This is a genomic window from Methylomonas sp. MS20 (genome assembly GCF_050275925.1).
Classification (GTDB): Bacteria; Pseudomonadota; Gammaproteobacteria; order Methylococcales; family Methylomonadaceae; genus Methylomonas; species Methylomonas koyamae_A.
Genome location: NZ_CP189962.1, coordinates 1,087,098 through 1,142,881 on the forward strand (window position 1 = coordinate 1,087,098; position 55,784 = coordinate 1,142,881).

At 55.1% G+C, this 55,784-nt stretch carries 55 protein-coding genes (1 of these 55 only partly in view); 39 read left to right on the plus strand and 16 right to left on the minus strand.

From position 1 onward, the window contains the following. From hrcA to dapB, 5 genes are all read left to right on the plus strand, one after another. On the plus strand, positions 1–547 hold the 3' portion of the coding sequence (gene hrcA / locus ACQE3D_RS04800) for a heat-inducible transcriptional repressor HrcA (protein ID WP_313728859.1). 494 nt of this gene lie to the left of the window's left edge; 547 of the gene's 1,041 nt are visible here — the last part of the coding sequence; the start codon falls outside the window, past its left edge; it ends in the stop codon at positions 545–547. Positions 548–598: 51 nt separating this feature from the next. Continuing rightward, positions 599–1,234: a nucleotide exchange factor GrpE gene (gene grpE / locus ACQE3D_RS04805; RefSeq protein ID WP_313728857.1), complete on the plus strand. Its 636-nt coding sequence runs from the start codon at positions 599–601 to the stop codon at positions 1,232–1,234. 71 nt (positions 1,235–1,305) lie between these two features. Beyond that, entirely contained in the window at positions 1,306–3,234 is a 1,929-nt protein-coding gene (gene dnaK / locus ACQE3D_RS04810) for a molecular chaperone DnaK (protein WP_071155154.1), read from the plus strand. Between the two features lie 125 nt (positions 3,235–3,359). After that, positions 3,360–4,499, plus strand: a complete 1,140-nt coding sequence (gene dnaJ, locus ACQE3D_RS04815) for a molecular chaperone DnaJ (protein ID WP_071155152.1) — start codon at positions 3,360–3,362, stop codon at positions 4,497–4,499. Then, entirely contained in the window at positions 4,499–5,308 is an 810-nt protein-coding gene (dapB, locus tag ACQE3D_RS04820; RefSeq protein WP_313729462.1) for a 4-hydroxy-tetrahydrodipicolinate reductase, read from the plus strand. Before dnaJ ends, dapB begins: the two co-directional genes overlap by 1 nt. Positions 5,309–5,356: 48 nt before the next feature. On the opposite strand, the gene ACQE3D_RS04825 is transcribed toward dapB, so the two are convergent. Then, positions 5,357–5,794 carry an NUDIX domain-containing protein gene (locus tag ACQE3D_RS04825; protein WP_064031026.1) on the minus strand — a complete coding sequence of 146 codons (438 nt, stop codon included), beginning with the start codon at positions 5,792–5,794 and terminating at the stop codon, positions 5,357–5,359. A gap of 178 nt (positions 5,795–5,972) precedes the next feature. On the opposite strand from ACQE3D_RS04825, the gene rapA reads away from it, so the two are divergent. Continuing rightward, entirely contained in the window at positions 5,973–8,738 is a 2,766-nt protein-coding gene (rapA, locus tag ACQE3D_RS04830) for an RNA polymerase-associated protein RapA (RefSeq protein ID WP_313728856.1), read from the plus strand. Positions 8,739–8,761: 23 nt separating this feature from the next. On the opposite strand, the gene ACQE3D_RS04835 is transcribed toward rapA, so the two are convergent. Continuing rightward, complete coding sequence (locus tag ACQE3D_RS04835) at positions 8,762–9,124, minus strand: PilZ domain-containing protein (RefSeq protein WP_071155148.1); 363 nt, start codon at positions 9,122–9,124, stop codon at positions 8,762–8,764. Between the two features lie 151 nt (positions 9,125–9,275). Here ACQE3D_RS04835 and ACQE3D_RS04840 point away from each other — a divergent pair, with 151 nt between their 5' ends. Continuing rightward, positions 9,276–10,565, plus strand: coding sequence for a DEAD/DEAH box helicase (locus ACQE3D_RS04840; protein WP_427551415.1), 1,290 nt, complete (start codon positions 9,276–9,278; stop codon positions 10,563–10,565). A gap of 55 nt (positions 10,566–10,620) precedes the next feature. Here the strand turns inward: ACQE3D_RS04840 and ACQE3D_RS04845 are convergent, their stop codons facing one another. Beyond that, the gene (locus ACQE3D_RS04845) at positions 10,621–11,850 is read right to left on the minus strand and encodes a molybdenum ABC transporter ATP-binding protein (protein ID WP_313728853.1); all 1,230 of its coding nucleotides are present in this window, start codon (positions 11,848–11,850) and stop codon (positions 10,621–10,623) included. A 648-nt stretch (positions 11,851–12,498) separates the two neighbouring features. On the opposite strand from ACQE3D_RS04845, the gene ACQE3D_RS04850 reads away from it, so the two are divergent. Genes ACQE3D_RS04850 through ACQE3D_RS04860 form a run of 3 tightly spaced genes read left to right on the plus strand, consistent with a single transcriptional unit; the run spans position 12,499 to position 14,131 of the window. Then, positions 12,499–13,074, plus strand: a complete 576-nt coding sequence (locus ACQE3D_RS04850) for a hypothetical protein (RefSeq protein ID WP_313728852.1) — start codon at positions 12,499–12,501, stop codon at positions 13,072–13,074. Positions 13,075–13,107: 33 nt separating this feature from the next. Next, entirely contained in the window at positions 13,108–13,416 is a 309-nt protein-coding gene (locus ACQE3D_RS04855; protein WP_064031031.1) for a rhodanese-like domain-containing protein, read from the plus strand. A gap of 10 nt (positions 13,417–13,426) precedes the next feature. Then, positions 13,427–14,131 (plus strand): dinitrogenase iron-molybdenum cofactor biosynthesis protein, encoded by a 705-nt coding sequence (locus tag ACQE3D_RS04860; RefSeq protein ID WP_064031032.1) that lies wholly within the window; start codon positions 13,427–13,429, stop codon positions 14,129–14,131. A 69-nt stretch (positions 14,132–14,200) separates the two neighbouring features. On the opposite strand, the gene ACQE3D_RS04865 is transcribed toward ACQE3D_RS04860, so the two are convergent. Further along, on the minus strand, positions 14,201–14,848 hold the full coding sequence (locus ACQE3D_RS04865) for a DUF2959 domain-containing protein (protein WP_313728851.1): 648 nt from the start codon (positions 14,846–14,848) through the stop codon (positions 14,201–14,203). A 280-nt stretch (positions 14,849–15,128) separates the two neighbouring features. Between ACQE3D_RS04865 and ACQE3D_RS04870 the strand changes: the two genes are divergently transcribed. After that, positions 15,129–15,293 carry a hypothetical protein gene (locus tag ACQE3D_RS04870; protein WP_168031883.1) on the plus strand — a complete coding sequence of 55 codons (165 nt, stop codon included), beginning with the start codon at positions 15,129–15,131 and terminating at the stop codon, positions 15,291–15,293. Positions 15,294–15,405: 112 nt separating this feature from the next. Here ACQE3D_RS04870 and ACQE3D_RS04875 read toward each other — a convergent pair whose 3' ends face one another. Beyond that, positions 15,406–16,731, minus strand: coding sequence for a replication-associated recombination protein A (locus ACQE3D_RS04875; protein ID WP_313728849.1), 1,326 nt, complete (start codon positions 16,729–16,731; stop codon positions 15,406–15,408). A gap of 134 nt (positions 16,732–16,865) precedes the next feature. Here ACQE3D_RS04875 and accA point away from each other — a divergent pair, with 134 nt between their 5' ends. The 6 genes from accA to ACQE3D_RS04905 all read left to right on the plus strand — a co-directional run bounded on the left by accA (position 16,866) and on the right by ACQE3D_RS04905 (position 21,916). After that, a complete protein-coding gene (gene accA / locus ACQE3D_RS04880) occupies positions 16,866–17,840 on the plus strand; it encodes an acetyl-CoA carboxylase carboxyl transferase subunit alpha (RefSeq protein ID WP_064031034.1) in 975 nt (324 codons plus the stop codon). 69 nt (positions 17,841–17,909) lie between these two features. Continuing rightward, positions 17,910–19,229, plus strand: coding sequence for a tRNA lysidine(34) synthetase TilS (tilS, locus tag ACQE3D_RS04885; RefSeq protein WP_313728848.1), 1,320 nt, complete (start codon positions 17,910–17,912; stop codon positions 19,227–19,229). A 34-nt stretch (positions 19,230–19,263) separates the two neighbouring features. Then, a complete protein-coding gene (locus ACQE3D_RS04890; RefSeq protein ID WP_064031036.1) occupies positions 19,264–19,452 on the plus strand; it encodes a hypothetical protein in 189 nt (62 codons plus the stop codon). Position 19,453: 1 nt separating this feature from the next. After that, positions 19,454–19,651, plus strand: a complete 198-nt coding sequence (locus ACQE3D_RS04895; RefSeq protein WP_071154794.1) for a hypothetical protein — start codon at positions 19,454–19,456, stop codon at positions 19,649–19,651. Between the two features lie 72 nt (positions 19,652–19,723). Further along, a complete protein-coding gene (locus ACQE3D_RS04900; RefSeq protein ID WP_313728847.1) occupies positions 19,724–20,713 on the plus strand; it encodes a nodulation protein NodZ in 990 nt (329 codons plus the stop codon). A gap of 9 nt (positions 20,714–20,722) precedes the next feature. After that, positions 20,723–21,916: a glycosyltransferase family 92 protein gene (locus tag ACQE3D_RS04905; RefSeq protein ID WP_313728846.1), complete on the plus strand. Its 1,194-nt coding sequence runs from the start codon at positions 20,723–20,725 to the stop codon at positions 21,914–21,916. Positions 21,917–22,042: 126 nt separating this feature from the next. On the opposite strand, the gene ACQE3D_RS04910 is transcribed toward ACQE3D_RS04905, so the two are convergent. Then, positions 22,043–22,261 (minus strand): hypothetical protein, encoded by a 219-nt coding sequence (locus ACQE3D_RS04910; RefSeq protein ID WP_281022433.1) that lies wholly within the window; start codon positions 22,259–22,261, stop codon positions 22,043–22,045. Positions 22,262–22,470: 209 nt separating this feature from the next. On the opposite strand from ACQE3D_RS04910, the gene ACQE3D_RS04915 reads away from it, so the two are divergent. From ACQE3D_RS04915 to truD, 7 genes are all read left to right on the plus strand, one after another. Beyond that, a complete protein-coding gene (locus tag ACQE3D_RS04915) occupies positions 22,471–24,099 on the plus strand; it encodes a CTP synthase (RefSeq protein WP_064031040.1) in 1,629 nt (542 codons plus the stop codon). A gap of 24 nt (positions 24,100–24,123) precedes the next feature. Then, the gene (gene kdsA, locus ACQE3D_RS04920) at positions 24,124–24,972 is read left to right on the plus strand and encodes a 3-deoxy-8-phosphooctulonate synthase (protein WP_168031873.1); all 849 of its coding nucleotides are present in this window, start codon (positions 24,124–24,126) and stop codon (positions 24,970–24,972) included. A gap of 32 nt (positions 24,973–25,004) precedes the next feature. Continuing rightward, a complete protein-coding gene (gene eno, locus ACQE3D_RS04925; protein WP_313729460.1) occupies positions 25,005–26,288 on the plus strand; it encodes a phosphopyruvate hydratase in 1,284 nt (427 codons plus the stop codon). Positions 26,289–26,414: 126 nt separating this feature from the next. Next, positions 26,415–26,684 (plus strand): septum formation initiator family protein, encoded by a 270-nt coding sequence (locus tag ACQE3D_RS04930; protein WP_064031043.1) that lies wholly within the window; start codon positions 26,415–26,417, stop codon positions 26,682–26,684. A gap of 3 nt (positions 26,685–26,687) precedes the next feature. Further along, a complete protein-coding gene (gene ispD, locus ACQE3D_RS04935) occupies positions 26,688–27,383 on the plus strand; it encodes a 2-C-methyl-D-erythritol 4-phosphate cytidylyltransferase (RefSeq protein ID WP_313728845.1) in 696 nt (231 codons plus the stop codon). Next, positions 27,380–27,853, plus strand: a complete 474-nt coding sequence (gene ispF, locus ACQE3D_RS04940; RefSeq protein WP_313728844.1) for a 2-C-methyl-D-erythritol 2,4-cyclodiphosphate synthase — start codon at positions 27,380–27,382, stop codon at positions 27,851–27,853. The genes ispD and ispF overlap by 4 nt, the downstream gene beginning before the upstream one ends. Further along, positions 27,850–28,899 (plus strand): tRNA pseudouridine(13) synthase TruD, encoded by a 1,050-nt coding sequence (gene truD / locus ACQE3D_RS04945; RefSeq protein ID WP_313728843.1) that lies wholly within the window; start codon positions 27,850–27,852, stop codon positions 28,897–28,899. Before ispF ends, truD begins: the two co-directional genes overlap by 4 nt. Here the strand turns inward: truD and ACQE3D_RS04950 are convergent. After that, positions 28,896–29,699 (minus strand): cytochrome C assembly family protein, encoded by an 804-nt coding sequence (locus ACQE3D_RS04950; protein WP_313728842.1) that lies wholly within the window; start codon positions 29,697–29,699, stop codon positions 28,896–28,898. The genes truD and ACQE3D_RS04950 overlap by 4 nt on opposite strands. 118 nt (positions 29,700–29,817) lie before the next feature. Here ACQE3D_RS04950 and ffh point away from each other — a divergent pair, with 118 nt between their 5' ends. From ffh to ACQE3D_RS04995, 9 genes are all read left to right on the plus strand, one after another. Further along, positions 29,818–31,173, plus strand: a complete 1,356-nt coding sequence (gene ffh / locus ACQE3D_RS04955; RefSeq protein WP_064031048.1) for a signal recognition particle protein — start codon at positions 29,818–29,820, stop codon at positions 31,171–31,173. An 86-nt stretch (positions 31,174–31,259) separates the two neighbouring features. After that, the gene (gene rpsP / locus ACQE3D_RS04960; protein WP_064031049.1) at positions 31,260–31,511 is read left to right on the plus strand and encodes a 30S ribosomal protein S16; all 252 of its coding nucleotides are present in this window, start codon (positions 31,260–31,262) and stop codon (positions 31,509–31,511) included. A gap of 6 nt (positions 31,512–31,517) precedes the next feature. Beyond that, positions 31,518–32,027 (plus strand): ribosome maturation factor RimM, encoded by a 510-nt coding sequence (rimM, locus tag ACQE3D_RS04965; RefSeq protein WP_168031867.1) that lies wholly within the window; start codon positions 31,518–31,520, stop codon positions 32,025–32,027. A 13-nt stretch (positions 32,028–32,040) separates the two neighbouring features. Continuing rightward, on the plus strand, positions 32,041–32,784 hold the full coding sequence (trmD, locus tag ACQE3D_RS04970; RefSeq protein ID WP_071154801.1) for a tRNA (guanosine(37)-N1)-methyltransferase TrmD: 744 nt from the start codon (positions 32,041–32,043) through the stop codon (positions 32,782–32,784). 12 nt (positions 32,785–32,796) lie between these two features. After that, entirely contained in the window at positions 32,797–33,144 is a 348-nt protein-coding gene (gene rplS / locus ACQE3D_RS04975; protein ID WP_064031052.1) for a 50S ribosomal protein L19, read from the plus strand. Between the two features lie 90 nt (positions 33,145–33,234). Next, entirely contained in the window at positions 33,235–33,732 is a 498-nt protein-coding gene (locus ACQE3D_RS04980) for a methylated-DNA--[protein]-cysteine S-methyltransferase (RefSeq protein WP_064031053.1), read from the plus strand. 8 nt (positions 33,733–33,740) lie between these two features. Beyond that, positions 33,741–34,625, plus strand: coding sequence for a site-specific tyrosine recombinase XerD (xerD, locus tag ACQE3D_RS04985; RefSeq protein WP_313728841.1), 885 nt, complete (start codon positions 33,741–33,743; stop codon positions 34,623–34,625). A 2-nt stretch (positions 34,626–34,627) separates the two neighbouring features. Continuing rightward, positions 34,628–35,401: an acyl-ACP--UDP-N-acetylglucosamine O-acyltransferase gene (lpxA, locus tag ACQE3D_RS04990; protein ID WP_064031055.1), complete on the plus strand. Its 774-nt coding sequence runs from the start codon at positions 34,628–34,630 to the stop codon at positions 35,399–35,401. Between the two features lie 94 nt (positions 35,402–35,495). Continuing rightward, positions 35,496–35,915, plus strand: a complete 420-nt coding sequence (locus ACQE3D_RS04995) for a response regulator transcription factor (RefSeq protein WP_064031056.1) — start codon at positions 35,496–35,498, stop codon at positions 35,913–35,915. Positions 35,916–35,963: 48 nt separating this feature from the next. On the opposite strand, the gene ACQE3D_RS05000 is transcribed toward ACQE3D_RS04995, so the two are convergent. The 5 genes from ACQE3D_RS05000 to msrB all read right to left on the minus strand — a co-directional run bounded on the left by ACQE3D_RS05000 (position 35,964) and on the right by msrB (position 42,810). Continuing rightward, positions 35,964–38,138: a TonB-dependent receptor plug domain-containing protein gene (locus ACQE3D_RS05000; RefSeq protein ID WP_313728840.1), complete on the minus strand. Its 2,175-nt coding sequence runs from the start codon at positions 38,136–38,138 to the stop codon at positions 35,964–35,966. Beyond that, complete coding sequence (locus ACQE3D_RS05005) at positions 38,135–40,495, minus strand: EAL domain-containing protein (protein ID WP_064031058.1); 2,361 nt, start codon at positions 40,493–40,495, stop codon at positions 38,135–38,137. Before ACQE3D_RS05005 ends, ACQE3D_RS05000 begins: the two co-directional genes overlap by 4 nt. Continuing rightward, complete coding sequence (locus ACQE3D_RS05010) at positions 40,488–40,985, minus strand: YfiR family protein (RefSeq protein ID WP_231883738.1); 498 nt, start codon at positions 40,983–40,985, stop codon at positions 40,488–40,490. The genes ACQE3D_RS05005 and ACQE3D_RS05010 overlap by 8 nt, the downstream gene beginning before the upstream one ends. A gap of 131 nt (positions 40,986–41,116) precedes the next feature. Further along, positions 41,117–42,421 carry a M18 family aminopeptidase gene (locus ACQE3D_RS05015; RefSeq protein WP_313728839.1) on the minus strand — a complete coding sequence of 435 codons (1,305 nt, stop codon included), beginning with the start codon at positions 42,419–42,421 and terminating at the stop codon, positions 41,117–41,119. Then, positions 42,418–42,810 carry a peptide-methionine (R)-S-oxide reductase MsrB gene (msrB, locus tag ACQE3D_RS05020; RefSeq protein ID WP_064031061.1) on the minus strand — a complete coding sequence of 131 codons (393 nt, stop codon included), beginning with the start codon at positions 42,808–42,810 and terminating at the stop codon, positions 42,418–42,420. The genes ACQE3D_RS05015 and msrB overlap by 4 nt, the downstream gene beginning before the upstream one ends. Before the next feature lie 290 nt (positions 42,811–43,100). On the opposite strand from msrB, the gene ACQE3D_RS05025 reads away from it, so the two are divergent. From ACQE3D_RS05025 to ACQE3D_RS05035, 3 genes are all read left to right on the plus strand, one after another. Beyond that, positions 43,101–44,378, plus strand: coding sequence for an NAD(P)/FAD-dependent oxidoreductase (locus ACQE3D_RS05025; protein ID WP_313728838.1), 1,278 nt, complete (start codon positions 43,101–43,103; stop codon positions 44,376–44,378). Between the two features lie 9 nt (positions 44,379–44,387). Further along, complete coding sequence (locus ACQE3D_RS05030; protein ID WP_064031063.1) at positions 44,388–44,588, plus strand: YgaP family membrane protein; 201 nt, start codon at positions 44,388–44,390, stop codon at positions 44,586–44,588. A gap of 172 nt (positions 44,589–44,760) precedes the next feature. Further along, complete coding sequence (locus ACQE3D_RS05035; protein ID WP_071154807.1) at positions 44,761–45,228, plus strand: Hsp20 family protein; 468 nt, start codon at positions 44,761–44,763, stop codon at positions 45,226–45,228. An 89-nt stretch (positions 45,229–45,317) separates the two neighbouring features. On the opposite strand, the gene ACQE3D_RS05040 is transcribed toward ACQE3D_RS05035, so the two are convergent. The 3 genes from ACQE3D_RS05040 to ACQE3D_RS05050 are packed head-to-tail and all read right to left on the minus strand — an operon-like array spanning position 45,318 to position 49,463. Further along, the gene (locus tag ACQE3D_RS05040) at positions 45,318–45,941 is read right to left on the minus strand and encodes an inorganic pyrophosphatase (protein ID WP_313728837.1); all 624 of its coding nucleotides are present in this window, start codon (positions 45,939–45,941) and stop codon (positions 45,318–45,320) included. Next, a complete protein-coding gene (locus tag ACQE3D_RS05045) occupies positions 45,938–46,909 on the minus strand; it encodes a transglutaminase family protein (protein WP_313728836.1) in 972 nt (323 codons plus the stop codon). The genes ACQE3D_RS05040 and ACQE3D_RS05045 overlap by 4 nt, the downstream gene beginning before the upstream one ends. Before the next feature lie 13 nt (positions 46,910–46,922). After that, positions 46,923–49,463: a circularly permuted type 2 ATP-grasp protein gene (locus ACQE3D_RS05050; RefSeq protein ID WP_313728835.1), complete on the minus strand. Its 2,541-nt coding sequence runs from the start codon at positions 49,461–49,463 to the stop codon at positions 46,923–46,925. Positions 49,464–49,904: 441 nt separating this feature from the next. Here ACQE3D_RS05050 and ACQE3D_RS05055 point away from each other — a divergent pair, with 441 nt between their 5' ends. Then, positions 49,905–51,362: a circularly permuted type 2 ATP-grasp protein gene (locus ACQE3D_RS05055; protein ID WP_313728834.1), complete on the plus strand. Its 1,458-nt coding sequence runs from the start codon at positions 49,905–49,907 to the stop codon at positions 51,360–51,362. Between the two features lies 1 nt (position 51,363). Further along, positions 51,364–52,332, plus strand: a complete 969-nt coding sequence (locus tag ACQE3D_RS05060; protein WP_064031068.1) for an alpha-E domain-containing protein — start codon at positions 51,364–51,366, stop codon at positions 52,330–52,332. Positions 52,333–52,503: 171 nt separating this feature from the next. Here ACQE3D_RS05060 and ACQE3D_RS05065 read toward each other — a convergent pair whose 3' ends face one another. Then, positions 52,504–53,256: a peptidase gene (locus ACQE3D_RS05065; RefSeq protein WP_071154809.1), complete on the minus strand. Its 753-nt coding sequence runs from the start codon at positions 53,254–53,256 to the stop codon at positions 52,504–52,506. A gap of 348 nt (positions 53,257–53,604) precedes the next feature. On the opposite strand from ACQE3D_RS05065, the gene ACQE3D_RS05070 reads away from it, so the two are divergent. Then, positions 53,605–55,704 (plus strand): cache domain-containing protein, encoded by a 2,100-nt coding sequence (locus ACQE3D_RS05070; RefSeq protein ID WP_427551417.1) that lies wholly within the window; start codon positions 53,605–53,607, stop codon positions 55,702–55,704. Positions 55,705–55,784: the final 80 nt, after the last annotated feature.

Here is a 55,784-nt window from a genome sequence, read left to right on the forward strand (position 1 = left end):
CAAAATCATCCATACCCAGCGTCAATTTAGCCCGGCCGAACTGCAACAGGCCGCCAATTACATGAATTCGGTTTACGCCGGCCTCAGTCTGGCCAAGATCCGCGAGCAAGTGTTGCGGGAGATGGAGCAAGATCAGCAGCGCGTCAATCAAGGCATGATAGACGCGGTTAGCATGGCGCAACTGACCTTCGCCCAACAACCCAACGACGATTACGTGTTGAGCGGCGAAACCAATCTGATGGGCTTTTCCGAATTATCCGACATGGACCGTCTGAAACAGCTGTTCGAGGCGTTCAGCCAAAAGCGCGGCGTGATCCATTTGCTGGATCAATGCCTGTTGGCCGACGGCGTGCAGATTTTTATCGGCGAAGAGTCAGGCTATAGTGCATTCGACCATTGCAGCTTGGTCACGGCGCCTTATTCGGTCAACGACGAGGTGGTTGGCGTGTTGGGCGTGATCGGCCCAACCCGGATGGCGTATGAAAAAGTGATTCCGTTCGTCGACGTGACGGCAAAAATATTGGGCGCGGCCTTGAATCCCAAATAATCGCCCTTATCGTAAGGCCGACCTAATATTTTAAGAACCACGGAGTCCCAAATGAGCCATCAGCAATCGAGTCACGAACAGCAATCCGACGCCGAATTGATCGCCGAGGTGCTGGAGCAGACCAAAGAAGCCGGCGAAGACGTTGTTGCCGAGGCAACCGAGGCCGGCGAAGTCAGCGTCGAAAGCCTGCGGCAACAACTGGAGCAAGCCCAACAACAAGCCGCCGCGAATCTGGACAAGGCTTTGCGCGTGCAGGCCGACATGGAAAATCTGAAAAAACGCGTACAAAAGGATTTGGACGACGAGCGTAAATACGGCTTGGCCAAGTTCGCCAAGGAATTGCTTAGCGTGTTGGACAGTCTCGAGCTTGGCGTGCAGGCGGCGACCGGCGATAGTCCGGAAGTGGCTAAATTGCGCGAAGGCAGCGTGCTGACCATTAAGCAATTCGAATCGGTGTTCGCCAAATTCAATATCGAAGTCCTCGATCCGACCGGGCAAGCTTTTAATCCCGAGTTGCATCAAGCCATGGCGATGCAGCCCAGCGTCAGCGCCGAACCCAATACGGTTTTGAACGTGTTTCAAAAAGGCTACATCTTAAACGGCCGTTTGCTGCGCCCCGCGATGGTGGTGGTGGCCAAGGCCGAGGACAAACCCGCCGACAGCGCGAAAGTTGACGAACAGGCTTGAAATTTCATCGATCAACCGCATATCGCCAATAACTTTTTAACTAATACCTAATTCAAGTCTGGAGAATCTCAATGGCTAAAATCATCGGAATCGACCTAGGAACCACCAACTCCTGCGTCGCGGTCCTGGAAAACGGCACCGCGCGGGTCATCGAAAACAGTGAAGGCGCGCGTACCACGCCGTCCATCATCGCCTTCACCGGCGACAACGAAGTGCTGGTCGGTCAGTCCGCCAAACGTCAGGCGGTGACCAACCCCGAAAATACCTTGTTCGCGATCAAGCGCTTGATCGGCCGCCGTTTCAAAGAAGACGCGGTACAGAAAGACATCAAAATGGTGCCTTACAAAATCATGGAAGCCAACAACGGCGACGCTTGGGTCGAGTGCCACGGTAAAAAAATGGCGCCGCCGGAAGTGTCTTCCCGCGTGTTGATGAAGTTGAAAAAAGACGCCGAAGCCTTCCTGGGCGAAGAAGTCACCGAAGCGGTCATCACCGTACCGGCTTACTTCAACGATTCGCAACGCCAAGCGACTAAAGATGCGGGCCGGATCGCCGGTCTGGACGTCAAACGCATCATCAACGAGCCAACCGCGGCGGCGTTGGCGTTCGGCATGGACAAACCGAAAGGCGATACCACCATCGCGGTCTACGACTTGGGTGGCGGTACCTTCGATATTTCCATCATCGAAATCGCCGAAATCGAAGGCGAGCACCAGTTCGAAGTATTGGCCACCAACGGCGACACCTTCCTGGGCGGTGAAGACTTCGACTTGCGCATCATCGATTTCCTGGCCGGGGAATTTAAAAAAGACACCGGCATCGATTTGCACAACGATCCATTGGCGCTGCAACGTCTAAAAGAATCTGCGGAGAAAGCGAAAATCGAGTTGTCTTCCGCCGAGCAAACAGACATCAACCTGCCGTATATCACCGCAGATGCGTCCGGTCCGAAGCACTTGAACGTCAAACTGACCCGCGCCAAACTGGAATCGCTGGTTGACGAACTGATCGAGCGCACCAAAGGTCCTTGCTTGCAAGCGATTAAAGATGCCGGCATTTCGACCTCGAAAATCAACGACGTGATTTTGGTGGGTGGTCAAACTCGGATGCCGAAAGTGCAGGCCTTCGTTAAAGAATTGTTCGGCAAAGAGCCGCGCAAAGACGTCAACCCTGACGAAGCGGTAGCGCTGGGTGCGGCGATTCAAGCCGGCGTATTGGGCGGCGACGTCAAGGACGTGTTGCTGCTGGACGTCACGCCATTGTCGTTGGGTATCGAAACCCTGGGCGGGGTGATGACCAAACTGATCGAGAAAAACACCACGATCCCAACCAATGCTTCGCAAGTATTCTCGACCGCCGAAGACAGTCAAACCGCGGTCACCGTGCATGTGTTGCAGGGCGAGCGGGAAATGGCGTCAGGCAACAAATCGCTGGGCCGTTTCGATTTGCAGGACATTCCGCCTGCGCCGCGCGGTATTCCGCAAATCGAAGTGTCGTTCGACATCGACGCCAACGGTATCCTGAACGTGTCGGCCAAGGATAAAGCCACTGGCAAGAAGCAATCCATTGTGATCAAGGCGTCCAGCGGTTTGTCGGATGCCGAAGTCGAGCGCATGATCAAGGACGCCGAAGCGCATGCCGATGAAGACCGCAAACTGAAAGAGCTGGTTTCTGCGCGTAACTCGGCGGAAGGCATGATCCACGCGACCGAAAAGTCGTTGAAGGAATTGGGCGACCAAGTCACCGGCGACGAAAAATCGGCGATCGAAGCGGCCATCAGCGACTTGCAGGGCGTGTTGAAAGGCGACGACAAGGACGCTATCGAAGCCAAAACCGCCGCGCTGACCGAGCTTTCGGGTAAACTGGCCGAACGGGTTTACGCCCAAAAAGGCGGAGCGGACGCCGCTGCCGGCGAAGCCCATGCGGCTAGCGGCCAGCAAGCCGAAGACCACAATGTGGTCGATGCCGAGTTCGAGGAAGTGAAGGACGACAAAAAATAATCCTCACCGGGGAGCCTCTCGCCGTTAACGGAGAGAGTCAGGGTGAAAGGTGTTAATCACCCTCATCGTTCCATTCATTCAACACACTAAATAACCGCTGGTAAACGCCGGCGGTTTTCTACGTTATGGCAAAAGAAGATTTTTACAAACTGTTGGAAGTCGATCGTAACGCCAGCGAAGCCGAGATCAAAAAGAGCTATCGCAAAATGGCGATGAAGTATCATCCCGACCGCAACAAGGACAATCCGGAAGACGCCGAGAAGAAATTCAAGCAAATCAAGGAGGCCTACGAGATATTGTCCGATTCGAAGAAGCGGGCGGCCTACGATCAGTTTGGTCATGCAGGCGTCGATCCGTCGATGGGTGGCGGCCGCGGCGGTTTCAGCGGGGCGGAAAGCTTTAGCGACATTTTCGGCGATGTGTTCGGCGACATTTTCGGCGGCGGTGGCGGACGGCAGCGCAGCAGCGTCCAGCGCGGCGCGGATTTGCGTTATAACCTGGAGTTGACGCTGGAAGAAGCCGTCGGCGGTACCGAAGCGACCGTCAAGGTGCCGGTGCTGGTCGCCTGCGGCGAATGTAACGGCAGCGGCGCCAAGAAGGGCAGCAGCCCGGTCACCTGTTCGACTTGCCACGGTCATGGCCAAGTGCGGATGCAACAAGGCTTTTTCTCGGTGCAGCAAACCTGTCCGACCTGTCACGGTACCGGCAAGCAAATCAAGGACCCTTGTCCGAAATGCTACGGGCAAGGCCGTATTCAGGAAACCAAAACGCTGTCGGTCAAGGTGCCGGCCGGCGTCGATACCGGCGACCGGATTCGCTTGGCCGGCGAGGGCGAGGCCGGTATCAACGGCGGTCCGTCCGGCGATTTGTACGTTCAGGTTCAGGTTAAGGAGCATCCGATCTTTACCCGCGACGGTGCGAATCTCTATTGCGAAGTGCCCATCAGCTTTCCGACCGCCTGCTTGGGCGGCGAGTTGGAAGTGCCGACCCTGGACGGCAAGGTGATGCTGAAAATCCCGCCGGAAACCCAGACCGGCAAAATGTTTCGATTGCGCGGCAAGGGTGTCAAGCCTGTACGTGGCGGAGCCATAGGCGACTTGCTGTGCCGGGTACAGATAGAAACGCCGGTGCGCTTGACCAAGGATCAGCAGGCTCTGATCGAGCAACTGCAAGTCTCCCTCAGCGGTGGCGGTAAACAACATAGTCCCCAGGAACATAGCTGGATGGACGGTGTGAAAAGCTTTTTCGACAAGTTGACGGGATGATGGCGATGCGTATCGGCGTGGTGGGTGCTTCCGGGCGCATGGGATTGTGTTTGTTGAAAGCGGCGTTAGCCGCGCCGCAAGCCGAATTGACGGTCGCGATTTCGCGGCCGGACAGTTTGGCGATAGGCAAGGATGCCGGCGATTTGGCCGGCGTTTCGCCGGCCGGCGTGCCGGTCGGCGACGATTTGGCGGCAGTCGTGGATTGTTTCGACGCGCTGATCGATTTTACCCGGCCGGATGCGACGATGGCCTACCTGGACGTCTGCCGGCAAGCCGGGAAAAAACTTGTCGTCGGTACCACCGGGTTTAGCGAGAGCCAAAAAGCGGCAATCGCAGAGGCCGCGCGGGACATCGCAATCGTGATGGCGCCCAATTTCAGTGTCGGCGTCAATCTGTCGTTGAAGTTGCTGGAAACGACCGCGAAAGTGATGGGCGATTACACCGACATCGAAGTCATCGAAGCCCACCACCGGCACAAGATCGATGCTCCGTCCGGCACCGCATTACGGATGGGCGAAGTCGTCGCGGCGGCGCTGGGCCGGGACTTAAAGGACTGCGCCGTTTACGGACGGGAAGGCGAGACCGGTGCCCGCGATCGTAAAACCATTGGATTTTCGACGATACGGGCCGGCGATATCGTCGGCGAGCACACCGTGATGTTTGCCGACGAAGGTGAACGCGTCGAAATCACCCACAAAGCCAGCAGCCGGATGACCTTCGCCAACGGCGCGGTGCGCGCCGCTATTTGGCTGGCCGACAAATCCAGCGGTCTTTACGATATGCAGGACGTACTGGGTTTGAAAAACTGAGTTTTCTCGAACGCGCCCTGCGGGCCACGCACTCGAATCAGCGTCCACTTATATTCTTAGCGGCGCTATTTCTCCGGTCAGTTTATAATGACGGTAGTCGGCTATGACCAATGCGTGATCGAAGGCCAAAACCGGCGGCAAATTGTCAAAGGTAAACAAACCGCAATTCTTGGCGTCGTCGGCCGCTGTTGGCGAGCCGTGAGCTTCCGCGATGTAAACCGCCGTCGCGGTGTGGTTGCGCGGATCGCGTTGCGGATTGGAATAAATGCCCAGCAATGCAGTCAGACGAACGTCAAGACCGGTTTCCTCCGCTGCTTCCCTAACCGCGGCATGTTCAACCGTTTCACCGACATCGACAAAGCCACCCGGCACAGCCCAGCCGTAAGGCGGGTATTTGCGTTCGATCAACACGAAGGGGCGCTGCGGGTGGTCGATCAGTTCGATCAGAATATCGGCTGCAATCAAAGGCGTAATCGGTTTGGGCATCACAGTGTCCTGTTTTCGAGTGAGGGGGAGCTTGTTGGGCGGATTTAACCATGTTTTCCCCATTTTTCGGAAGCCGACGGAGTCGTTGGATCGATACCGATACCGGACGTAAAGTGGAAAGACCAGAGGCTATCGGCGATGGTCGTACGGTCGGCATAACAGACAGACAACTAAATCAATGAACGAATTTATTCCCGGCCAACGCTGGATTAGCAACACCGAATCTGAGCTCGGCTTAGGCATGGTATTGGAAGCCGAATACAATCGCGTCACGGTGCTTTTCCTGGCGACCGGCGATCGGCGGGTTTACGCGCGCGATAACGCTCCGCTGACGCGGGTCAGGTTCGCGGAAGGCGATACCGTCGAATCGGTGGAATACGTCAAGATCAGCGTACAGCAAGTGGACGAGCACGCCGGGCTGTTGACCTATATCGGTGTCGACGAAGACGGCGGATTGCAGCAAATTGACGAGATGGAACTCAACCACCATATTCAATTCAACAAGCCGCAAGATCGATTGTTCACCGGCCAGTTCGACCCGACCGCCTGGTATTTGCTGCGCTACGAAACCTGGCGGCGCCAGCAACGCCATCAACAGTCGGCGGTCAAGGGGCTGCAAGGCGCGCGCGCCGCGCTGATTCCCCATCAATTGTATATCGCGCATCAGGCCGCTAACCGCGCCGCGCCGCGCATTATGCTGGCGGATGAAGTCGGTTTAGGGAAAACCATAGAAGCCGGCTTGATCATTCAACACCGTCTGATTAACGGCTTGAGCGAACGAGTTTTGATTTTGGTGCCCGAAAGCCTGATGTACCAATGGTTGGTTGAAATGTTGCGGCGCTTCAATCTGCGTTTCAGCCTGTTCGACGAAACCCGTTGCATGTCGTTCAACGACGACGGCAATCCGTTTCAAAACGAGCAATTGATACTGTGCAGCCAACAGTTTTTTGCTGACTTTCCCGTTCGCCAGCCACAAGCGTTGGCGGCCGGCTGGGATATGGTCGTCGTCGACGAGGCCCATCATTTGGAATGGAGCGAGACCGCCCCCAGCGTCGAGTACCGTTTCGTCGAGCAGTTGGCGCAAGCGGTGCCGGGCTTGGTGTTGTTGACCGCCACGCCGGAGCAATTGGGCAAGGAGAGTCATTTCGCCCGCTTGAGATTGCTCGATCCCGATCGCTTCTACAGCTTTGCGCAATATCTGCAAGACGAAAAGCAATTCGAGCCGGTGGCGCAGTTGGCGAATCGGCTGATTTCCGGTGAGCCGTTAAACGAGGCAGAGCAAGTCGAGTTAGGCGAGTTGTTGAAACACGACAATGCCGAAGCATGGCTGAAGCAAGTCAACGACAGTAATGTCGGCGCGCGCGAGGAATTGATCAAGTTGCTGTTGGATCACCACGGCACGGGTCGGATCTTGTTCAGAAACTCCCGACATACGGTCAAAGGTTTTCCGGACCGGGAACGCCATGGTTATCCGATTCTCGGCGAGGACACCGCCGAACTCGCCGACAGTCCCTATCTGTTTTGGCTGATTGACACCTTGAAGACCCTCGGCGACGAGAAGGCGTTGCTGATTTGCCGGCGAGCCGACACCGTGATCCAGCTGGAGCAAATACTGCGACATCACGTGGGACATACCGCGGCGGTATTTCACGAGGGCATGAGTATCGTTGAGCGGGACCGAGCGGCGGCATTCTTTGCCGATGAAGACAGTCGGGCGCAGGTTCTGTTGTGTTCGGAGATCGGCAGCGAGGGGCGCAACTTTCAATTCGTGCGGCATCTGTTTCTGTTCGATTTGCCGGAAAACCCCGATTTGCTGCAACAGCGTATCGGCCGATTGGATAGGATCGGCCAAAAGCATGTGATACAGATCCACATTCCCTACCTGGTCGGCAGTTCGCGCGAGGTGTTGTTTCGCTGGTTCGACGAAGGTTTGGACGCGTTTCGACATAACGTTTCGGCGGCGTCGCAGGTGGCCAAAGCCTTGAGTGGGCCGTTGTCGGCGGCGTTGGCCAGTCGCGAGCGAGCAGCGGTTGAAGTGTTGATAGAAGAAACTCGCCAGCTGAATGCGCGCCTCGAAGCGGAATTGCAGAAGGGCCGCGATTTGTTGCTGGAACTGAACTCCTGCCGTCCGGAGCCTGCTCGGCAATTGGTCGAAGCCATTCACGCCAGCGAATCCGATGGCAGTTTGTGGCCTTATCTGGAGGATATTTTCGATTGCTACGGCGTCGACGTCGAGTACCACTCCAAGGCTTGCCATATCCTGCGGCCCAGCGAAAATCTGCGCATTTCGCATTTTCCGATGTTGCAGGACGACGGCTTGACCGTAACGGTGGCTCGGGATATTGCGTTGGCGCGCGAGGACATGTTGTTTCTGACCGCCGAACATCCGATGGTTTTGGCGGCGATGGATTTGGTGTTGTCTAGCGAGACGGGCAATGCCGCGGTCAGCGTGGTCAGGCATGCACAATTGAAGGCCGGCCAATTTTTGTTGGAATTGCTGTTCGTACTCGAGTGTAGTGCGCCGGCCGAACTGCAAATTGGCCGGTTTTTGCCGCATACGCCGATTCGGGTGTTGATAGACCAAAACAAGATGGATCTAACGGCGTCGGTCAGCCATGACAGTCTGATCGAAACCGGCGATAAGTTCGAGAAGGCCCAAATCAGTCAGTTTTTGAATAGCCAACGCCAGCATATTCAGGAGATGATCAAAGTAGCGGAACAAGCCGCTGGCGGCAAGGCCCAGCAATTGATTGGCGAAGCCACCAATCGAATGGTGGCGGCATTGACCGGTGAAATCAAGCGGATGGTCAGGCTGAAAAAAGTCAATCCGGCGATCAAGGATGCCGAGATCGAACAACTCAAGGAAATGACGATGTTATCGCACGAGAGCATACAGGACGCGCAATTGCGTCTGGATGCGGTTCGTTTCGTGATTACCGCTTGAGCCGGATCGCGCCGGACGGTGTTTTAATTGGTTTTGATCAACACGGTACTTTCGTCAAGTTCGACGCACTCGAACATCAGATCGTCTATCGACCCTTCGACGTGGTCGATGTAATGCAGGCCGCATTCGGATTCGCTGTGCTGATGCTTGATAACGCCGTGCACGCTGAACGGCGTGCCGGATTCCGGCAATATCATCGTGATCTTGATTTTGCCGACTATATCGTCCGCCAGCGGCTTGCGAAGCCGGACGCGAATGCCGCTGTAGCTAATATCGAGGATATCGGCCTCGAACGCCAGCTCCTTGGCTGTCGTGGGGTTGAAAACGATACCTGCCTGCAGGCCTCTAGGTCTTACTCTAAGGTGATTGCGCTTCTCGGGTTTCATCGTTTGGCTCCTGCGGAATGATGAAGGGCGTCCTTCCTCGGGTCATAAAATTTCAGAATAAATATAGCCGTATTTTGGACACGGTTGTCATGTCCCGAATTTTTTCCAAATTTTCCCGAATTATATGACGGAAACAACATAAGGTTAATCCATGCTATTTTCAGAACTCGGTCTTTCCGAGCAAATTCTTAGAGCCGTTGCCGAACAAGGTTACGAAACGCCTACTCCGATTCAGGAGCAAGCGATCCCGGTGATATTGCAGGGGCGGGACGTGCTGGCCGGTGCTCAGACCGGCACCGGCAAAACCGCGGGCTTTACACTGCCTTTGTTGCAATTGCTGCAACAAGCGCCTGTGAGGAAAAAGCCCCGACCTATTCGGGTGTTGATCCTAACGCCGACCCGCGAACTGGCGCTGCAGGTCTACGAGAGCGTTTGCTCTTACGGTAAGCATCTGCCGTTTTTTGCGGAAGCGATTTTCGGGGGCGTCAGCAGCAAGCCGCAAATCCAAAAATTGCAGCGCGGAACCGATATCGTGGTTGCGACTCCCGGCCGCTTGTTGGATTTGATCCAGCAAGGCTATGCGGACCTGTCGCAAATCGAGTATTTCGTGCTCGACGAAGCCGACCGGATGCTGGATATGGGGTTTATCCGCGACATCCGCAAAATTATCCAATTATTGCCGGCACGGCGCCAGAATCTGTTGTTTTCGGCAACGTATTCGCCGGAGATCAGCACGCTGGCTGAACAATTGTTGAGCGACCCGGTCGAGATTGCCGTTGCCAAACGCAATTCGGCGGCGGAAACCGTGTCGCAGTTGGTCTACGGTATCAAGCGCGAGTCCAAGCGCGAATTGCTGGCGCATCTGATCGGCGACGGCCGGTGGCAGCAGGTGCTGGTTTTCGTGCGTACCAAGCACGGCGCGGATCGCTTGTGCAAGCAGCTGATCAAGGATGGCATACGCTGCGCGGCCTTGCACGGCGACAAGAGCCAGGGAGCCAGGACCCGCGCGCTGGACGATTTTAAAAGCGGTGCGATCACGGCACTGGTGGCGACCGACATCGCCGCACGCGGGCTTGATATCGAACAGTTGCCGCATGTTGTCAATTACGATCTACCGCAAGTCGCCGAGGACTATGTGCATCGCATCGGACGCACTGGCCGGGCCGGCGCGGAAGGGCAGGCAATCTCGTTGGTCGATGCTGAAGAAGCGCAATTGTTGGCGGCAATCGAAAAACTCCTGAAAAAGTCGATTCCGCGGGTTGCCGATACAGGCTACGAAAAAGTGTCGCTGGAACCGGTTTCCGCCAAGTCTCAGTCCAAGGCCAAGCCTAAGGCAGCGGCTAAACCTCGGTCGCAAGCTCGGCCCGGCGACCGTCCGGGCGAACGTGCTCGGGGCGGCCGGCCGCCTCGAGCCGCTGCCGGTGGCGCGCGCGGGCGATGAGTGGGCCCGTCGCTTAGTGGATAGGCTACAACAGATGTATAGGATTTAGTTGTGCTTAGGCCTGAATGATTCGCTCGGTTACTTGCTTGATTTCGACGGCGCTATTTGCGATAGCGTGGTGGAAGCCGTGGGCTGTGGGCGCGGTTTCAAGTAAGTGATAGTGATCCGGACCTACGCTAATCACGCGTTGGTATGACTGAGTTTGAAGTTCGCGCAGATAAGCGATCGAATGGGTCTTGATCAAGCAATAAACCGTATCGCCTTCCTGTAGAGCCATATCGCGGGCTGCGCCGTGGGTAATTTCGGCCAGCAACGCGCCGCCGCAATCGATTTGCACAATTAAGCTCTCTCCGCTGGGAATAAGCGCGCAGATGCGGCCCTTGATCTGGTTCTGGATCGAAATGCCGCTTAAGTAGCCGCGCGACAGCGCGATGTCGTTGGCGCGGATCGATACCTGGGTCCCGCTGCCCGGAGCCAATTGCGGCCTCAGCGGCAGCGCCAACGGCAGCCCGAAACTGTCTGCCTGGGTGTGGCCGGCGGAATGGTCGTGATGACGTATGGTGACTGGCAGCAAATTGTCTATCTGACGCATGCCCAGATAGCGAAGCATGCCTTGTCCCTTGGCGATTTCCGGTAATGAGCCGCTACGCGTCACCTTCCCCTGATCCAGCACGATCAATTGGTCGGTCAAGTCGAGGATTTCCCCTAAGGATTGACTGGCGTAGAGTGCGGGCAGGTTGAGTTCGATTTGAGCGCGCTTGAGCAGTGCCAATAGCAGCGGCCGGTAGTCGTGGCCTATCGTCGCAAAGGTGTCGTCCAGCAGGAGCAAGCGCGGCGACTTCACCAGCGACCGGGCCAAGGCCACCCGTTGCCTTTCCCCGGCTGAAAGCAGCGGTAAGGGTTGGTCGAGCAGACTGCCCAATTCGAGTAACTCGATCAAGAACGGTAGCTTGAAGTTTCTCCGATGCCTCAGCGTGCGCTCGCGGGTGGCGTTCAAGTTTTCGCGGACGGTTTCGGACGGATCGGCGCAATCCAGTTGTAGTACGGCGCCTACCGGACGTTGTTCGCGCGGCATGACGATACCCTTGCGACTGTCGAACAAGATCTTGCCGTCGACCAGAATGTAGCCGCTATGCGGCTGAATGGCGCCTGCGATCAAGCCCAGCAAGGTGCTTTTGCCGGCGCCGGATTTCCCGAGCAGGCCCATGCTGTTGTCATTGATCGCCAGCGATGTGGTCAGGTCGAAATGGCCTCTGCGCAATTTGACGTTCATTTCTAACAACATGGTGGCCTCGCTAGTTTGGTGGGTGATCGTTGCTCTCGAAGAGCCAGGGTTAACCGGCGAACGCTATCGTCAACGCCCCGACTTAAAGATCGCGCTTGTCGGCAGGTTTTCTTTGACAGCTTGGCCGGAACAGGTGTTTCAGTAACAAACGAAGCGGATATTCGGTATATCATATTATATATATCGAAAGACGTGATTGTTCGTGAAACGGTTCGGGACTAACGCTGATCGAGTGCGATAGTGGCGATTTGACTGAAAGTTGTCGCACTTTGCTTGATGGGCATAATCCACGTATTTACAAGCAGTTTTTGGGCCATGGCTCTGGCCGTGGACGAGCGCGGTAGGGCATTAGCGAATTGGGGTAGTGTGTTTGGCGAGGTAGTTCGTTAATTATATTTGAGTATATCGATTCGGTAGGGGCGCTGCAAAATAGTGTTAAAGCCTACAACGGCGAACCGAAAAATCGCGTGGAATTTGTAGTGTTTGCGACATTGTTGGCGGTCGCTGTCGGCAAATCGGGGTTTTCCGATAAGCCGGAATGACCCCAATTCGTGAATAGCCCCAGTTGCGATAAGGGTATGCTTGGCTGGCAAGGCTCTTGCTTAATTAAATTGAACCGAATTTTTTATCTATTAGGAGATGTTTCCGATGTTACTCGACAGTTACAACAGCCAAGGCCTATTGACCATTTCTACGGTATTGGGCAAAACCAGCACTGCGGGTCTGACTGCTTGGCGCGGCGACTTAGTGCTGATCGAAGGTGCCATGCGCGAAGGCGCGACCAATCCCAACGACCGTAACCCGCCCAAATTATTGATCCAGCAAGCGGCGATGCTGGCCGATAGCGACAAGATCTTGTTTTTAAACGGTATGGTCTATCAGTTGGAGTCCCTTGCACTATTCGTCGAGAAATATAAAGCCGGTTTGACCGCCGATACCTTGGCTTTGATTTACGTCGAAAACATCGCCGCTCCAATGGTTGTCGAATTGGAAGGTTATACATTCAAATTGTTGCCGTACAGTGAGGGCATGGTCTGGAACGAAACGATGGAATTTCTGTACATCGAGAAAGCAGACTTGAAAGGCCAGTCCGCCGAAGACAAAGTCATCACCGTGTACGACGCGGCAAAAAGCTTTAAATTTAAAGGCGAAACGTTGAGCTACGAAGCGGCGTTGACTAAAACCATCGAAGTTAAACGCGAAGCAAGCTACGGTCCGGTGTAACGGGTCGGCGAAGCGAAACGGGGGTGAGGACTTATGAAAAACTTTAAGACGCTTACGGTGGCCGAATCCGAAGCCTTGATCGCCGAACAGCAGCCGATGATCTTGGATTGCCGGGACCTTAAGGACTATAAGGCAGGACATATCGACAATGCGATGCACGTACACGAACAGTTGCGCGACACCTTGATCAGAAAAGCCGATAAGTCCAAGCCCATGCTGATTTATTGCTATTACGGCCATGCCAGCGAGCATATGGCGGAAATGTTCGGAGATTTCGGTTTTCAGCAGGTATACAGCATGGCCGGCGGTTACGCCGACTGGAAAGAACAGCACAAACTTTAGGGGTAACGCTATGGAATTATCAAGAGATATCGCGCTCCGCATTGCGTTGGCGTCAAGAGTGTTGCCCGGCGTGGATGTGGCGTCGCTGATTGGAATTCTGCACGAAAAAGTCGGTTCGCCGTTGACCGACGAACGCCTGAAAACCATTACCGTCACCAATTTGAAAACCGGGATTGGCAGCCACGACGGCGAGGAAGATGGCGAGGATATCGACATTGGATTGGCCAACATCAAATTGGCAGTGCGTTATCTATGGGGCGAGGAAGACGGTGACGAGGGCTTGCCGGAAATCCTCCCCTACAAGGAAGGCGACATGCCGGAATCGATCCGGGTCGCGATCGCATCCAACAGCGGGCAGTCGTTGAACGGGCATTTCGGCTCGTGCATCCGGTTTTTGGTGTATCAATTGTCCAAGGACGCCATGCGATTGGTGGATATCCGCTCTACGGTGGAAGCCGATACCGCCGACGATAAAAACCTGTTCCGGGCCGAGTTGATCAAGGACTGCCATGTGTTATTCGTGCAGTCTATCGGTGGACCGGCCGCCGCGAAAGTGATTCGAGCCGATATTTATCCGATCAAGATCCCGGACGTGATCGAAGCTGAAGCACAGTTGCGCGAGTTTCAGAAAGTGTTTGACGCGCCGCCGCCGTGGATGGCCAAGGCATTGGGTAAGAGTGCCGAGGAGCGCAAGCGCTTCGCTCACCAAGATTGAATGAGGGCCGGAGTACACAATTTCGGTGTGCTCCGGTTGTTCGGTCTAACCGGACTTAGTCCGGAGTCTTCAAGACTTTTCCATGGTCGCGATAAAGCTATCCGCTTCGTTGATCGATTTTTCCATTTCAAGGACTAGCGCGGAAACATCCGATTTCACGCTATCGAGCTGGCCTTTTAGCGAAGCGATGGCCTGAGCATTTAAATTGTGCTTTAGAAACAAGACTTGGTCTTTGAAGACATTCAGTACCGGCTCCAGTTTGGACTCCGCTTTGCGCATTGCTGTCAGCAATTGCCGGTACTGGGTTTTCGTTACGGTCAGTTTTTTGCTGCTGGTTTGTCTGAGCGAGGCGTTGGTGTATTCCCTAAGTTCGGCTTCCCATTCGGCAAACAACGCTTCCGAAACGTCCTCGATATCGGCGATGCGTTTGTGAATTTCATCCGCCTTCCGCACGCTGGCATCATACTCGTCGTTTAGTTTCCGGTAGGTTGATTCCAGGTCGCCACCCTGAAAATTGGTCAATACGGTGAACTGTTCCAGTGCCGATTTGAATTGTTGCTTGGTTTCCTCCTGGGTCTCGCGGGCTTTTTCGACCCGATGTACCATGACTTCCCGCTTAGGAATGCCCAGTTTTTCCAGGCCGCCGTAATAGGCTTTCGAGCAAGCGGTAGCGGTCAGTGCAATCAGTACAAGGGTGCAATGTAAGCGACTTTTCATTGGGTCACCAGGAGAGGTTAAGGGGAAAATTGCCGCAGTGTAAAGCCAGTTTCCGGCTAAGGCTAGCCCGGAAATCGGCTTCGACAATACTGGCGGATTGCCAACCAGTCGCGAATTTTTCGACAAAGAGTGCGATATTCCTCCAATAGTCGGTCACTGAGGTTGGCATTTGATCAAGAACTGGCTTTTACTTAGTCCCGACGCCGCCAAGTCGAATAGCGATGACTTTGGTGGGTGGATTTATTAAAGCTGTTTCTTATCAAATGTCGCGGAGGTTGTCATGAACGAATTTAAAAAAGATTTAATGATAGGGGTTATTTCATTTACCGGTATTGTCGGATTTATTTCCGGCGAGTTTATTCTTTCGACTTTAATGTTCGGTGTAGCGGCTTTAATGAGTAATATCGCGGCCGAACCCACTTATCCGGTTAAGCAGTCTGTCTGATTCTCCATTGGCGGAGATTCGCAAACGAAGCATCCATCGTTCGTTTGTTTCCACGGCCTCGCAATCCCCAGGGTTGCGAGGCTTTTTTTTACGCCTTCGAAATTTGATCGCATCAGGTTTTTTTGGCCGGTAAGCCGCGCAGGAAGTTAAGCTTTTCTTTAATTTTACTTTCCAACCCGCGTTCGACCGGAAAGTAATAACGGCGGTTTTGTAAGGCGTCGGGGAAATAATTTTCGCCAGCGGCGAATGCTTGATCTTCGTCGTGTGCGTAGCGATATTCGGCGCCATAGCCTAAATCCCGCATCAGACCGGTCGGTGCGTTTCGTAGATGCATTGGAACTTCCAGCGAGCTGCTTTTTTTGGCATCGATCATTGCCGCCTTGTAGGCCGTGTAGACGGCGTTGCTTTTCGGTGCGCACGCAAGATAGGTTACCGCTTGCGCCAAAGCCAGCTCGCCTTCAGGGCTGCCCAGTCTTTCGTAGGCCTCGGTAGCGTTTAGCGCGAGTTGTAAGCCGCGCGGATCGGCGTTGCCGATGTCTTCGGCGGCCATTCGAATCACGCGTCGGGCAATGTAAAGCGGGTCGCAACCACCGTCCAGCATCCGGGCAAACCAATACAATGCCGCATCAGGATCGGTGCCGCGCACTGATTTGTGCAAAGCGGAGATTTGATCGTAAAAAATATCGCCGCGCTTGTCGAAGCGGTTTGCGTGGCCTTGCAGGACTTCGTCGATCATTCCAGGCTTAACGACTTCTCGTCCGTCCGCGGTCTCGGCTAGGTCGGCGGCAATTTGCAGAATATTCAGACTTCGTCGGGCGTCACCATCGGCGGCCTTGGCGATCATCGTCAGAGTTTCGCGGTCTATCTCGATCGGCCGCAGACCCAAGCCGCGCTGTTTATCTCTTAGCGCACACTCCAGCAGTTCGATCAGCGCGTCGGTATCGAGGCTGAGCAGTACGTAGACTCGCAAGCGCGACAGCAGCGCGTTGTTCAGCTCGAACGACGGATTCTCGGTGGTGGCGCCGAACAGCACGATTGCGCCACTTTCGATGGGCGCCAGCAACGAGTCCTGCTGACTCTTCGAAAAACGGTGAATTTCGTCGATGAATACGATGGTATTCAAGCCCTGTCGAGCCTTGATTTCTTCAGCCTCGCCCACGGCGGCGCGAATCTCCTTGACACCGGCCATCACCGCCGACAACTCGATGATATGGCTATGGGTCATGCCGGCGATAATCTTGGCCAGCGTGGTTTTGCCGACTCCCGGCGGTCCCCAAAATACCAGCGAATGCAATACGCCGTTGTCGATAGCTGCCCGCAGCGATTTGCCTTTTGCCAGGAGGTGTTGTTGGCCGATAAATTCATCAAGGCTGCTTGGTCGCATTTTGGCGGCTAGCGGCATATAGGCGTCGCGAGGACCGGAGTATTTGCTATTCATGAATGACATAAGCGTGACGGTGACCATAGGGGAGCGGTCGCACGCTAAGCGAAACCGCGGCCGAAATAGATAGGCAATATCGGCTTTTTTTAATAGAATTGCCGGCCATTTTAGAGATTCCGCTCCCGAAAGCCATGGATTTAAAATTTCTTGATTTTGAACAGCCGATTGCCGAACTGCAAGCCAAGATTGAAGAGCTGCGCAAAGTCGAGCTAGACAACAACTTCGATATTTCCGAGACGCTGAAGCAGTTGGAGCAGAAATGCGAGAGCCTGACCGAGAGTATTTTCAGCGACTTGTCCGACTGGCAGATTTCCCAATTGTCGCGCCATCCGGGACGGCCCTACACGCTGGATTATATCTCGTTAATTTTCACCGAATTCCATGAGTTGCATGGCGATCGCGCATTCGCGGACGACCCGGCCATCGTTTGCGGCTTAGCGCGCTTGGAGGGTCGGCCGGTCGTCGTGATCGGTCATCAAAAAGGTCGAGACACTAAGGAAAAAATTTACAGAAACTTCGGAATGCCGCGGCCGGAAGGTTATCGGAAGGCCTTGCGCGTCATGAAAATGGCCGAGCGCTTTCAGTTGCCGGTCATTTGTCTGATCGATACTCCCGGCGCCTATCCTGGCATTGGCGCGGAAGAGCGCGGTCAGAGCGAAGCGATTGCCCGTAACTTGTTCGAAATGTCCAAATTGCGGACACCGATTATCTGTACCGTGATCGGTGAAGGCGGCTCCGGTGGCGCGTTGGCTATTGGGGTGGGCGACCGTTTGCTAATGTTGGAATACAGTACTTACGCGGTAATTTCGCCGGAAGGTTGTGCGTCTATTTTATGGAAAAGCGCCGACAAGGCCCAGTTGGCTGCCGAGGCCATGGGCATAACCTCCGACCGCGTGCGCGAACAAGGCTTTTTGGACGAAGTCATCCGCGAGCCGGTCGGTGGCGGTCACCGCAATTTCGCCAAGATCGCCGCCAATTTGCAGGAAGCCTTGCTCAGGCATTTGGGTGAATTGCAGGCGGAAGCTGGCGACATGGACAAACTGTTGGAGAAACGTTATCAACGTATCATGCGTTTCGGCTCGTTCATTGAAGAGCCGGCCAAATAATTCCTTTGTCCGGAACATCAGCGTAGAAAAGGCCGATTTCTCTCGGCCTTTTTTTTGGAGCGTTGCCTTATGCTGAGCTTTCAGGCAGTGAGTTCCGCGCTGCCGGAGCGGGTTGGGCGTTTGTATGTCGCATACAGTGGTGGCGTGGACTCGCACGTACTATTGCACCTGTGCGCACGGCAACCGGATTGGCAAGCCAAGCTGTGCGGGGTCTACGTCGACCACCGCTTGCAAGCGAAGTCGACGGCCTGGGGCACCCATTGTCGTCGGCAATGCGAAGCGTTGGGTGTCGAGTTCTTGCTGCTGACTGTCGACGCCTCGGCTGCGCCGGGTGAAAGTCCGGAGGCGGCTGCTCGTCGCGCTCGATACGCCGCGCTAGCCGATTTGCTGGACCGCGACGATGTGGTGCTGGCGGCTCAGCACCGCGAGGATCAACTGGAAACGGTGTTGCTGCAACTATTTCGCGGAGCTGGCGTGGCTGGATTGGCGGCGATGCCTCGGATATCGCCGCTGGGCCGAGGGTCTTTGGTCAGGCCGCTGTTGAAAGTGGGCAAGGCCGAGGTATTGGTCTACGCGCGCCAGCAAGGCTTGGTTTGGATAGAGGATCCGAGCAATGCCACGAATGATTTCGACCGGAATTTTCTGCGAAACCAAGTTCTACCGCTACTGAAACAACGCTGGCCTGGGCTGGATAAAACGGTGGCGCGGTCGGCCGAGCTGTGTGGAGAGGCTGCGGAATGCCTGGACGAGTGGGCCGAAGCACAATTGGCCGCCGTATCCGGTTTGGACAGGGGCGAGCTGGCGATCGACCAACTGCCGGTTGCGGCAAGTCGCCGTCGCTTGCTGATTCGGCAATGGTTAGCTCGCAACGGCCTCCGGCCGCCGAGCCGAGCCATAACTGAAGCGATTCTGGCGCAGGTCGTCGATGCGCGTGGCGATGCGAACCCGCAATTATGTTATCAGGGCGCGCTGATTCGAAGATACCGCAAGCGCTTAGTTTGCGTGCCGGCCCATCCGGCTGTTCGCACGCACGGCGAAGTGGTTTGGCCTGACAATGCCCAGCAGATCGAATTGGGCGGCGGTTGTCGCTTGAGCAAGGAAGTTTCCGTTGACGGCATCGCTCAAGCGCTTTGGGATCGGGCTAGTGTCACGGTGAGGTTCCGGCGCGGCGGCGAAAAGTTGAAGTTGCCGGGGAGGGGCGGCCGGCATAGTTTGAAAAAGCTCTATCAGGCAGCCGGCACCCCTCCGTGGGAACGGGAGTGGAGGCCGTTGATATATCTGGATGGCCGCTTGGCGGCGGTGGCTGGCCTTTGGGTGGACGAGTGGGTCAGCGGTTCGAAAAACGAACCTTGCTACCGAGTGTCTTGGCAGTTTCGACAAAGCGTGTGATGATGAATGGATAAACCCTAGTCGGAGAAATGAGATGTTTGCCGAAGTTTTGCAGTCGGCGATCGTCGGCATGATGATCGCCATTCCCACTATCGTAATCTATAAAAAAGTGGGGTTGAATCCGCTTTGGGCTGGACTGGTTTTTATTCCGGTGTTCGGTTTATTAATCGTATTCATCCAGTTGGCCTTCGCGGAATGGCCAAACGCGCGGCGGGGAGGTTGAGATGGCGTTGTTTTTCATTTTGTTGCCCGTCTATATCTTGTTTTGTTTGTGGTTGGGATTTCGAATACTGCGGAAAGCCGGCTTTGATGGACGTTGGGTCATCGCATTATTGGTGCCGGTCTTGAATATCATCATGATTTGGGTGTTCGCATTCAGTCGATGGCCTGGTTTGCGGGAGGATGTCGATCAGGGGTTTTAGGTGGTATTTTTGCTCTGATTTTCTTTTTATTCCCGAGATATTGGGTTCTCTAAAATTAGGTTGTGAAATGTTATGAATCTGAGGCATATTTGGTGGAGAATTGCTGCAATTAAAACGCCCGGCCAAGCTTTCGATGCGGTAGCTTCAGAGCTGACGCCATATTTTTATCGGCATTTTCAACGGTTAAATCGAGGCGTTTTTGCAATTGAGATCGTGAATTCCAATTTAGGGTTTTTCGCGGTTCTGAATTGGGCGCTGTTTGTTTTGCATTTCTGTAAGAAGCAGGGTTTAGTACCCTATTTAGAATTTACTACGAAGAATTATTCGGATCCGGTTTTGGGGCGCGATTGGTTTAAGTATTATTTTTCTAATCGAGCAATGTCAGCGGCCGGTTTCGCAGCCGAGTATAGGCCTTGGTTGGTTACCAAGGTTCGACGTATCAGAGATTTACGGATGCCGGGTTGGTGTTTTCACGATTTGAGCTTGGAACAAGCCGGCGAGATTTTTCGTGAATATATTGAGTTCAATCCGGTGATTTCCACTGAGGTGGAAGCGTTCGTTGCCGAGCATTTTGCAGGTAAGTATGTTTTGGGGGTTCATTTTCGAGGTACCGATAAAGTAGTCGAGGCGCCACAAGTCGCTTGGGCGTATTGTGAACAAACGATTCGAAATTTTTTAGCGGATCACCCCAGCGTCGATGTTCTATTTGTCGCTAGTGATGAAAGTCGTTTTATTCAATATATGCTGGAAAAATTTCCAGATATTGCTGTGGTGAGCCATCAGGACCATTTTCGCAGCGATGGCATTAAGGCAATTCATAGTCTCGATGGGGGCGGCGATAATTATTCGAAAGGATTCGATGCGTTAGTTAATTCTTTGTTGTTGTCGAAATGCGACGCACTAATCCGGTCGTCGTCATTTTTATCAGCTTGGGCGTCGATTTTTAATCCAAAAGTGCCGGTGGTTTTGTTGAACAAGCCTTTGGAAGATGCGTTATGGTTTCCTGAGGTAGAGATAATGAAGCGTTCCTTGGATCATTACTTGCCTGATTTCACTGAATAGGAAGCTTGTATGAGAGTCCTGCTAAGCCTATTGAAGAGGCTGGGAAAAAAAGTCAGTCTGGATGTTGCGTATAATTTCGTTCAGTTAAATTATCCAATTTGGGTTTTTTACTTTAAGAAACTGACGTTGCCGAATTTTGGCGGTCGCCACGAGATTAAAATTTCTGGTAAGCCCGCTATCTACGATGTATTCGTTTCCGGCGATAAAAATTACGTGGTAGCTATTGGTAGATATGACCGCGTTGCCGACTGGAGTAGATTAATATGCGTATTCGACTCAGGTTGCGAAGTTATTGGGCAGGTCGTTGAGGATTTTGCCGATGAAAAGGAGGCTTATCAGGTTTCAATCATTAAATATTTGATTCCCTCTGGTTGTCGGAGTAAGCCCGTGGTTTTGATTACGTTAAAGTTGGACGGTAGTCAAATCGTTAACTCTCTCCAGCTTTCGAATCATTCGGTCGAATTGCCGCGGCATAAGCTAAGTGTGACGACGTTGATGAAGGATGAAGATAGGTTCATCCCTGAGTGGATCGCATATTATCGTATGATAGGCGTAAGTCATTTCTATATATACGATAATCGTAGTTTAAAAAGAAGGCGGATACGTAACTTGTTGGAGCCTCTAATTGCCCAGGGAGTTGTGACGTTGATAGATTGGGATTATCCTTACGTGTCCGGTGCTCCCGATAATAGCTGGCGTTTTTGTCAGCGAGGACAGATGCACCATTGTTTATACAAATACGGTAGTTTTTCCGATTGGATGTTGTTTATCGATGTTGATGAGTTTATCTATCCTGTTAATGCCGAGCAAGATTTTTTGAAGTTTTTAGAGAGTCGAGAGCATCCAAATATAGCCGCGTTGCAGTTCAAGATGATCTGGTTTGGAAATTCAGGATTTGAACAGGTTCCTAAGGGTTTGATTATTAATAATTATATTCGACGTTCTCCGGAGGTTTTGTCCTTAGGTCGAGAGAAATGTGCTGTCCGGCCTCAGTTAACGAAGCTAATGTTTATTCATGGGGTTAAGGCGTGTGAGGAAAATTCATGGATGGATGTGGTGTCTCCCGAACTGTTTCGGATTAATCATTATTATGCGACTAGTTCCAAGCGTCAATTTAAGGGGTATTCGGACCATAACGACGTGGAAGATACAGGAATGAGAAAATACGTTGACTCCGTGGAAGAGTATATTGGGAAAATATAGTTGTGCTAAAAATTGATATTTATCTTGTATAAGCACAGTTGGAAATGGTTTTGTTAGAGCCCTTTCGAAGATGTTATGCGTCTAGTAGTAAGCTATGTGCCCTCCAGCTGACAGAGGGATTCCATGTCATAACGTTGGGCGAAACGACGCAACGCTGACGAATCGAAAAATCTTTAGCGACTTTCCGGCGCCGCTTCCAATAGCGTTGGACTTTACGCCTTGTTGCTCGGCAATGGCCACGATTGTTTGACTGTGGGTAACATTAAAAATAATAAAGGTGTGCGCGATCTTGTTTTGCCAGTCGTTGCCCGTCTTTTTCTCGAGATCAGGCGCTTCGTGCGACATTTCGTCGCATTCTTGGCGTTTTAACGCTTGCTAACTTGATGTACGGCAGTTGTTGTCGTGAGCTTACTGTGAGGAATGTGCCTGAGCTTTTAGTGGTTGCTGTGGGGGCGCAAGGGCTAGATTTGCCCGGCAGGCATGGGACAAAGCTGTTAAAATTCCGGTTTAGTGTTGACCTCATTGCCAGACGCTAGACAAGGCGCAAATTTTTCATGACAAAATTCATCTTTATCACCGGCGGTGTGGTCTCCTCGCTGGGGAAAGGCATCGCTGCTTCTTCCTTGGCCGCAATTTTGGAAGACCGCGGCCTCAAGGTCACCATCACCAAACTCGATCCCTACATCAACGTCGATCCGGGCACCATGAGTCCGTTCCAGCATGGCGAAGTGTTCGTCACCGAGGACGGCGCGGAAACCGACCTGGACTTAGGCCATTACGAGCGGTTTTTGAAAACCACGATGGCCAAAAAAAACAACTTCACGACGGGGCAGGTATACGAACAAGTGCTTCGCAACGAGCGTAAGGGCGAATATCTCGGCGCGACGGTGCAAGTGATTCCGCATATCACCGATGAAATCAAGCGCCGGGTTTACGCCAGCGCGGAAGGCAAGGACGTGGCGCTGATCGAGGTCGGCGGTACGGTCGGCGACATAGAGTCGCTGCCGTTTCTGGAAACCATCCGCCAAATGGGCGTCGAATTGGGCCGCGACCGCGCGGTGTTCATCCATCTGACCCTAGTGCCCTATATCAAGTCGGCCGGCGAACTGAAAACCAAGCCGACCCAGCACTCGGTTAAGGAACTGCGCACCATCGGTATTCAACCCGATATTCTGATCTGCCGTTCCGAACAAACCATCCCGGCCAGCGAACGCCGCAAAATCGCGCTGTTCACCAACGTCAGCGAGAAGGCGGTCATCACCGCGATTGATGCCGATACCATCTACCGCATTCCGCTGCTGTTGCGCGAGCAGGGGCTGGACGACATCGTCGTCAACCAATTGCGTCTGGACGTGCCGCCCGCCGATTTGAGCGCGTGGGAAAAAGTCGTCGACGGCCTGACCCACCCAACCGACGAGGTGCAAATCGCCATCGTCGGCAAATACGTCGACCATACCGATGCCTACAAATCCTTGAACGAAGCCTTGTTGCACGCCGGCATTCATACCCGCCACAAGGTCGAGATCAAATACATCGATTCCGAAACCATCGAGCAGGAAGGCACCGCTCGGTTGAAGGATGTCGACGCCATTCTGGTGCCGGGCGGTTTCGGCGAGCGCGGCGTCGAAGGCAAGATTTCGACGGTGCGCTTCGCCCGCGAGAACAGAATCCCTTTTCTGGGTATTTGCCTGGGCATGCAATCGGCTGTGATCGAATTCGCCCGCAATGTGGTCGGCCTGGAAGGCGCCCACAGTACCGAATTTCTGCCGAAGAGCCCCCATCCCGTGATCGGCTTGATTACCGAATGGATGGACGAGGCCGGTGAACTGGTCACCCGCGACGAAGACTCCGACATCGGTGGCACCATGCGCCTCGGCGCGCAAAAATGTCGCTTGAAGGACGAATCACTGGCCTTCGAGGTGTATCGAAAAGACGTGATCACCGAGCGTCACCGCCACCGTTACGAGTTCAACAACCAGTATCTGAAACAACTGGAAGCCGCCGGCATGCGTTTTTCCGGCAAATCCTTGGACGGCCGGCTGGTCGAAATCGTTGAGCTGCCGGAGCATCCCTGGTTCCTGGCTTGCCAGTTCCACCCCGAATTTACATCGACGCCGCGCAATGGCCATCCCTTGTTTTCGGGTTTCGTCGAAGCCGCCGCCAAACACAAAAAAGCACTTTAACGAGCATAAACAACAAGGTTAAGCATGCAACTCTGCCATTTCGAAGCTGGTCTGGATCAACCGTTTTTCTTGATCGCCGGCACCTGCGTGATCGAAAGCGAACAAATGACGTTGGATACCGCCGGTAAACTGAAGGAAATCACCAGCGCACTCGGCATCCCGTTCATTTACAAATCCTCTTTCGACAAGGCCAACCGCTCGTCGATGTCTAGTTTTCGCGGCTTGGGACTGGAAACCGGCCTGCAAATTCTGGAAAAGGTCAAGCAACAATTGGACGTGCCGGTTTTGACCGACGTCCACGAAGACACGCCGCTGGCGGAAGTCGCTTCCGTGGTGGACGTCATGCAGACACCGGCTTTTCTGTGTCGTCAGACCAATTTCATCCAAAGCGTCGCCGCTCAAGGCAAGCCGGTCAACATCAAGAAAGGCCAGTTCATGGCGCCTTGGGACATGGGCAATGTGGTCGCCAAGGCCAAGGCCACCGGCAACCAGCAAATCATGGTCTGCGAGCGCGGCGTATCCTTCGGCTACAACAACCTGGTATCCGACATGCGCTCCTTGGCCGTGATGCGCGACACCCAATGTCCTGTGGTGTTCGACGCTACCCATTCGGTGCAATTGCCGGGCGGGCAGGGCAGTTGCTCGGGTGGCCAGCGCGAACACGTGCCGGTACTGGCGCGGGCGGCTATTGCGGTCGGTATTGCCGGATTATTCATGGAAACTCATCCTAAGCCAGAAGACGCTTTGAGTGACGGGCCAAATTCCTGGCCGCTGCATCGAATGCAGGAACTGCTGGAAACTTTGATGACCCTCGATCGCGCGGTAAAAGCGGCGGCCTTGATCGAAAACACCTTGAACCAACAAAACAACTAAACCTACCCATCACTCCCACGGAGCAATTGAAGATCATGAGAATCGTTGATGTAAAAGCTAGAGAAATTCTGGACTCTCGCGGCAACCCCAGCGTCGAGGCCGAAGTTTATTTGGATTCAGGTGTCGTCGGCAGCGCCATGGTGCCTTCCGGGGCCTCCACCGGCGAACGCGAAGCTATCGAATTGCGCGACGGCGATAAATCTCGTTACTTGGGCAAGGGCGTGTTGACTGCGGTTAACAACGTTAACACCGTGCTGAAAGATGCCGTGGTTGGTATGCAAGCCGATAACCAAGCCGCGCTGGATCAAAAAATGATCGATCTCGACGGTACTAATGCAAAAAGCAAACTGGGCGCCAACGCCATTTTGGGCGTATCGATGGCCGCTGCCCGTGCCGCCGCGCAAGAAGCCGGTAAACCGCTGTATCAGTTCATGAACAAATCCGGCGAATTCATTCTGCCGGTACCGATGATGAATATCATCAACGGCGGTTCGCACGCCGACAATAGCGTCGATTTGCAAGAATTCATGATCCTGCCGGTTGGCGCACCAACCTTCCGCGAAGCGATCCGTTACGGTGCCGAAGTATTCCACAACCTGGCAAAAGTCTTGAAAGGCAAAGGCTTGGCGACCACCGTCGGCGACGAAGGCGGCTTCGCACCTAATCTGCGTTCCAACGAAGAAGCCATCGAAGTGATCCTGGAAGCGATCGAAAAAGCCGGTTACAAAGCCGGTCAAGACATCTACCTGGGCATGGACGCGGCGGCTTCCGAGTATTTCGACGACGGCAAGTACGTGTTGTCCGCCGAAAACCGCAGCTTCAACTCAGTGGAAATGGTCGACTTCCTGACGGCTTGGGTCGATAAATATCCGATTATCTCGATCGAAGACGGTCTGGACGAAAACGATTGGGACGGCTGGAAATACCAAACCGAAAAGTTGGGTAACCGCATCCAATTGGTCGGCGACGACTTGTTCGTTACCAACCCCGCAATTCTGAAAGAAGGTATCGAGAAAGGCATCGCGAACTCCATCCTGATCAAGGTCAACCAAATCGGCACTTTGACCGAGACCCTGGAAGCGATCACTATGGCTGGAGCGGCAGGTTACAGCGCGGTGGTTTCTCACCGCTCCGGCGAGACCGAAGATACCACTATTGCCGACTTGGTGGTTGCTACGGGCACAGGCCAAATCAAAACCGGGTCATTGAGCCGCTCCGACCGCGTCGCCAAATACAACCGTCTGATGAAAATCGAAGACGAGTTGGGCGCGAAAGCTCGCTATGCCGGCCGTGGCGCGTTCCAAATGCTGAAATAAAAAGCGTTGGTTGGGTTGATCCTTTGCGAAAGCGGAGGATTGACGCAACTTTAAGAGTCGTCGTGTTGGGTTACGCTCCGCGTTGCTTCGCTAACCCAACCTACTCTTTTCTAAAGAGACACCGCCATCAAAACCCTGATCCTTGTCATCATCGCGTTGACGCTGCACTTCCAGTACCGGTTGTGGTTCGGCGACGCCAGTTTGTCGCAGATTCGCGAGTACCGCGCGCGGCTGGAGGAATTGACCAAGGATGCCCAAGAGAAAAAAGAGCGTAACGACTCGCTGTACGCCGAAGTGCTGGACCTGCGCAAAGGTCTGGAAACCATCGAAGAACGCGCCCGCTACGAGCTGGGCATGATCAAGGAAAACGAAACCTTCTTTCAAGTGCTTGAGTAGCGCATGAATCAAATTCTCAAATGCTGGGCAGTAGTCCCGGCAGCTGGCGTCGGCAAACGCATGCAAGCCGACCGCCCCAAACAATATCTGCCGCTGGCCGGCAAGACCGTCATCGAACACACGCTTTCTAGGCTTTTGGGCTCGGGAGCTTTCGTAAAAGTCGCCGTGGCGATTTCTGTCGAAGACCCGTACTGGCCGGAGCTGGACATTTCCAAACACCCCGACGTGATTACCGCGCCCGGCGGCAAGGAACGCGCCGACTCGGTGCTGTCGGCGCTGAAATCCCTACAAGGCTTGGCCGGCGAAGACGACTGGGTGCTGGTCCACGACGCCGCGCGGCCATGTCTGACCGCCGCCGACATTCATTTGCAAATCGACAGTCTGAAGGATGACGCCGTCGGCGGCATTCTAGCGCTGAGTTCGCACGATACGTTAAAGTATGTCGATAGCGATACCATCACCGCGACCATCGACCGCAAACACGTCTGGCGCGCCCTGACCCCGCAGATGTTCAAATACGGCATGCTGCGCGACGCCTTGCAGCAAACCGAAGGCAATCCAGCGGTGACAGACGAAGCCAGCGCGCTGGAAATCCTTGGTTTCAAGCCTAAGATCGTCGAAGGCCGCCCAGACAACATCAAAATCACCCGGCCCGACGATCTGGCGCTGGCGCAATTTTATATGGAGCAACAAACATGATTCGAGTCGGTCAAGGCTACGACGTCCACCGTTTCAACGACGGCGACCACATCATTTTGGGCGGTGTCACCATCCCCTACGAAAAAGGCCTGGAAGCTCATTCCGACGGCGACGTGGTGCTACACGCCTTGGCCGACGCCATCTTGGGCGCGGCGGCGCTCGGCGACATCGGCAAGCACTTCCCGGATACCGATCCCAATTTCAAAGGTGCCGACAGCCGGGTATTGCTGCGCCACGTGTACAGCATCGTCCAGGAGAAAGGCTACAAACTGGTTAACGCCGACGTCACCATCATCGCCCAGGCGCCGAAAATGCTGCCGCACGTGCCGGCGATGCGCGCCAACATCGCGGCCGACTTGGCGGTCGATGTCGATTTCATCAACGTCAAAGCCACCACCACCGAAAAACTCGGCTTCGAAGGCCGTAAGGAAGGCATTGCGGTGCAGGCTGTGGTGCTGATCGAAAAGTGAGCGAATTTCCGTTACCGGACTGGCCTCGCGCTTTCGGCGGCCCATCCGGCACTGGTGACATTAAAATCATCCCCGAGGATTTCTTTGTCGAAGAAATTCTCGGCTTCCAACCGGAAGGCAGTGGCGAGCACGTGTTTCTATTCGTCGAAAAAATCGGCGAAAACACCGAATATGTCGCCCGGCTGCTGGCCCGCCACGCCGGTGTTAGGCAGCGCGACATCGGTTACGCCGGCCTGAAAGACCGACACGGACGCACCCGGCAATGGTTCAGCGTTTGGTTGCCCGGCAAGGTGGAGCCTGATTGGAGAATGTTGCAGGGAGACCATCTGAAAATACTGGAAGCAGTTCGCCACCCACGCAAGTTAAAGCGAGGTGTGCTACAGGGCAATCGATTCGAGATTTTGATCCGTAACTGGCAAGGCGACCGCGAACGTTTGGATGCCCAGCTCGAGCAAGTCAAGCGCTTGGGATTTCCCAATTATTTCGGCGAACAACGTTTTGGTTTCCAAGGCCGCAATGTCGCGCGAGCGGCTGAAATGTTCGGCGGTGTCAGGGTGAAACCGGAACAGCGCTCGATTTACCTGTCGGCGGCGCGGTCTTATTTATTTAATCTGATTCTGGCCGAACGGGTGGCGACCGGTAGCTGGAGTACCGGCCTGACTGGCGAGGCTTTTATGCTGGCCGGCAGTCACAGCTATTTTGCCGCGGATGAAATCGATTCGGCGCTGGCGGCGCGACTGGCGGCCGGCGACATTCAGTGCAGCGGTGCGTTGTGGGGCAAGGGCGTTAGTGGGGCTCGCGCCGATGCGCTGGAACTAGAGCAACGAATTGTCGCGGCGCAGCCGATACTGGCGCAAGGTTTGATTTCGGCTGGCCTGACGCAGGATAGGCGAGCGCTCGTGGTTAGGCCGACCGATTTGGTGTGGGGCTTCGAGAGTGAAGCGGTTTTGCGCTTAGGTTTCGGTTTGCCGGCCGGCGCTTACGCGACGGCGCTGTTGCGGGAAATTGTCGCGCTTGACGAGTCGTTAGGCCTGGTCGCGACCTAGATTTTCTTCAGGATTAACTCCAACACCAGTTTGCTGCCGAAATAAGCCAGCAACAGCGACGTAAAGCCGATCAATGTCCATTGCACGGCGCTTTGTCCGCGCCAGCCGTAGCGCAAGCGGCCGAATAGCAGTGCGGAAAATATCAGCCAGGCGAGAATCGACAACACGGTTTTGTGCGCCAGATGCTGTGCAAACAAGTCGTCGATAAACAGAAAGCCGGTCAACAACGAAATGGTTAAAAACCCCAGGCCGGTAGCGATCATTTGGAACAAAAGCGCTTCCATGGCCTGCAACGGCGGTAGCGCTAACATAAATTGCTTCGGGTGATGATGGCGCAGTTGCTGTTCTTGAATCGCCAGTAGAATGGCTTGTACCGCGGCGATATTCAAAAGGCCAAAGGCTAAAATCGACGTCAAAATGTGGACGGTCAACTGCCAGTCGTGATGGGTGAGCGGATGGGGTCTACTTGGATAGGCTACGTCGCTAGCCAAAAGTAATGCCGCCACTGGGAATACCAATACGCCGAGTTTTGCCACCGGCTTATCGAGGGCGGCAAACAGTAGTAACCAGACAACGACCAACGCGGTTAGCGACGCGGTGTTGAAAAAACCGAACGAAAAGCCGTTCTGCTCGTGGATGTTTAGGAAGGTATAAGCGCTGTGCAGGCCGGCCGCGGCCCAAGCCAATTTGAGTGGAAGTGAGGACTGTCTTTGCGCGGCAAGGATTTCTCTAGCGATTCCCGCCCCCGCGAGCGCGTAGGTCAGAATCGATAAAATGCCGATGGCTGTGCTGAGGTACATGGCCGGAAGAATCGAAAGGCGTTGCGAAGCGCTTATGTTAAACTAAGCGGCCTGATTGTCGTAATTCGATTGTTACGGCGGATCATCACCAGGACTTCAGAACTATAAAGACGTAGCTATGTTTGACAATTTATCCGATCGCCTGAGCGGTGCGCTCAAAAAAATCAAGGGTCAGGGCCGCTTGACCGAGGCCAATATCCAGGACACCATGCGGGAAGTGCGAATGGCGTTGCTGGAGGCCGATGTCGCTCTGCCGGTCGTCAACGATTTTATCGAGCAGGTGACGGAACGCGCGCTGGGTCAAGAAGTTCAGACCAGTTTGACGCCGGGGCAAGCTCTGATCAAAGTGGTGCAGGGCGAATTGGTGCGAGTGATGGGCTCGGCCAACGAAGAGCTGAATCTGCGGACCAATCCCCCCGCGTTGATTTTGATGGCGGGCTTGCAAGGTGCGGGTAAGACGACGACGGTCGCCAAGCTTGGCCGGCATTTAAAGGAAAAGAAAAAGAAGCGGGTCGGGGTGGTCAGCGTGGACGTCTATCGTCCGGCGGCAATCAAGCAGTTGCAAACCCTGGCCGACGATCTTGGTCTGAAGTTCTTCGACAGCGAATCCACCGAGCAGCCTGTCGATATTGTTAATCGGGCTATCGATGCCGCCAAGCGCCAGTTTTTGGATGTGTTGATCGTCGACACTGCGGGCCGTCTTCACGTCGACGACGAGATGATGGCTGAAATCAAGGCTCTGCATGCCGCGATCAAGCCGATAGAGACACTGTTCGTCGTCGATAGCATGACCGGTCAGGATGCGGCCAATACCGCTAAGGCTTTTCATGATGCGTTACCGTTGACCGGCGTGATTTTGACCAAGGCCGACGGCGATGCCAGAGGCGGGGCGGCGCTGTCGATTCGGCATATTACCGGTAAGCCGATCAAGTTTATCGGTGTTGGCGAAAAATCCGATGCGTTGGAGCCGTTCTATCCGGATCGATTGGCCTCGCGTATCTTGGGTATGGGTGACGTGTTGTCGCTGATCGAGGACATCGAGCAGAACGTCGACAAGAAAAAAGCCGAGCAGCTCGCCAAGAAGTTGCAGAAGGGCAAAAGTTTTGATCTGGAAGATTTGCGCGAGCAGTTGACGCAAATGCAAAACATGGGCGGTATCGGCGCCATGATGGATAAGTTGCCCGGCATGGGCGCGGTGCCGAAAGAAGTTAAGGAAAAGGTCAACGACAAGGATTTGGTGCATCAAATCGCCGTGATCAATTCGATGACCAAGCAAGAGCGGCGCTTTCCCGATCTGATCAAGGGCAGTCGCAAGCAGCGCATCGCTGACGGTTGCGGTCTGGATTTGAATGCTGTCAATCGTGTGTTGAAGCAGCACAAGATGATGGAGAAAATGATGAAAAAGTTTAGCAAAGGCAACATTGTCAACATGATGCGGGGTCTGAAAAGCAATATGCGCGGCATGAAGATGTGATTTTTCAATTTTTTCTTTTCTTGCGCGGCAAATCGCGTAGAATAGGTAGATTAAATTTTTGACTCATTGTTATCTAGGGTGTGCAGATGGTAAGTATTCGTTTGTCCAGAGGCGGCGCTAAAAACCGTCCTTTCTATCATGTCGTCGTAACCGACAGCAGAAGTAGCCGCGACGGGCGCTACATCGAAAGGGTAGGTTTTTTTAATCCTCTGGCGAGAGGCGGCGAGCAGCGCTTGGTTTTGGATACCGAACGCGTTCAATATTGGACCGCTAACGGCGCTCAGCCTTCGGATCGAGTCGCCAAACTGATCAAGGACGCTAGCAAGGCTGTTGCCTAATCCCGCTTGTCTGCCGAAGAGTATTTGAGCGTCGGTCAAATTTCCGGCGTGTTTGGCATCAAAGGATGGGTAAAAGTTTTTTCTTATACCGATCCGCGAGAAAATATCTTGGCTTACTCGCCTTGGTGTCTTAGGAAGAACGATCAAATTCGCGAGTTTAAGGTCCTAGCCGGCAGGCGCCAAGGCGCTGCCGTTGTGGCCGAACTCGAAGATTTGGATGATCGCGACGCGGCGATGGCGTTGATGGGGTCGGATATCCTGATACGTAGACAACAGTTGCCCGAGCCGGCGGATGGCGAGTATTACTGGACCGACTTAATCGGTCTGAGGGTCGTTAATCAGGCCGCTATGGAGTTGGGGGTGGTCGATCATTTGTTGGAGACCGGCGCTAATGACGTTGTGGTGGTTTCGGATGGGCAACAAGAACGCTTGATCCCGTTTCTGATGGGGCAAACAATCCTCAAGGTCGATACCGAAAAAGGCTGCATTTTGGTCGATTGGGACGCCGATTTTTGACGGCTGTTGCGGTATGCGCTTCGATGTGATCAGCATTTTTCCGCGGATGGTCGCCGACGCTGCCGCATTTGGGGTTACCGGTCGGGCGATAGAACGCGGATTGGTTGATCTTGCTGTTTGGAATCCTCGAGATTTTACTCAAGACCGACATAAAACGGTCGACGACAGGCCTTACGGTGGCGGTCCGGGCATGGTAATGAAATACCAGCCTCTACGTGACGCGGTTGCCTCGGCAAAGCTAGCCGGTTGCGCCGGAGGTGGCACTAAAGTCGTGTATTTGAGCCCGCAGGGGCGAGTGATTTCGCAAAATTTGTTGCATGAGGCCAGTCGATTCGAACAGTTGATATTGGTGGCCGGACGCTATGAAGGTGTCGATGAGCGATTTGTCGTTCAAGAATGCGATGAAGAGTGGTCTATCGGCGACTATGTTATCAGTGGCGGAGAGCTTGCCGCGCTGATTGTTATTGATGCGGTGACCCGCTTGCTTCCCGGCGTATTGGGGGATGATGAGTCGGCAAAGCAAGATTCTCATGTGGATGGCTTGTTGGATTGCCCCCACTATACGAGGCCGGAGCATGGCGAGTTCGGTGATGTGCCGGATGTGTTGCTTGGCGGAAATCATGCGGCGATCAAGCGCTGGCGTTTGAAACAAGCGCTGGGCCGCACGTGGATGCGGCGTCCGGAGCTACTCCGGAGTTTGAACTTGACGGCAGAGCAGGAGGCTTTGTTGAGTGAATTTAGAAATGAAATTGTTTAATAGGGTGTGGTTATGAGTAAAATTATTGAAGAGTTGGAAGCGGCTCAGCTTAAACAAAACGTGCCAGAATTCGGCCCAGGCGACACTGTCGTGGTTCAGGTTCGGGTTGTGGACGGCGAGCGGGAAAGATTGCAGGCTTTCGAAGGTATAGTTATCGCCAAACGAAATCGCGGCATGAATTCAGCGTTCACCGTTAGAAAAATTTCCCACGGTGTCGGCGTCGAGCGAGTGTTCCAAACTCATAGCCCCGCCGTCAGCAGTATCGAAGTCAAACGCCGTGGGGATGTGCGTCGAGCCAAGCTGTATTATCTGCGCGACCTGACCGGTAAAGCCGCTCGTATTAAAGAACGACTGTCTTAATGGTGAGGCGGCGACTCGGCGTTAAGCAGAGTCATCAAAAAAGGCAGCCGATTCGCTGCCTTTTTTTTTGTCGGACATTGGGAGTCAACGATGACGTTACACATTCGTTGGGAGGCTGTCGCGGAGGGCGAAACCTGTGTCATCGCCGTGCCATTTTGCGAAGCTAATTTAATCGTCACGATGACTGGCGATGTCGTCGTCGATGCGTCTTGGCGGACTGAGTCGGTACGCGAGGCGGTTTCTTCGTTGGCAAAGCCTTTCGTAGCGTTTCTAACGGAGCCGGAGTTTGTCGAATTGAATGTGACCATGCTGGCGCGCGGTAGCGCACACCGTAACCGGGTTTGGCGAGCCTTGTTGGATATTCCGCCAGGTAAGACCAAAACGTACGCCGAACTTGCCGCGGAATTGGGTTCCGGGCCGAGAGCGGTTGCCGGCGCCTGCCGAGACAATCCGTATGCCGGTTTGATCCCCTGCCATCGTGTCGTTGCCAAATCCGGTTTGGGTGGATTCATGGGAGAGACTTCCGGTGATTATCTGGCGTTGAAAAGCCGCTTGCTAAACTACGAAGCATCCAGGATGCAGAAGTAACCGAGGCCATGAATTCCGCTCAAGTGGTCGAGGCGTTTTTGAACGCCCTGTGGTTGGAATTAGGTCTTAGCGACAATACGTTGGCGGCTTACGCTAGCGATCTAAAACAGTTTTCAAGGTGGCTCAAGGATAAACATTTGCTTGAGGTCGATCAGACCGACATTAAGGGGTTTTTGGCGGCGCGCCATGCACAAGGTACCGGCAATCGTTCGGCGGCCCGGTTGTTATCGTGTTTGCGGCGTTTTTATGGTTATTGGCTGCGCGAGCAACGGATCGAGCGCGATCCTACCCAACTGATCGATGCGCCGAAACTGGGGCGGCCATTGCCTGATACGCTGAGCGAGCGGGATGTGGAACGATTGATCGAGGCGCCGGAGATAGGCGAATTGTTGGGGTTTCGCGATCGGGCGATGTTGGAAGTTCTTTACGCGACCGGATTGCGCGTATCCGAGCTGGTCGAATTGACGTTCGCCCAGCTCAATTTGAGGCAGGGATGGGTGCGAGTGATGGGCAAGGGCGGCAAGGAACGACTAGTGCCGGTCGGTGAAGACGCGCTGGACTGGCTAGAGCGCTATTTCGCTGGTCCGCGTTTGGCCTTGTTGGCGGGTAGGCAAAGTGATTTTCTGTTCGTCACCAAGCGCGGCGAGGGCATGACTCGTCAGGCATTTTGGTATTTGATCAAGCGTTACGCTGCGGTAGCCGGCATCGATAAACCCCTGTCTCCGCATACGTTACGCCATGCGTTTGCTACCCATCTTCTTAATCACGGCGCGGATTTGCGGGCGGTACAAATGCTGCTTGGACACTCCGACTTATCGACTACTCAGATATACACTCACGTCGCTCAGCAAAGGCTGAAAGAATTACACACTCAACACCATCCGCGAGGCTAACCATGACCGCTCTGATTCATCCCACGGCTTTTGTTTCACCCGATGCCAGCTTATCCAAGGACGTTCGGGTTGGGCCGTTCGCGGTGATCGAAGCGGGGGCGGAGATCGGTGCCGGTTGCGAAGTCGGTGCGCACGCCGTGGTGCATGGTTGGGTCAAAATGGGTGCCAGGAATATCGTGCATCCTCAAGCGGTGCTGGGTGGTTTGCCTCAGGATCTCGGGTTTGATCCGGCGACGGCATCGTGGCTGGAAATCGGCGACGACAATGCGTTTCGCGAGGGATTTACCGCGCACAGAGCCACCAAACCGGGCGGAAGCACCAAGATCGGCTCCGGCTGTTATTTCATGAACAACAGTCATGTCGCGCACGATTGTTCGGTAGGCGACAAAACCATTTTCGCCAATAACGTGGCGATCGGCGGGCATGTCGATATCGGCAAGAATGTATTCATGGGTGGCGCCGTCGTGGTGCATCAGTTCTGCCGGGTCGGTGCTTACGCGATTGTTCAAGGTACAACGGGCATTAATATGGACGTGCTGCCTTTTATGCTAATCGGTGGCCGGCCGGCCAAACACTATCGCTTGAATTTGGTAGGCTTGCGCCGGGCGGGCATCGTCGGCGATCGGCTGAAATTATTGTCCGCGGCTTTCCGCTTGCTTCGGCATAAAAAATGCCTTGATGAATTGCAATCCAGCGAAGAGCTGCAATACTTAAAAGACTGGCTGGCTGCGGACTCCAAGCGCGGATTGCATGGATTTGTCGAGTTGGCTGACTGAGTTTTTTCCGTGACGGACACGCAATTTCGTATGGTGGGGGGCCGGCTAGCGGTAATCGAGCGGGCGTGTTCGCAATTTTAAGCATCCTTAGGTTATGAAAATCCACGTAGTCGATAATACCGGACAGATCCCGCCATTGTTGCTGATGTCCGAGGAAGACGTTTCGTTTTATAACGACGAAATACAGGCTTTGAATGCCGCCGAGGCCCAGCAGCCCAGCTTGATTTTACTGAGCTTCTCGTTGCGGGGCGATGAAACTCCGGACTATATCGGCTTGTTGTTGAATGCGAGTCCTGCCAGCAAGATCGTGGTGATCGGCGACGAGATCGGCGAGGACCGCATCTTGAATTGTCTGCTTGCCGGCAGTCGAGGCTACCAAAACAGCGGTCCGTTGAGTGGCTATCTGGCGAAAATGATTCAGGTTGTTGCCGACGGCGAGGCCTGGGTGAGCCGAAGAATGGTCGGTCGTTTGCTGGACGTCATCAGTCAGAATAATCTGGTGCTTAGCGTTTAATTGGTCGAATATTGGTTAGTGGCTGCAATCGGCGTGGCGGCTAGCGGTTTAAAAATGCAGAGCGGCTTCGAAGTAGAAGGTTTGGGCCGAAATCGGTAAGTTGTAGGGATAACTAGCGATGGCCGGTTCCTTGCCCTGACTGTCGAACAGGTTGCGTACCGACGCGGTCAAATCGAGCGATCCCATCAGTTTTTTGGCGTTTAACGTCAAGTCCACGGTTTGGTAGTCTTTTAACACCCGGTTATCTCCGATATCGCTAAGCCGATGCCCGACCCAATTGACTTGGGTCTGAATTTGCCATTTGGGATGAAAGTTCCAGGACAATGCGGTGTAAACATGGTGTTCTGGGACGTTGCTGACTCGCCGTTGGGTGGCTCGGTCGACCGAGTATTGCCAAGCGTAATTGCCACGCAAATTCCAGTCGTCGTAGAATTTCCAATCCCATTCGAATTCGCTGCCCAACCCATCTTGACCGGGATTGTTGACCTCGGACAGCGTGGCGCCCTGATTGGTTAATTTGCCGCCGATTAAGTCGTTGATTTCGTAGTAATAGACATTCAATGTGGTTCGCAGGCTCTTCCAGGGGCGGTAATCGAAAGCCAACTCGGTGGTTTCTATCGTCTCCGGACTCAACGAGGCATTGCCGACGAACAGCGGATTATTTTTCTGATATTGCTCGACGAAGCTAGGTGCGCGGTAGGCCTGACCGTACAACAATTTGCCGGTTAGATCGTCGTTAATATCCCAAACCAACGCGGCTCTTGGGTTCAAAGTACCGCCGAAATCCGAATATTCGTCGTAACGCAAGCCGGCCGTCAATTGCCAATTCTTGGAGATCTGCCATTCGTCCTGCAACGCGACCGACCAGATCGATCGATGGGTGTCGTTCATGAAGGCGTAGGGCGTGCCGGTGACGTCGGTCAGGTCGCCGTTGACGACTAATTGCTGGCCGTCGATGACGCCGATGCCGTAATTGCGCAGTTCGCTGACATTCAATTCCTCGTAACGGAAGCCGGTGATCAATCGGATCAGGTGGTTTTCGAACCCTTTGTAAATACTGGTCAGTTCGGTGCTCGGGACGGTATTTTTGATACCGGGGACGAAACGCATGCCATTTGGAAACGACACAAAGTTGACTAAGGTGGCGGGGTTGAGATTGCCGTTGGCATCCACGGCTAGGTTACCGTTCCCATCGATAGGTAAAACCGTGCCTACTGGAAAGTTACGGCTATTTCCGTTCAAATCGGTGTGCAGAAAACTGGTGTGAAATTGCAGTTCCCAATTTTCCAGGTCGTTCTCGGTCGAGTAACGGACGTCACCTAAATAATGGGCGCCGTCCAGCGTGCCGCTATTATCCAACGCGCCGCTGGCGCCGGCCGGGAAGCCAACGGACTGGTTGTAAGCCCAAAAGTTCAAATCCCAGTGTTGGCGCTGTAAATTCAGATGAGCGTTCCAGCGCTCGCCGGCAGTCTGCATGGCGCCGGGTGCCTGAGACGCGTGCGTGTTCAGCGCGTTATCCAATGCGGTTTGAGCATCGGCCGCCACGATACGATCCGGATTGATCCCGCTATGGCTATATTGCAGGCTACCGGCAACATCCCATTCGCCGTAATGGCCGCCGTGCTGCGCCCAGGTGCTGGTGCGGTCGGCGCTACCGCCGCGCGCGCCTAGCGTGGTACCGTTGAGGTCGCCGGCTTTTTTCGTGACGATATTGATGACGCCGGCGAAGGCGTCGGCGCCGTACAAGGCCGAGCCCGGCCCGCGAATGACTTCGACACGCTGAATGTTTTCGACCGGTACGATCATCCCCGCCATGTGCGAGCCCTGATAAGGAATCGAAAACCGGGTGCCGTTCAACATCAGCAAGACTTCCGAGTTGGTTTGATTACGCATGCCGCGCATCGTATAGGTGTAATCGTTGGTGACCGGTTGAATACTGACGTGCATGCCGGGCACGGTTTCCAGCACTTCGTGCAGCTCGGTGGCGCCCATCGCGCTGATTTGGTCGGCGGTAATCACAGTCGTGACCGCGGCGGATTGCGATACCGATTTGGCGGTCCCCGAGGCAATGCTGACCGAAATATTGGCCAGCTCGGCCGGTGACAGTTCGAGCAAGTCGGTCATGCTCTGGTCTTGACCCTGGGCTGGTTGACCGAGGCCGCATAGCAACACGGCCGGCACTACGCACCGTTTGCCGAAGACGTTGGGTTTGGGCTGACTCATAGTTCTTCCAAGGGTACCGGTTTAGCAATGCCGTAACCCTGGGCGTAATTGACGCCTAAGGTTTTCAACAACTCGAAAATATCGCGGTTTTCGACGAATTCGGCGATGGTTTTCTTGCTCATCACATGAGCGACTTCATTGATCGATTTGACCATGGTCAAATCGACCCGGTCTTCCAAAATATCCTTGACGAATAGGCCGTCGATTTTCAAAAAGTCCACAGGAAGGTTTTTTAGATATGCAAATGAAGACAAGCCGCTGCCGAAGTCGTCCAGCGAAAACAGGCAACCCTTGGTACGCAAGGAATTAATGAACTGGCGGGCGTAGGACAAATTGCTGATGGCGGCGGTTTCAGTAATTTCAAAGCATATCTTATGCGTCGGAATATGCCATTTTTGAAACTGCTCGTCGATAAAGGTCAGCATCGTTTCGTCGGACATCGACAGGCCGGACAGGTTGACCGAGCACATTTCCAGGCGTTCCAGCAGGTTCGGAGTGGTTGCCAAATGCTCGAACAAACGGGAAATGACCCATCGGTCCAACGGTGGAGCAATGTTGTAACGCTCGGCGGCCGGCAGGAACGCGCCGGGGGGAATGACTTTGCCCTGTTCGTCGATATAGCGGATCAGCGTTTCGAAATGCAGCCCTTCGTCGTTCGAGGCAATCGGCACGATTAACTGACCGTAAAGTTGGAAACGGTTTTGTTCTATCCCCATCCGGATTTTTTCGACCCATTGCATTTCGCCTTGTCGCAACGTCAATTCTTCGTCGTCGGGGCTGAAGACGTGGACGCGGTTCCGTCCTTTTTCCTTGGCGGCGTAGCAGGCGGCGTCGGCTTCCTTGAGTATGTCGACCGCATTGCCGCTGGTCAGATTGATCGGAGCGATACCGACGCTGACGCCGATATTAAAGCTACGATTTTCCCAGGCAAACTGAAAGTCGCAAATGATGTTGCGCAGTTTCTCGCAGGTCGAGAAGGCTTGCTCGACCGAACAATGCGACATCAAAATGCCGAACTCGTCGCCGCCCAGTCGAGCCAAAATGTCGGTCTTACGGACCTGGTGGCGCAGGACCTCGCCCAATTGGCGCAGCAGTTCGTCGCCCGCCAAATGACCGCAGGTATCGTTGACGATCTTGAATTGGTCCAAATCCAGGTAGCAGAGTACGTGCTCGCTCTCGTCGATTTCGGCTTGAGACACCAAACTCTGGATGTGAATATCGAATTGGCGCCGGTTGACCAGACCGGTCAGTTCGTCGTGGCTGGCCTGATAGGCGATTTTTTCCGACAGCCGGCGGGTTTCGGTGATGTCCTCGCAGACCAGTAACAAGCGCTGGAAGTTGGACTCGTCGGTGACCAGGCGCGCGGTTTCCCTGACCCAAATCACGTTGCCGTTGCGGCAAATTTTGCGGCTTTCCTGGCGATGAATCAGTTCCGGGTGGTGGCGGCAAGTCTCGAAAAACTGTTCGAAACCGGCGGCATCGTCCGGATGCGAGAAGTTGCTGATCGCGCAGCCTTGTAATTCTTCGACGCCCAAGCCCAATTGCTTCGCGCCGAAGCGGTTGACCGATACGATGCGGCCTTGCATGTCCAGATTGAAGACCATGGTCGGATTGTTGTCGTAGAGCGCCTGGTAATTGTTTTTGACCGCGATTAAGGCTTTGTTTTGGGTTTCTACGGTGTCGAGCATGTCGTTGAAGGCATCGACCAGAATGCCCATTTCGTCGCTGCTGTGCTTTTCGGCTCGTAGCGAATAATCGTGATCTTGGCTGACTCTCTGCGCGGTTTTGGCGAGCTGGGCGACCGGCAATGCGACTCGATTCAACAGTGGGACAGTCAGCAAAAAGGTGATGAACAACGCGACGAAGAGAACCGCAATAATCAAGCTGACGAATTTCAGTTCTCGCCAAATCGCCGCACTCAAGTCCGAGGCCAGATACACTGCCCCGATTTCTTCGCTGTCAACCACCATCGCCTGGTATACATACAGCATCAAATTGTCGTAATGGGTATGCAGACCGTAGGCAACGTCCGGGCAGGGTAGGGCCTGATTGTCCAGTGAGGTAAACAGATGACCTTTCTTGACGTAAACGCAAGCGCTACGCAAGTCCGGAAAACTGTTCAACGAAATCAGGTTTTCCTTGGCGACGCCGGCGTCGTCGAACATCACCGCGGCCACGCTGCGGTTGGCGATCAGACTGGCGACGGCCTGCAGATCGTCTTGAGCCTTGCGCTTGACGTCGGCGGCATTGATCGTGACGAGAATGACCAGTGCCAGCAACATCGAAAATAGGGCGGAGGTCACCGCGATTGTCAGCAGCTTCGTTTTAATGGAGAGGGCGGTAAACCATTTATTCACGGCCGCCTCCTTCCACCAACGTGGCGACTTCGATCAGTTTAGCGCTGATCGATAGTCCGCTTTGCTTCAAAGCCTTTAAGTTGATATGCAGGCGCACTTTTTCATCGTCGAGCACGAAACCTATCATGCCGCCGGATTCGGCGAAGAAGGGCTGGCTACTGACTGTCAGCGTTTTACCGAGGTTGCCGACTAGCAAGACGCCGGTCAGATTGATGTCGATGCGTTGTTCGGTCTTTTCGGCGTACAGAATCTGGCAATCCTGCGCCTGTTTTAGGGAATCGAGGTGGCGCAAACGGATAGGTTTGTCGGCGACCGTTTTGGTCTCCAGCGTGTCGAGCAGATTGCCGAACGGGTTGTCGCCAATCAAGCAAATGTTGAACGACGGCCCAGGGTTGTTTGGCCAAGTGATGAATTTGGTGAAATTGTAAAGGTAAGCGGCCTTGATTTTGTATTCCAGATTCGGTTCGTCGGCGTGCGCTGTACTTAACACCCAGCCACAGACGAGCGCTGATTTGGCGTAAAACGCTGCACGCTGCAATGCAACATTGCAGTGGGACGAAAAGATCGGAAACAAAATTATTCTCTACCGGGCAAGAGTACACGGCAAGAATAGTAGAAATACTAAGGGTTGCTGAAAAAAACCTCCAGTGCGCCGACCATGTAAGCGTGGTCGGCGACGCCGGCGCTTTCCCTGGCGCTGTGCATCGCCCACATCGGCGAGCCGACATCGACGCTACGTATACCCAGCTTGGCGGAGGTGATCGGACCTATCGTGCTGCCGCAGGGCAGATCGCCGCGATGCGCGTACTTTTGAAAGGGCACGCCGGCCTGTTGGCAGAACTGGGCGAAAATCGCCTCGGATACGCATTCGCTGGCGTAGCGGTGATTGACGTTGATCTTAATCACCGGTCCGTGATTGACCAGGATTTTATGGCCCGGCTCGTAGGCGGCCGGAAAATTGGGCTGGTAGGCGTGCGCCATGTCGGCGCTGACCAGAAAACTTTGAGCCAGCGCGCGCGGATAATTGTCTGGCCGATCGCCGCATGCCCCGGCAATTCGAGACAGAACGTCGGCCAGGAAGCTGCCGGCCGCGCCCTTGTTGCTTTCGCTGCCGACTTCTTCGTGGTCGAAAAAGGCGCATACCCGGGTAGCCGCCACGAGTTGTTCCCGGCAATTCAGCAAGGCGGTCAGGCCGGCGTGGCAGGACGCCAAATTGTCGAGTTGGCTGTCGGCGATGAATTGTCGATCCGCGCCCCAGAACGCACCTTTTTGGCTGTCGTGGACGTTGAGCTCCCAGCTTAAAATTTGGTCCTCCGTCAAGCCGGAAGCCGATTCCAGTAGGCCGTAAAACACGTCGTTTGCCGGGCTATCGCCCGGCAGATTGGCTAGCAGCAGCGGCAGCTCCGTTTGTTTATTCAGTTTGAGGCCATCCTCGTTGACGGCGCGGTTCATATGGATGGCCAGGTTCGGCAGACGCAACAGCGGCTCGGCAAATCGGACCAGCGTCGTGGTCACGCTACCATCGCCGTCGCGGTAAGCGATGCGTCCGGCCAGACTTAAATCGCGGTCGGCGAAAGTGGCTAAGATCGGCCCGCCATAAACTTCGACGGCAATGCGTACGAATCGATCGCTGTCGACGACCGGTCGTGGCTTTACCCGCAAACCCGGAGAATCGGTATGGGCGCCAAGGATCTTGAATCCGGCTTCGGCCGGCGCGGCGGCGCCGACGATGAACGCAACGATGGACGAAGCGTCTCGAATCACATAATATCGGCCGCCAAGGCTTAACGGCCAGACTGCGCTTTCCTCCAGTTTTTGGAAACCGCGCGACAGCAGGCGCTGTTCCATGGTGGCAGCCGCGTGCCAGGGGCTGGGGCTGGCGTCGATGAAATCCAGTAAATCTTGAGCGAGTTGCGGAGAGGTCATGACTTTTCTAGATCCAACGCAACCGAGTTGATGCAATAACGCTGACCGGTCGGTTGCGGACCGTCCGGGAAAACATGGCCGAGGTGGGCACCGCAGGAGCGACAGGTGACTTCGATGCGACGCATGCCGTGACTGGTATCGAGCGACTGCTCCAGACTTTCGCCGGCGATGGGAGCCCAGAAGCTGGGCCAGCCGCAGCCGGAGTGGAATTTTTGATCGGACGAAAACAAGGGTTCGCCGCAACACACGCAACGATAGACGCCAGCCTCCTCGCAATCGGTATACTTGCCGGTGAACGGCGGTTCGGTACCTTTTTCTCGGCAGACGTGGTATTGCTCGGGGCTGAGTTTTTCGCGCCAGATTTGTTCGCTATCGTCTTGGTCGGCCATATCGTTATTCCGGAAATTTGCTGGGATGTCGCATTGTACCCAGACTTGATCCAAGGCCAAAGTGTGTCGCGCCCACGAATACCCACCGCGAGTGCGCGAATGTAACAATCTTCTATAGTTACGGACAATTCGGGTGAGGTCCGGATTCGAGGAAGGGTAGATTTTGGTTGCGTATGTTAGAAAATTCTAATATTCTAGGTTTCGCACGGTCGGTGGCTTTTATAACACGATAAAGAATAACGATAGACTCGGCCGCGTATTCGTTTAGACATCAGCGAGAGGAGCATGTCATGGCAAGAATCGTAGTATTAGGCGCGGGCATCGGTGGCGTGCCGATGGCGTATGAAATGAAGGAAATCGTCGGCAAGGCTCACGAAGTGGTCGTGATATCCGACACCCCGACGTTCCACTTCGTCCCTTCGAACCCGTGGATACCGCCGAAATGGCGCAAGCCGGAAGATTTGAAAATCGAATTGGCGCCGGTGATGGCCAAGAAAGGCATCAACTTCATACAGAAGTCCGCCAGTAAAGTCGATCCGGCCAATAATAAAGTCGATCTGGCGGACGGCACGTCGGTGGAATACGACTTTTTGGTGATCGCCACCGGACCTCGTTTGGCCTTCGACGAAGTGCCCGGTTTGGGGCCGCACGGCGGGCATACCTCGTCGGTTTGCCACGTCGATCACGCCGCATTGGCCTCCGATGATTGGGACCGCTTCATGGACGACCCCGGCCCGATTGTCATCGGCGCGGTCCAGGGCGCATCCTGTTTCGGTCCCGCCTACGAATACCTGATGATTATCGAAACCGAATTGCGCAAACGCAAGATTCGCGACAAAGTACCGATGACCTTCGTGACTTCCGAACCCTACATCGGCCATTTGGGCTTGGGTGGCGTCGGCGATACCAAAGGGTTATTGGAAAGCGCTTTGCGCGATAAGACCATCAAATGGATCACCAACGCCAAGGTCGACAAAATTGAACAGGGCATGATGTATGTCACCGAAGTTGACGACGACGGCAACGAAAAGAAAAAGCACGAGGTGCCGTTCAAGCATTCGATGATGCTGCCGGCTTTCACCGGTGTCGACGCGGTACGCCACTGCGGCGCCGAAGGCCTGACCAACCCGCGCGGCTTTGTCATCGTCGATGAGTATCAACGTAACCCGACCTATAAAAATGTTTACTCGGTCGGCGTTTGCGTGGCCCTGCCGCCGGTTGAAAAAACCCCGGTGCCGACCGGGACCCCGAAAACCGGTTACATGATCGAATCGATGGTCACCGCGACCGCGCACAATATCCGTGACGAATTGGCCGGCAAACAGCCGACCGACAAACCGAGTTTGAGCGCGTTGTGTCTGGCGGACCTGGGCGATAGCGGCGTTGCCTTCTTGGCCGTACCGCAGATTCCACCGCGTAACACCACTTGGTCGGCTCATGGCAAGTGGGTGCATCTGGCGAAGATTGCGTTCGAAAAATACTTTATGCGCAAGGTTAGAAAAGGCATTAGCGAACCCTTCTACGAACGAATGATGTTGAAATTCATGGGTGTGGTGCGTTTGAAATAGGAGGTCCTTATGTCCATCGATCGCTGGGTGATGGCGTTTGCCGGTTCGTTCATCTTGTCGAGCCTGGCCTTGGCGCATTGGCATTCGCCGAATTGGTTATGGTTTACCGCCTTTGTCGGTGCGAACCTGCTGCAAGCCGCATTCACTGGTTTTTGTCCTCTGGCGATTATTTTGAGAAAGCTCGGCGTCAAGCCTGGCCGCGCATTTTAGTCGTTCCCTCTCGGTCGGGCCGCGCAGTCAAGGCGGCCTGACCTTTTTTTCGCTTGACGGATAGTCAATCGCCTATTTTAGGACTTGAAATTTTGCAAAGTGCTCCTAAATCCAAGTCGGACGAACCGTTAGCCGGTTCGGTAACCGTGATCTTGAAATTTAGGAGGATGGAATGATGCGAGTCGAATACACCCCAATATATCGTCCTAACCTGGCTTCCGGCCAATGGGCCGCTATGCTGGACGGGATTTTGCAAACCGATCGGGCCAACTACGATTACCCACCTTACGACATTGAACTCGTCGAGGATAAACAGTACGCGATCAGTTTAGCGGTAGCTGGTTTCTCCCCGGAACAACTCACTATCGAAACCGAAAACAAGGTGTTGACCGTTAAGGGCGAAAAACCACGGGCGGGCGATAAACGGCATTTTTTGCACCAAGGCATTGTCAGTCGTAATTTTGAGCGACGCTTCAATTTGGCCGAACACATTGAAGTGGCGGGCGCCCATTACCGCGACGGCATTCTGACCGTGCGCTTGACTAAGCGAGTGCCGGAAGCGATGAAGCCGCGCCGCATCGAAATCGATAGCGCCGGTCAAGTTTTAAGCCACGACGCGGCTGAAGTTAGCGTGGTTTGAGTTCCGCGGATCGAAGCGGTTTTTCCTGAATGAAGGTCGCCGGGTCTTACCGGCGGCCTTTGCACGGATAAAACGGCGAGCGGGTTGCACTAGCCGTCGTCTTGGCAGCCGAAATGGTATTGGTAGTCGGCCATCGACCGTTTAATCACTTCGTGCGCTTCCTGTCTACCGTAGACGTGAGTAATTTCGCAAACGCTTTTCTCGCTGGGTAGGTGTTTGTAAGTCAAAAAGTAGTGTTTCAGACGGTTGATGTAGGATTCCGGACAATCGGAAACGTCGCGCCATTGCCGGTAAAACTCGTCGCCCTTCATCACCGCGATGATCTTGTCGTCGGCCTCGCCACCGTCCAACAGGCGGAAACCGCCGATCGGTATTGCTTGCAGCAAGATGTCGCCGTGCGTCACGCTACGTTCGCTGAGTACGCAAATATCCAACGGGTCGCCGTCGCCCTTGCTGACCGGCCGGCCGGATTGCACGGCTGCATATTCGGCGATTTTTTCAGCGCAATAGGTGCGCGGGATAAAGCCGTACAGGGTCGGAATCATATTGGAAAATTTCTGAGGTCGGTCGATTTTCAGATAGCCGCTGTGTTTGTCGATCTCATATTTGACGGTATCGGACGGCACGATTTCGATAAATGCGGTGACGATGTCCGGAGCGCTATCGCCGGGAGCGATGCCGTGCCAGGGATGAGCTTTGTGTAGGATATTCATGGAATCGGAGGAGTTGGATTCAAAGGGGTTATTTTAGCCGGGTTATCGGCGGCGGCGCTTGTCGGGTTGCCGCGAATGCCGACTGCGTCAGGTTCGAGATTTTCTACGGAGACGGAGACTGTCAATTCGTGATTCTGGCCGCCGAAAATCACGCCCTTCAGCGGTGCGACGTCGCCGTAGTCGCGGCCCCAGGCCACGGTAATATGGCGGTCGCCGGGCAGTTGATTGTTGGTGGGGTCGAAATCCAGCCAGCCCAGTTCCGGCAGAAACACCGAAAACCACGCGTGCGAGGCGTCGGCGCCGATCAATTTTTCGACGCCCGGCGGCGGTAGGGTTTCGATATAGCCGCTGACATACCGGGCCGCCAAGCCTTGCGAGCGGATGCAACCAATCGCCAGGTGGGCGAAATCTTGACAGACTCCGCGCCGATGCTCGAGCACTTCGCTCAGTGGGGTCGCCAGATTGCTGAAATGCGGATCGAAAGTAAAGTCGCGGAAGATACGCTGCATCAAATCGTGAACCGCTTCGATCAACGGTCGGCCGGGCGTGAAAGACGCGCCGGCATACTCGGCTAGGTCCGCCGAGGGCGGGATATAGGGCGACGTCAGAGAGAATTGGCGGGCCTCCTGCATCGCTTCGCCGGTATCGGCGGACAGTGCCGCCTTGACGCTTTCCCAATCGGCCGATTCGCACCAGTCCAACTGGGCCGGCGCCGGGGAGACGACAATATCGCTAATGGCGGTGACCGCGAATTCCCGATGGGGTTCTCGGATTGAAAACCAGGTGACCCTGTTGCCGAAAAAATCGCTGCGCAGTCGGTAATCGCTGGGCTTGGGGCTGATTTCCAGCGTCGAGGCCAGCAGTTGTTGGTGCGGGCACGCGCGGGGCTGCATCCTGACTTCGTTGTAAGACAGGGCTACCATGTCGCGATAACGGTAACGGGTGGTATGGGTAACGCGGTAGCGCATGCGGCCTCCTGCCTCAAGACAGCGATTGCGGCGTGTCGCCGTGACGGAAATAGCCGGCGGTCAGCGTATCCGATAACGCCGCCAGCAACGCATAAATCCGGCTGAGTTGTTGATCCAGGGTCTCCCGCACGCCGGATTTCTCGACGACCAGCCAAGTGTCGATGTCGGTCAGATTCAGTATGCAGTTGGCTTCCAGCATCAAGCGCTGCGCTGGGCCGAGCCGGCCGGTTTCGGTTTCCCTCGGCAACTTGTCGGCATGCTCCTGCAAGCGGGCGATTTGATACGCCAGCGAACGCGGATTGTTGGGGTCCAGTACCAGCAGCTCCAAAAACGACGCCAATTCCGGGTTGCTGCGGTAGTGTTGCCGATAACAGATCAAGTTGTCGCTACACTCCAGCAAGGTCTCGATCAGTCTGGTTTCCGCGCCTTCCGGCAGCGGCTCGGCAAATCCGGTCCGCAACACCGAAATCAATTGCAGACCCCGCTCCAGGCGACGGCCGATGTCCAAAAACAACCAACCGTTGCCTCGCGTCATGCTTTCCATCACCAAACCGCTGAATGCGGACAGCGACGTGACCAGTTGATCCAGGTGCTCTTGCATCGTCCACAAACCGGTTTTACCGGCGCGTTTGGTGTCGGCGATTTGCTCGCCAATTTCGTCGATAACCCGCCAAGTATCGGACGACCATAAATCCCGCACCGCGTAGCCGGCTTGTTGCAAGCCCCGCACCGAATTGGGCAGGCTGCCGGGTCGGGTATCGTCCTGCATCAAGGCCAGCAGTTCCGGCTCAGGCGCGCGCAGGAGCTTGTCGTCCGCTTTCTTGCCGAAGAAGCCGGGATAACTACCGGTCAGACTCGTGACGCAGTGCAGCAGGCGATGCAGGCTGGGCGGATAGTCGGGATGGTCGCTGTCCGGGTTAATCACCAACCGCTTCAACGTCGCCCGCAACAGACGCACGCAGCCTTCGGCGCGTTCCGCATTGCGGCCCACCCAAAAAATATTGTCGGCGGCTCGGCTCGGCAAGGCATTGCGCAATCCGGGAGGTCCGCCGGCGCTGGCCGGGCCGGCGCTGGCCGGCGGGGATTGCGGTTCGGTGGCTATGACCCAAGTATCCTTGCTGATGCTGCCGAGTTGATTGGTAATGTAAACGTCGCCATAGTTGGGCGCGCTACGGGTCAGGCCTCCGGGCATCAGTGCGTAGCCGCCGGCCCTGGCCACCGCGAAACAACGCAGCAAGGCCTGGCGCGGTTCGAAGCCTTCGCCGACCATCGACGGCACGGTCGAGAAACTTTCGTATTCCTGGGCGACGTAAAAGGCGGGGCGGGCTCGGATACGCTCGCGCCAGACCTCCAGCTGCGACTTGCTGAGCTGGTGGCCGAACACCGCGTGTTCGCCGGGTTGCCGGTAAATCGGTTTGATGACCAGACGTTTCAGATTGGCGAGGACATAGGACAATTCGCCGGCCTGACCGCACCACCAGGTGGCGATCGAATTCAGCTTTAACGGTTGGCCGAGAAAGTGTTGTGCGATACCGGGCAGGAAGGCCAACAGACCGGGGTTTTCCAGAATCCCGCTGCCGAGCGGATTGGCGATCGCGACATTGCCGCGTCTGGCCGCTTCCAAAAGGCCGGGCACGCCCAGGCGCGAATCTTCGCGCAGTTCCAGCGGGTCGCAATAATTGTCGTCTACCCGGCGCAGAATCACGTCGACCCGTTGCAAACCGGTGAGCGATTTTAGCCAGACATAACCGTCGCGGACGGTCAGGTCGTCGCCTTGCACCAGTGGGTAGCCCAGGTAGGACGCCAGGTAGGCGTGTTCGAAAAAAGTTTCGTTGAGCGGGCCGGGGGTCAGTACCACCACCATCGGCGTGTGGGCGGTTTGCGGAGCGATCGCGTTCAGGCCGGCCCGTAGCGCCTGAAAGAATCGGGCCAGTCGGTGGACCTGAGCATCTCGAAACAGGCTCGGCAATACCCGCGACATCGCCAAACGGTTTTCCAATGCGTAACCGGCGCCCGACGGCGCTTGGGTGCGGTCGCCCAGTACCCACATCTTGTTGTCGGGGCCGCGCGCCAAATCGGCGGCATACAATACCAATTGTTGCTCGCCCGGCAAGCGCACTTGATCGCAAGCGCGCAGGAAGCCGCCGTGGTTGTATATCAGCTCCAGCGGCAACAGGTTCTTTTTGATCAGCGTGCGCGGGCCGTACAAGTCGGCCAATACCAGATTCAGCAATTCGGCGCGTTGCAACAGGCCGGCTTCGATATCGAACCACTCGTTGCCGGAAACGACGAAGGGTACCGGGTCGAGCTGCCAAGGTCGGTTCAGGCCGTCCGGATCGCCGTAGACGTTATAGGTGACACCGTTCTCACGCAACAGCCGTAGCGCTTCGCGATACCGGTGAGCCAGTTCCTCGGGTCCCAACTGTTGCAGAGCCTCCATCAAATGCCGCCAATGCGGCCGGACGCGACCGGATTTGTCGAGCATTTCGTCGTAGACGCTGGGGTTCAGACGATAGCCGGGGGATAACGCTTCTTCTAGCAATAACTGGCTCATGGGCTTAGTTTGCCGGTTTAAGTCGTTTGGCGCAATTTGCGGTGGGAAGCCGAGCGATTTTTGCTGGGTCGGGGTGAGCGCGGAGTCAATGGCGGTCCTGAGTTGACGAACGATAAGCTAAGCGACAGCAAATTTCGCGCCTAAGTGTATATCGGGAGACCCGCGGGCGGGCGGGCAACGATGTGGCAGCGAGGGGCGGCATTTTCGTGTGTTTCCGACCGCCAGTATCCGTAGCGGTGGTTCGATTGTCCGATTTTTGGGCAGCTGTTGGCAATATGCACAGCTTTGGTGAATACCGCGCTTTTTCCGGGCTTTTTGGCATCAGGCTTGCATTGACGAAATGAAACCCGCGCAAACGGCGCGGGGTGAGTCCGGAATCGGCTTTTGTGCGCCAACTTAGTGCGGTCCGGCACCATAATAGCGATAACCAGGGATGCCCGCATGAAGTCCGAGCAATCGATATGGGCGCAATACCGCGCCAACCAAGCCTACGACGAAATGATGGATGGTGGCGGCCAGCCGCGTCAAACGTGCGCCACTTTGAGTCAGTACTTGCAATCCTTGGGCATGGAAGCCATCAAGGGGCGCCTGTCGGCCGCCGAGGCGGCGATATTGGAGATGGGTATTACCTTCACCGTCTATAGCGACGAAGGCAACATCGACCGGGCTTGGCCGTTCGACATCATTCCGCGCTTAATCGATTTTCAGGAGTGGCGGGGCATTGACGCCGGCTTGCGGCAGCGTTTGCGGGCATTGAACCACTTCATCGACGATGTTTATAACGAGCGGCAGATCATCAAGGACGGCGTGGTGCCGACCGAATTGATTGCGAGTTCCAGCAATTTTCGGCCGGAATGTGTCGGGTTCAAGCCCAAGTTCGGGGTTTGGGCCAATATCTGCGGTAGCGATTTGGTACGCGACGGCGACGGCGTGGTTCACGTACTGGAAGACAATTTGCGGGTGCCGTCCGGCGTGTCTTACATGATCGAGAACCGGGTCATCACCAAGCGAGTGTTTCCCGAGTTACTCGAGAACTTGAACATACTGCCGGTGGACGACTACCCGACCCAATTGTTCGAAATGCTGACGTCGATTGCGCCGAGACCGGAGGATCAGCCGCAAATCGCGGTATTGACGCCCGGAATTTATAACTCGGCATACTTCGAACATGCATTTTTGGCTCAACAAATGGGCGCCGAGTTGGTCGAAGGCGGCGACCTGGTGGTCAAGGACGACGATTGCGTGTACATGCGCACCGTCAAGGGTTTGGAAAAAGTCGACGTGATCTATCGGCGGATCGACGATATGTTCCTCGACCCGGAGGTGTTTCGGAAGGATTCGGTGCTGGGCGTCAAAGGCTTGCTGAGGGCTTGGAAGGCCGGCAACGTGGCGTTGGCGAACGCGCCCGGCGCCGGCGTCGCCGACGACAAGGTGGTGTATGCCTACGTGCCGGCGATGATCCGCTACTATCTTAACGAAGAGCCGCTGTTGCCCAACGTACCCACCTATCTTTGTAGCGATCCCGAGCAATGCGCCTACGTGCTGGAGCATCTGGCCGAATTGGTCGTCAAGCCGGCAAACGAGTCCGGCGGTTACGGCATGTTGGTCGGGCCGCATGCCACCCAGAAAGACATCAAGCAATTTCATAAACTGGTCCAGGCCAATCCGCGCAACTACATCGCGCAGCCCACGCTGGCGCTTTCGACCTGTCCGACCTTGTGCGGCGATCGGTTGGAGCCTCGCCACATCGATTTGCGGCCGTTCATCCTGCAAGGCGAGCGCGGTTTCGTGACCGCCGGCGGTCTGACCCGCGTCGCGTTAAAAGCCGGTTCGCTGGTCGTTAACTCGTCGCAGGGCGGCGGCAGCAAGGACACTTGGATCATCAACCGGGAGAAATGACATGCTATCTCGCTCCGCCGAACGTCTCTATTGGCTGGCCCGCTATCTGGAACGCACCGAGAACACCGCTCGCTTGATCAGCGCGACGATGCACTTGATCTACGATTTGCCCTACGGCGTTGAAATGGGCTGGCACAATCTGCTGAATATTTGCGGCGTGGAGGCCGGGTTTTACCAGCGCTTCAAAAACCCCAGCGAGCACAATACCACCCGTTTCCTGTTGGCCGATACCGGTAATCCCGGTTCGCTGTTATCGTCGTTGTCGGCGGCGCGGGAAAATATCCGCACCAGTCGCGAACTGATGCCGGACGAAGCTTGGGAATTGGTCAACGAAATGTATCTGTACGCCAACAACCATCTGGACAGTTTGTCGAATCGGCGTGGCCGGGCTCAGTATTTGCAGGAAATCATGGCAGGTTGCCAACGCTTCACCGGCTTTATTTACGGCGCGATGAGCCGAAACGACGCTTACCGTTTTTTATGCATCGGCCGCAATATCGAGCGCGCCGACATGACCAGCCGGATCATGGATTTCGGTTCGGTGCTGTTGGCGGAAAACCGTAGCCACAAGATGCGCGAGTACGAAACCATTCTATGGATCAATGTCTTGAAATCGCTGAGCGCGGTGTTGATGTATCGCAAGCAGGTGCGTCAGCGCATCAAGGGCGAGGATGTGTTGGACTACTTGCTGAAGAATCCGGATTTTCCGCGAGCGGTGCTGCATTGTCTGGACGAGATCGCCCATTGCATCAAGCGTTTGCCCAATGCCACGGCCTTATTCCCGCATTTGGAAGCCCTGGAGAATCGCATCCTGGCTGTCGATCTGCGTCAAACGCCGCCCGGCGAACTGCACGCATTGCTGGACGATCTGCAAACCCGTTTCGACGACTTGCACCGGCGCATCGCGGCCGCCTGGTTTTTCGACGCCGACAACGGCGAAGCGAGCATGGAGTTGGAAAAGGCGGCTTAACTGTTGCCGATTCGGCGAAGGAACGGGCGGGCGGTTCGGCAGGGCCGGCGAAACAAGTCCTCCTTCGCGCCACCTAGATCGGACGCGAAGGGTGGGCGCTTGGGTTCAGACTTTGCGCCGTGACTATGCAGATACGACGCTTTTCATCTGTCCGGCCGCTGCGTTCCCCGGTTAAAAGCAGCCCGGTAGCGGTTTAGCGTCATCCTTGCTGAATTGCGGCAAGGTCGCGAAGGCCTCCTTTAGCTTTTCGTGCCACATCCGCCGCAATTGAATCAGGTATTCGTTATCTTCCTGAAAGCAGTAATACTCGTCCAGCTTCATCGCATCCTTCGTGTAAATCAACAGTTCCACCGGCGCGCCGACGCTGGCGTTGCTGCGCATCGTCGAATCCATCGAAATCAGGCAACAGCGGCCGGCTTCGTGCAGGTCGGTATCGATTTTCAAAAATCGATCCAGCACCGGTTTGCCGTATTTGTTCTCGCCGATTTGCAAATAAGGCGTTTGCCGCGAGGTGGTGATGCAATTGCCCTCCGGGTAAACCAGATAGGCGCCGTGCGGCTCCTGGGCAATCTGGCCGGCCAGAATGAAGGTTGCCGACGGATTGAAGCTGCTTTGGCCGTCGTCGGTGTGGCGGCGCTGTTTTTCCACGCTGATTCGACCCAAATACTCGGCGGCTTCGGACAAGTAATGCACGGTGTTCAAATTGATTTCCGCGTGTTCCTTGACGTCGCGCTTGATTTGGTCGATGACCGACTGCGTGGTGGCCAGATTGCCGGCGCTGAGCATGACGATCTTGCGGTCGGGGTTGGTGTTGAACGCGTGCATCTTGCCGTAAATGCTGACATTGTCGATGCCGGCATTGGTTCTGGAATCCGAAGTTAACACCAGTCCGTCCTTCAACGAGACTGCAATACAGTAAGTCATGCGCGCTGCCTGAAATGAAGTAATCGGTTCAGTGTACTAAAGTCGGCGAGTCAGGCCAAGCCGACCGGCGCAATTGCCGACACGTCGGCGGCGGATAGGGAATTTATCAACAATATTAACCAGATAGCTTGCATGGAATCTGGCGGAGTTGGTGCGGCAGACCGCACCGTGCTGGTGCGACAGCTACCGTCGCCGCGCCGGTCGGCCGGCGCCGGCCGGCGAAATTCGTGGTTTCGATCGCTTGGTACGGTTTTTGTTTCCCGTTTGGCGGCCGCACGGAGATCGGCGGCGTGTAGTGCGGGAAGCGTCGATCCGCGTCGGCGCTTCCCGCAATGCATCGACGATGTCATGCAATTCGTACCGGAAGTCGGCGATTTCGCCGGCGCCGGTCGGGAACGCTGTTTCAACCTACCGCAAACAAGGAGTTTTATGCAGGCACTTTTGGAAAACAGTTCGGATAAATTGTTGTCGGCGATGCCCGACGTCAAGACGTTCGAACGGCAGCTGGCGTCGTTAAACGATTGGTGGGGCAAAATCGCGCTGATCGGCAAAATCAATAGCCACAATGTCGCCGCGACGATATTGGACGACATGAATCAAATCCAGGGCAAATTCGGCGAGCTGCAAAAAAAGCTCACCTACAATCTGCTGCTGGAGAACGTCCAGAAGCTGGTATTGGATAACGCGTCCAAGGCCCAGGTGGCGATCGATTTACTGGTGCGGAATTTGTTCGAACGGACCGCCGACGTCGGATTTCTGGCGACCGACGACGATATTCGCGCCTTTCTAAGTCTGGCCGCGCCAACCGCCGAACAAACCGCGTTCATTGAAGACCGGCTGCGCGAATACGTTAAAAAATACAGCGTTTACGACGAAATTCTGGTGTTGGATACCCAGGGGCGGGTCAAGGCGCATCTCGATAAGCACAATCCGGTGACGGTGTCGTCGGATCCGCTGATTTCGGAAACCTTGACCGGCGGCGCAGCCTATGTCGAAACCTTCCGATATTCGGATTTACAGCCGGATCGCCGCCACTCGTTGATCTATTCCTGTCAAATTACCGAAACCAACCAGCGCGATTCCAAACTGCTGGGGGTGTTGTGCCTGTGCTTTAAGTTCGACGACGAAATGCGCGGGATTTTCGCCGACCTGCTCGGCGCCGGCGACGACGGTATTCTAGGGGTGCTGGGCGACGACGGCCGCGTGATCGCCAGCAGCGACGAATTATTGTTGCCGGTCAATACCTGGTCCAGCGTCGAACGCTCGGTACGCATCGCCCGTTATCACGGCGCCGAGTACATCATCAACACCCGTGCCAGCAACGGTTATCAAGGCTTTCGCGGTTTGGGCTGGTGCGGACAAATGATGACCGCGCTGAATCAGGCGTTTAGCCGCGATCCAATGGCGGCGGCCAATCAGCCGGACATCATGGAGCAGGCCAGCAGTTTTCCGCCGGAACTGCGCGACATCCGCAAGGCGTCGGCCGCCATCAACGACGATCTCGGTTTACTGGTATTGAACGGCCAGATCGCCTCGGCCCGCAAAAACGCCGCCGAATTCATGCCGGTGTTGGAAGCGATCAAACAAATCGGCACCGATATCGCCAGCATTTTTACCGCCTCGGTCAACAGCTTGCAGCAAGCCACCGTGATGTCGTCGCATCTAAACAACGCGGGCTTTTTGGCTTCGTTGGCGGTCGACATCATGGACCGCAATCTGTACGAGCGCGCCAACGATTGCCGTTGGTGGGCATTGACCTCGGCATTTCGTCGTCACCTGGCCGCCGGCAGCCCCGATGCCGGCCAGCGGCGCGAAATCGCCGATATTCTGCAATACATCAACGCCTTGTACACGGTTTATACCAATCTCTATGTTTACGACGCCAACGGTGACATTGTCGCGGTGTCCGATCCTAACCAACAGGCCTTGGTCGGCGGCCGGGTTGGCGACGATAGCGGAGCGGTCACGGCCCTGAAATGCCCTGACAGCCAAAGCTATCGGGTCTCGCCTTTTGCCCGTTCGGCGTTGTACGCCCAGAGACCTACCTATATCTACAACGCAGCGATCACCGATTTGGCCGATACGACCCGGGTCGTGGGCGGAATTGGCATTGTTTTCGATAGCGAGCCGCAATTCGCGGCGATGTTGAGCGACGTATTGCCTCGCGACGAGCAGGGTAGTCCGGTGGCGGGTTGTTTCGCGCTGTTCGCAGATCGGCAAAAGCGGGTCATCGCGACCGCTGGCGACTCGGATTTGGGCGCCGGCGAGTTGTTGGATTTGGACGGTGCCTGCTTTCGCTTGCCGGCCGGTCAGCGCGAATCCCGAGTGGTGCAATACCGCGAACGAAATTACCTGCTGGGTAGTGCCGTGTCCAAGGGCTACCGGGAATACAAAGTCGCCGACGGCTACGTCAACGACGTGATCGCCTTCATCTTTATTCCGTTCTGAATCTACCCGAGGCGGCCGATCGCCCATTCGCCGTTTAACTTTGGGTGTTCGGCTGACTAGGGCATGGAAACGCAGTCTTG

Excerpts from the sequence above, each read along its gene's own strand:
- grpE (WP_313728857.1), top strand. The coding sequence starts at position 599 with ATGAGCCATCAGCAATCGAGTCACGAACAGCAATCCGACGCCGAATTG.
- dnaK (WP_071155154.1), top strand. The coding sequence starts at position 1,306 with ATGGCTAAAATCATCGGAATCGACCTAGGAACCACCAACTCCTGCGTC.
- dnaJ (WP_071155152.1), top strand. The coding sequence starts at position 3,360 with ATGGCAAAAGAAGATTTTTACAAACTGTTGGAAGTCGATCGTAACGCC.
- dapB (WP_313729462.1), top strand. The coding sequence starts at position 4,499 with ATGGCGATGCGTATCGGCGTGGTGGGTGCTTCCGGGCGCATGGGATTG.
- ACQE3D_RS04825 (WP_064031026.1), bottom strand. The coding sequence starts at position 5,794 with ATGCCCAAACCGATTACGCCTTTGATTGCAGCCGATATTCTGATCGAA.
- rapA (WP_313728856.1), top strand. The coding sequence starts at position 5,973 with ATGAACGAATTTATTCCCGGCCAACGCTGGATTAGCAACACCGAATCT.
- ACQE3D_RS04835 (WP_071155148.1), bottom strand. The coding sequence starts at position 9,124 with ATGAAACCCGAGAAGCGCAATCACCTTAGAGTAAGACCTAGAGGCCTG.
- ACQE3D_RS04840 (WP_427551415.1), top strand. The coding sequence starts at position 9,276 with ATGCTATTTTCAGAACTCGGTCTTTCCGAGCAAATTCTTAGAGCCGTT.
- ACQE3D_RS04845 (WP_313728853.1), bottom strand. The coding sequence starts at position 11,850 with ATGTTGTTAGAAATGAACGTCAAATTGCGCAGAGGCCATTTCGACCTG.
- ACQE3D_RS04850 (WP_313728852.1), top strand. The coding sequence starts at position 12,499 with ATGTTACTCGACAGTTACAACAGCCAAGGCCTATTGACCATTTCTACG.
- ACQE3D_RS04855 (WP_064031031.1), top strand. The coding sequence starts at position 13,108 with ATGAAAAACTTTAAGACGCTTACGGTGGCCGAATCCGAAGCCTTGATC.
- ACQE3D_RS04860 (WP_064031032.1), top strand. The coding sequence starts at position 13,427 with ATGGAATTATCAAGAGATATCGCGCTCCGCATTGCGTTGGCGTCAAGA.
- ACQE3D_RS04865 (WP_313728851.1), bottom strand. The coding sequence starts at position 14,848 with ATGAAAAGTCGCTTACATTGCACCCTTGTACTGATTGCACTGACCGCT.
- ACQE3D_RS04870 (WP_168031883.1), top strand. The coding sequence starts at position 15,129 with ATGAACGAATTTAAAAAAGATTTAATGATAGGGGTTATTTCATTTACC.
- ACQE3D_RS04875 (WP_313728849.1), bottom strand. The coding sequence starts at position 16,731 with ATGAATAGCAAATACTCCGGTCCTCGCGACGCCTATATGCCGCTAGCC.
- accA (WP_064031034.1), top strand. The coding sequence starts at position 16,866 with ATGGATTTAAAATTTCTTGATTTTGAACAGCCGATTGCCGAACTGCAA.
- tilS (WP_313728848.1), top strand. The coding sequence starts at position 17,910 with ATGCTGAGCTTTCAGGCAGTGAGTTCCGCGCTGCCGGAGCGGGTTGGG.
- ACQE3D_RS04890 (WP_064031036.1), top strand. The coding sequence starts at position 19,264 with ATGTTTGCCGAAGTTTTGCAGTCGGCGATCGTCGGCATGATGATCGCC.
- ACQE3D_RS04895 (WP_071154794.1), top strand. The coding sequence starts at position 19,454 with ATGGCGTTGTTTTTCATTTTGTTGCCCGTCTATATCTTGTTTTGTTTG.
- ACQE3D_RS04900 (WP_313728847.1), top strand. The coding sequence starts at position 19,724 with ATGAATCTGAGGCATATTTGGTGGAGAATTGCTGCAATTAAAACGCCC.
- ACQE3D_RS04905 (WP_313728846.1), top strand. The coding sequence starts at position 20,723 with ATGAGAGTCCTGCTAAGCCTATTGAAGAGGCTGGGAAAAAAAGTCAGT.
- ACQE3D_RS04910 (WP_281022433.1), bottom strand. The coding sequence starts at position 22,261 with ATGTCGCACGAAGCGCCTGATCTCGAGAAAAAGACGGGCAACGACTGG.
- ACQE3D_RS04915 (WP_064031040.1), top strand. The coding sequence starts at position 22,471 with ATGACAAAATTCATCTTTATCACCGGCGGTGTGGTCTCCTCGCTGGGG.
- kdsA (WP_168031873.1), top strand. The coding sequence starts at position 24,124 with ATGCAACTCTGCCATTTCGAAGCTGGTCTGGATCAACCGTTTTTCTTG.
- ispD (WP_313728845.1), top strand. The coding sequence starts at position 26,688 with ATGAATCAAATTCTCAAATGCTGGGCAGTAGTCCCGGCAGCTGGCGTC.
- ispF (WP_313728844.1), top strand. The coding sequence starts at position 27,380 with ATGATTCGAGTCGGTCAAGGCTACGACGTCCACCGTTTCAACGACGGC.
- ACQE3D_RS04950 (WP_313728842.1), bottom strand. The coding sequence starts at position 29,699 with ATGTACCTCAGCACAGCCATCGGCATTTTATCGATTCTGACCTACGCG.
- ffh (WP_064031048.1), top strand. The coding sequence starts at position 29,818 with ATGTTTGACAATTTATCCGATCGCCTGAGCGGTGCGCTCAAAAAAATC.
- rpsP (WP_064031049.1), top strand. The coding sequence starts at position 31,260 with ATGGTAAGTATTCGTTTGTCCAGAGGCGGCGCTAAAAACCGTCCTTTC.
- trmD (WP_071154801.1), top strand. The coding sequence starts at position 32,041 with ATGCGCTTCGATGTGATCAGCATTTTTCCGCGGATGGTCGCCGACGCT.
- rplS (WP_064031052.1), top strand. The coding sequence starts at position 32,797 with ATGAGTAAAATTATTGAAGAGTTGGAAGCGGCTCAGCTTAAACAAAAC.
- ACQE3D_RS04980 (WP_064031053.1), top strand. The coding sequence starts at position 33,235 with ATGACGTTACACATTCGTTGGGAGGCTGTCGCGGAGGGCGAAACCTGT.
- xerD (WP_313728841.1), top strand. The coding sequence starts at position 33,741 with ATGAATTCCGCTCAAGTGGTCGAGGCGTTTTTGAACGCCCTGTGGTTG.
- lpxA (WP_064031055.1), top strand. The coding sequence starts at position 34,628 with ATGACCGCTCTGATTCATCCCACGGCTTTTGTTTCACCCGATGCCAGC.
- ACQE3D_RS04995 (WP_064031056.1), top strand. The coding sequence starts at position 35,496 with ATGAAAATCCACGTAGTCGATAATACCGGACAGATCCCGCCATTGTTG.
- ACQE3D_RS05000 (WP_313728840.1), bottom strand. The coding sequence starts at position 38,138 with ATGAGTCAGCCCAAACCCAACGTCTTCGGCAAACGGTGCGTAGTGCCG.
- ACQE3D_RS05015 (WP_313728839.1), bottom strand. The coding sequence starts at position 42,421 with ATGACCTCTCCGCAACTCGCTCAAGATTTACTGGATTTCATCGACGCC.
- msrB (WP_064031061.1), bottom strand. The coding sequence starts at position 42,810 with ATGGCCGACCAAGACGATAGCGAACAAATCTGGCGCGAAAAACTCAGC.
- ACQE3D_RS05025 (WP_313728838.1), top strand. The coding sequence starts at position 43,101 with ATGGCAAGAATCGTAGTATTAGGCGCGGGCATCGGTGGCGTGCCGATG.
- ACQE3D_RS05030 (WP_064031063.1), top strand. The coding sequence starts at position 44,388 with ATGTCCATCGATCGCTGGGTGATGGCGTTTGCCGGTTCGTTCATCTTG.
- ACQE3D_RS05035 (WP_071154807.1), top strand. The coding sequence starts at position 44,761 with ATGATGCGAGTCGAATACACCCCAATATATCGTCCTAACCTGGCTTCC.
- ACQE3D_RS05040 (WP_313728837.1), bottom strand. The coding sequence starts at position 45,941 with ATGAATATCCTACACAAAGCTCATCCCTGGCACGGCATCGCTCCCGGC.
- ACQE3D_RS05045 (WP_313728836.1), bottom strand. The coding sequence starts at position 46,909 with ATGCGCTACCGCGTTACCCATACCACCCGTTACCGTTATCGCGACATG.
- ACQE3D_RS05050 (WP_313728835.1), bottom strand. The coding sequence starts at position 49,463 with ATGAGCCAGTTATTGCTAGAAGAAGCGTTATCCCCCGGCTATCGTCTG.
- ACQE3D_RS05055 (WP_313728834.1), top strand. The coding sequence starts at position 49,905 with ATGAAGTCCGAGCAATCGATATGGGCGCAATACCGCGCCAACCAAGCC.
- ACQE3D_RS05060 (WP_064031068.1), top strand. The coding sequence starts at position 51,364 with ATGCTATCTCGCTCCGCCGAACGTCTCTATTGGCTGGCCCGCTATCTG.
- ACQE3D_RS05065 (WP_071154809.1), bottom strand. The coding sequence starts at position 53,256 with ATGACTTACTGTATTGCAGTCTCGTTGAAGGACGGACTGGTGTTAACT.
- ACQE3D_RS05070 (WP_427551417.1), top strand. The coding sequence starts at position 53,605 with ATGCAATTCGTACCGGAAGTCGGCGATTTCGCCGGCGCCGGTCGGGAA.